The 46,589-nt window shown below is 51.6% G+C and carries 41 protein-coding genes and 5 pseudogenes; 33 read left to right on the top strand and 13 right to left on the bottom strand.

The genetic code is table 11. The features are described from left to right. The 9 genes and pseudogenes from ACRPFF_RS06670 to copM all read left to right on the top strand — a co-directional run. Nucleotides 1-127, top strand: a pseudogene (locus tag ACRPFF_RS06670) (NADH-quinone oxidoreductase subunit H); the annotation flags it as partial. A gap of 7 nt (nucleotides 128-134) precedes the next feature. After that, nucleotides 135-965 (top strand): annotated as a pseudogene (gene argH, locus ACRPFF_RS06665) (argininosuccinate lyase); the annotation flags it as partial. Between the two features lie 57 nt (nucleotides 966-1,022). Beyond that, a complete protein-coding gene (locus ACRPFF_RS06660) occupies nucleotides 1,023-1,493 on the top strand; it encodes a DMP19 family protein (protein ID WP_432674165.1) in 471 nt (156 codons plus the stop codon). Nucleotides 1,494-1,746: 253 nt separating this feature from the next. After that, complete coding sequence (locus tag ACRPFF_RS06655; RefSeq protein ID WP_432674164.1) at nucleotides 1,747-2,742, top strand: iron ABC transporter substrate-binding protein; 996 nt, start codon at nucleotides 1,747-1,749, stop codon at nucleotides 2,740-2,742. 64 nt (nucleotides 2,743-2,806) lie between these two features. Then, nucleotides 2,807-4,324, top strand: a complete 1,518-nt coding sequence (locus ACRPFF_RS06650) for an ABC transporter permease (protein ID WP_432674163.1) — start codon at nucleotides 2,807-2,809, stop codon at nucleotides 4,322-4,324. 21 nt (nucleotides 4,325-4,345) lie between these two features. Next, nucleotides 4,346-5,410: an ABC transporter ATP-binding protein gene (locus tag ACRPFF_RS06645; protein WP_301668359.1), complete on the top strand. Its 1,065-nt coding sequence runs from the start codon at nucleotides 4,346-4,348 to the stop codon at nucleotides 5,408-5,410. Between the two features lie 240 nt (nucleotides 5,411-5,650). Further along, the gene (gene pta, locus ACRPFF_RS06640) at nucleotides 5,651-7,153 is read left to right on the top strand and encodes a phosphate acetyltransferase (protein ID WP_432674162.1); all 1,503 of its coding nucleotides are present in this window, start codon (nucleotides 5,651-5,653) and stop codon (nucleotides 7,151-7,153) included. Between the two features lie 221 nt (nucleotides 7,154-7,374). After that, nucleotides 7,375-8,970, top strand: a complete 1,596-nt coding sequence (locus ACRPFF_RS06635) for a peptide chain release factor 3 (RefSeq protein WP_432674161.1) — start codon at nucleotides 7,375-7,377, stop codon at nucleotides 8,968-8,970. 241 nt (nucleotides 8,971-9,211) lie between these two features. Continuing rightward, nucleotides 9,212-9,595 (top strand): CopM family metallochaperone, encoded by a 384-nt coding sequence (gene copM, locus ACRPFF_RS06630; protein ID WP_432674160.1) that lies wholly within the window; start codon nucleotides 9,212-9,214, stop codon nucleotides 9,593-9,595. 24 nt (nucleotides 9,596-9,619) lie between these two features. On the opposite strand, the pseudogene ACRPFF_RS06625 reads toward copM, so the two are convergent. After that, nucleotides 9,620-9,811, bottom strand: a pseudogene (locus ACRPFF_RS06625) (IS3 family transposase); the annotation flags it as partial. A 159-nt stretch (nucleotides 9,812-9,970) separates the two neighbouring features. On the opposite strand from ACRPFF_RS06625, the pseudogene ACRPFF_RS06620 reads away from it, so the two are divergent. Both ACRPFF_RS06620 and ACRPFF_RS06615 read left to right on the top strand, forming a co-directional pair. After that, a pseudogene (locus ACRPFF_RS06620) lies at nucleotides 9,971-10,156 on the top strand (gamma carbonic anhydrase family protein); the annotation flags it as partial. Continuing rightward, nucleotides 10,157-10,258: pseudogene (locus tag ACRPFF_RS06615) on the top strand (gamma carbonic anhydrase family protein); the annotation flags it as partial. A 69-nt stretch (nucleotides 10,259-10,327) separates the two neighbouring features. Here the strand turns inward: ACRPFF_RS06615 and ACRPFF_RS06610 are convergent. From ACRPFF_RS06610 to lolA, 3 genes are all read right to left on the bottom strand, one after another. After that, nucleotides 10,328-10,864: a gamma carbonic anhydrase family protein gene (locus tag ACRPFF_RS06610; protein WP_432674159.1), complete on the bottom strand. Its 537-nt coding sequence runs from the start codon at nucleotides 10,862-10,864 to the stop codon at nucleotides 10,328-10,330. A gap of 72 nt (nucleotides 10,865-10,936) precedes the next feature. Further along, nucleotides 10,937-12,076, bottom strand: a complete 1,140-nt coding sequence (locus ACRPFF_RS06605) for a polyamine ABC transporter substrate-binding protein (protein WP_432674158.1) — start codon at nucleotides 12,074-12,076, stop codon at nucleotides 10,937-10,939. Between the two features lie 280 nt (nucleotides 12,077-12,356). After that, entirely contained in the window at nucleotides 12,357-12,980 is a 624-nt protein-coding gene (gene lolA / locus ACRPFF_RS06600) for an outer membrane lipoprotein chaperone LolA (protein WP_432674157.1), read from the bottom strand. A 304-nt stretch (nucleotides 12,981-13,284) separates the two neighbouring features. On the opposite strand from lolA, the gene ACRPFF_RS06595 reads away from it, so the two are divergent. The 3 genes from ACRPFF_RS06595 to ACRPFF_RS06585 are packed head-to-tail and all read left to right on the top strand — an operon-like array spanning nucleotide 13,285 to nucleotide 15,821. Then, nucleotides 13,285-14,112, top strand: coding sequence for a ferritin-like domain-containing protein (locus ACRPFF_RS06595; protein WP_432674156.1), 828 nt, complete (start codon nucleotides 13,285-13,287; stop codon nucleotides 14,110-14,112). Between the two features lie 39 nt (nucleotides 14,113-14,151). After that, the gene (locus ACRPFF_RS06590; RefSeq protein ID WP_314168897.1) at nucleotides 14,152-15,162 is read left to right on the top strand and encodes a cation diffusion facilitator family transporter; all 1,011 of its coding nucleotides are present in this window, start codon (nucleotides 14,152-14,154) and stop codon (nucleotides 15,160-15,162) included. Then, nucleotides 15,159-15,821, top strand: a complete 663-nt coding sequence (locus ACRPFF_RS06585) for an HAD family hydrolase (RefSeq protein ID WP_432674155.1) — start codon at nucleotides 15,159-15,161, stop codon at nucleotides 15,819-15,821. Before ACRPFF_RS06590 ends, ACRPFF_RS06585 begins: the two co-directional genes overlap by 4 nt. A 63-nt stretch (nucleotides 15,822-15,884) precedes the next feature. On the opposite strand, the gene ppsR is transcribed toward ACRPFF_RS06585, so the two are convergent. Beyond that, nucleotides 15,885-16,706 (bottom strand): posphoenolpyruvate synthetase regulatory kinase/phosphorylase PpsR, encoded by an 822-nt coding sequence (gene ppsR / locus ACRPFF_RS06580; protein WP_107859319.1) that lies wholly within the window; start codon nucleotides 16,704-16,706, stop codon nucleotides 15,885-15,887. 410 nt (nucleotides 16,707-17,116) lie between these two features. Between ppsR and ppsA the strand changes: the two genes are divergently transcribed. The 3 genes from ppsA to ACRPFF_RS06565 all read left to right on the top strand — a co-directional run bounded on the left by ppsA (nucleotide 17,117) and on the right by ACRPFF_RS06565 (nucleotide 22,870). Then, nucleotides 17,117-19,501, top strand: coding sequence for a phosphoenolpyruvate synthase (ppsA, locus tag ACRPFF_RS06575; protein WP_432674154.1), 2,385 nt, complete (start codon nucleotides 17,117-17,119; stop codon nucleotides 19,499-19,501). A gap of 223 nt (nucleotides 19,502-19,724) precedes the next feature. After that, nucleotides 19,725-20,984 carry a transcription termination factor Rho gene (gene rho, locus ACRPFF_RS06570; protein ID WP_003710445.1) on the top strand — a complete coding sequence of 420 codons (1,260 nt, stop codon included), beginning with the start codon at nucleotides 19,725-19,727 and terminating at the stop codon, nucleotides 20,982-20,984. Between the two features lie 581 nt (nucleotides 20,985-21,565). Continuing rightward, complete coding sequence (locus ACRPFF_RS06565) at nucleotides 21,566-22,870, top strand: ammonium transporter (protein WP_432674153.1); 1,305 nt, start codon at nucleotides 21,566-21,568, stop codon at nucleotides 22,868-22,870. 244 nt (nucleotides 22,871-23,114) lie between these two features. On the opposite strand, the gene ACRPFF_RS06560 is transcribed toward ACRPFF_RS06565, so the two are convergent. The 8 genes from ACRPFF_RS06560 to yajC all read right to left on the bottom strand — a co-directional run bounded on the left by ACRPFF_RS06560 (nucleotide 23,115) and on the right by yajC (nucleotide 31,428). Beyond that, nucleotides 23,115-24,410, bottom strand: coding sequence for an NAD(P)/FAD-dependent oxidoreductase (locus ACRPFF_RS06560; protein WP_432674166.1), 1,296 nt, complete (start codon nucleotides 24,408-24,410; stop codon nucleotides 23,115-23,117). A gap of 125 nt (nucleotides 24,411-24,535) precedes the next feature. Further along, complete coding sequence (locus ACRPFF_RS06555; protein ID WP_003675707.1) at nucleotides 24,536-25,423, bottom strand: ABC transporter permease subunit; 888 nt, start codon at nucleotides 25,421-25,423, stop codon at nucleotides 24,536-24,538. After that, nucleotides 25,423-26,388, bottom strand: a complete 966-nt coding sequence (locus ACRPFF_RS06550; protein WP_432674152.1) for an ABC transporter permease subunit — start codon at nucleotides 26,386-26,388, stop codon at nucleotides 25,423-25,425. Before ACRPFF_RS06550 ends, ACRPFF_RS06555 begins: the two co-directional genes overlap by 1 nt. Before the next feature lie 15 nt (nucleotides 26,389-26,403). Further along, on the bottom strand, nucleotides 26,404-27,528 hold the full coding sequence (locus tag ACRPFF_RS06545) for an ABC transporter ATP-binding protein (protein WP_308031272.1): 1,125 nt from the start codon (nucleotides 27,526-27,528) through the stop codon (nucleotides 26,404-26,406). Nucleotides 27,529-27,803: 275 nt separating this feature from the next. Continuing rightward, nucleotides 27,804-28,073 carry a 30S ribosomal protein S15 gene (rpsO, locus tag ACRPFF_RS06540; RefSeq protein WP_002217790.1) on the bottom strand — a complete coding sequence of 90 codons (270 nt, stop codon included), beginning with the start codon at nucleotides 28,071-28,073 and terminating at the stop codon, nucleotides 27,804-27,806. A 220-nt stretch (nucleotides 28,074-28,293) separates the two neighbouring features. Next, on the bottom strand, nucleotides 28,294-29,229 hold the full coding sequence (gene secF, locus ACRPFF_RS06535) for a protein translocase subunit SecF (protein WP_308031271.1): 936 nt from the start codon (nucleotides 29,227-29,229) through the stop codon (nucleotides 28,294-28,296). A 3-nt stretch (nucleotides 29,230-29,232) separates the two neighbouring features. Further along, entirely contained in the window at nucleotides 29,233-31,086 is a 1,854-nt protein-coding gene (secD, locus tag ACRPFF_RS06530; RefSeq protein WP_411712502.1) for a protein translocase subunit SecD, read from the bottom strand. Between the two features lie 75 nt (nucleotides 31,087-31,161). Further along, nucleotides 31,162-31,428, bottom strand: a complete 267-nt coding sequence (yajC, locus tag ACRPFF_RS06525; RefSeq protein WP_250313649.1) for a preprotein translocase subunit YajC — start codon at nucleotides 31,426-31,428, stop codon at nucleotides 31,162-31,164. Nucleotides 31,429-31,555: 127 nt separating this feature from the next. On the opposite strand from yajC, the gene ACRPFF_RS06520 reads away from it, so the two are divergent. From ACRPFF_RS06520 to trmD, 16 genes are all read left to right on the top strand, one after another. Further along, nucleotides 31,556-32,629, top strand: a complete 1,074-nt coding sequence (locus ACRPFF_RS06520; RefSeq protein WP_432674151.1) for a histone deacetylase family protein — start codon at nucleotides 31,556-31,558, stop codon at nucleotides 32,627-32,629. A gap of 239 nt (nucleotides 32,630-32,868) precedes the next feature. After that, nucleotides 32,869-33,933 (top strand): 2,3-butanediol dehydrogenase, encoded by a 1,065-nt coding sequence (locus tag ACRPFF_RS06515; RefSeq protein WP_432674150.1) that lies wholly within the window; start codon nucleotides 32,869-32,871, stop codon nucleotides 33,931-33,933. 118 nt (nucleotides 33,934-34,051) lie between these two features. Further along, nucleotides 34,052-35,194 (top strand): NADH-dependent flavin oxidoreductase, encoded by a 1,143-nt coding sequence (locus ACRPFF_RS06510; RefSeq protein WP_432674149.1) that lies wholly within the window; start codon nucleotides 34,052-34,054, stop codon nucleotides 35,192-35,194. A gap of 131 nt (nucleotides 35,195-35,325) precedes the next feature. Beyond that, entirely contained in the window at nucleotides 35,326-35,649 is a 324-nt protein-coding gene (locus ACRPFF_RS06505) for a histidine triad nucleotide-binding protein (RefSeq protein ID WP_432674148.1), read from the top strand. Nucleotides 35,650-35,695: 46 nt separating this feature from the next. Then, a complete protein-coding gene (tatA, locus tag ACRPFF_RS06500; RefSeq protein ID WP_003753955.1) occupies nucleotides 35,696-35,899 on the top strand; it encodes a Sec-independent protein translocase subunit TatA in 204 nt (67 codons plus the stop codon). Nucleotides 35,900-35,902: 3 nt separating this feature from the next. Beyond that, complete coding sequence (gene tatB, locus ACRPFF_RS06495) at nucleotides 35,903-36,589, top strand: Sec-independent protein translocase protein TatB (RefSeq protein ID WP_432674147.1); 687 nt, start codon at nucleotides 35,903-35,905, stop codon at nucleotides 36,587-36,589. A gap of 13 nt (nucleotides 36,590-36,602) precedes the next feature. Beyond that, complete coding sequence (gene tatC / locus ACRPFF_RS06490) at nucleotides 36,603-37,373, top strand: twin-arginine translocase subunit TatC (RefSeq protein ID WP_411712497.1); 771 nt, start codon at nucleotides 36,603-36,605, stop codon at nucleotides 37,371-37,373. 50 nt (nucleotides 37,374-37,423) lie between these two features. Then, nucleotides 37,424-38,032 carry a Maf family nucleotide pyrophosphatase gene (locus tag ACRPFF_RS06485; protein ID WP_411712496.1) on the top strand — a complete coding sequence of 203 codons (609 nt, stop codon included), beginning with the start codon at nucleotides 37,424-37,426 and terminating at the stop codon, nucleotides 38,030-38,032. Between the two features lie 8 nt (nucleotides 38,033-38,040). Continuing rightward, complete coding sequence (locus tag ACRPFF_RS06480; protein WP_411712495.1) at nucleotides 38,041-38,394, top strand: DUF2069 domain-containing protein; 354 nt, start codon at nucleotides 38,041-38,043, stop codon at nucleotides 38,392-38,394. Continuing rightward, nucleotides 38,384-40,192, top strand: a complete 1,809-nt coding sequence (locus ACRPFF_RS06475; RefSeq protein ID WP_432674146.1) for a Wzy polymerase domain-containing protein — start codon at nucleotides 38,384-38,386, stop codon at nucleotides 40,190-40,192. Before ACRPFF_RS06480 ends, ACRPFF_RS06475 begins: the two co-directional genes overlap by 11 nt. A gap of 190 nt (nucleotides 40,193-40,382) precedes the next feature. Next, the gene (gene misR / locus ACRPFF_RS06470) at nucleotides 40,383-41,060 is read left to right on the top strand and encodes a two-component system response regulator MisR (protein ID WP_250313640.1); all 678 of its coding nucleotides are present in this window, start codon (nucleotides 40,383-40,385) and stop codon (nucleotides 41,058-41,060) included. A 12-nt stretch (nucleotides 41,061-41,072) separates the two neighbouring features. Continuing rightward, on the top strand, nucleotides 41,073-42,479 hold the full coding sequence (misS, locus tag ACRPFF_RS06465) for a two-component system sensor histidine kinase MisS (protein ID WP_250313639.1): 1,407 nt from the start codon (nucleotides 41,073-41,075) through the stop codon (nucleotides 42,477-42,479). 117 nt (nucleotides 42,480-42,596) lie between these two features. Further along, complete coding sequence (locus ACRPFF_RS06460; RefSeq protein ID WP_432674145.1) at nucleotides 42,597-45,032, top strand: GNAT family N-acetyltransferase; 2,436 nt, start codon at nucleotides 42,597-42,599, stop codon at nucleotides 45,030-45,032. Nucleotides 45,033-45,076: 44 nt separating this feature from the next. After that, a complete protein-coding gene (gene rpsP / locus ACRPFF_RS06455) occupies nucleotides 45,077-45,322 on the top strand; it encodes a 30S ribosomal protein S16 (protein ID WP_096107917.1) in 246 nt (81 codons plus the stop codon). A gap of 15 nt (nucleotides 45,323-45,337) precedes the next feature. Next, a complete protein-coding gene (gene rimM, locus ACRPFF_RS06450; RefSeq protein ID WP_308031260.1) occupies nucleotides 45,338-45,847 on the top strand; it encodes a ribosome maturation factor RimM in 510 nt (169 codons plus the stop codon). Continuing rightward, entirely contained in the window at nucleotides 45,847-46,584 is a 738-nt protein-coding gene (trmD, locus tag ACRPFF_RS06445; protein WP_432674144.1) for a tRNA (guanosine(37)-N1)-methyltransferase TrmD, read from the top strand. The genes rimM and trmD overlap by 1 nt, the downstream gene beginning before the upstream one ends. Nucleotides 46,585-46,589 lie beyond the last annotated feature (5 nt).

The following is a 46,589-nucleotide window of genomic DNA, read 5'->3' as shown; positions in this document are numbered from 1 at the left end:
CATCGTTGCCGCACAAGCCAAAGGTATTGCCGGCGGTTCGGTATTCTCTTGGAACTGGCTGCCGCTCTTCCCAATCTTCATCGTTTATCTGATTTCCGCCGTTGCCGAAACCAACCGCGCGCCGTTTAGACAGACGCATGACCGACTGTCGCAAACGCGTCAACCGTATGCCCCTCGGTGCTGCCGCACTGGCGGGGACGACTTATCCGATTCGGCGCGAAATTACCGCCGAACTGCTGGGTTTCGAGCAAATCTGCCAAAACTCGCTTGATGCCGTATCCGACCGCGATTTCGCCGTCGAGTTTACCGCCGCCGCCTCGCTGGTTATGGTTCACCTGAGCCGCCTGTCTGAAGAATTGATTTTGTGGATGAGTCCGCGTTTCGGCTTTATCGACATCGCCGACCGTTTCTGCACCGGCTCGTCCATCATGCCGCAGAAGAAAAATCCCGATGTGCCCGAACTTGTGCGCGGCAAATCCGGACGCGTCATCGGACACCTTATCGGCTTGATTACCCTGATGAAATCGCAGCCCTTGGCGTACAACAAAGACAATCAGGAAGACAAAGAACCGCTGTTTGACACCGCCGACACGCTCATCGACACATTGCGGATTTACGCCGATATGATGCGCGGCGTAACCGTCAAACCCGACAATATGCGCGCCGCCGTGATGCAGGGCTTCGCCACTGCCACCGATTTGGCAGATTACTTGGTCAAAAAAGGTATGCCCTTCCGTGACAGTCATGAAGTCGTTGCCCAAGCCGTGCGCCATGCCGATGAAGCTGGCTTTGATTTGAGCGAATTGTCGCTTGAAGTCCTGCAAGGTTTCAGCGATTTGATTGCCGACGATGTTTACAGCGTGCTGACACCCGAGGGCAGCTTAAACGCCCGCAACCACTTGGGCGGCACCGCGCCGGAACAAGTGCGCCTCCAAGTCAAACGCTGGCGTGAAGTGTTGGCTTAGCCCCCCAATGCCGTCTGAAGAAATGTTCAGACGGCATTTTTAAAAGGCAAGAACACTATGACCGATACGGATACCCAAGCCGACCGCTTCGAACAGATGATGTGGCAGGCGGTGGACAAACTTTTTGAACAGCATAACGGCAAACTCGAAAGCATGGGCGGACGGGAACAGGAGCTGGTTTTGATTTGGCGGGCGGAAGCCGATATCGGCAACGGCGGCATACTGCAATTTGTCTGCAACTGGGGTTTTCCCGCCGCCGAAAAGACTTGTTCCGTTCTGAAAAAAATCGGCGCGGTACACAGCGCAATGCTGATCCATCGGGCGGCAGACGCATTGGACAAAGAAATCCGCCACCTCCAATCGGAAGGTAAAAACCTAAAAGAAATGTGGGATATAACACAACATCTCGACAACAAAACCGCCTCGCTGCTGAACAGTCTGGATGAACAATATTGGCAAGACCCCGACAAACTGTATCTGCTGGGATGGCAATACTATTCCGGCAACCCTGTTCAGACGGCATTTTAAAGGGAAGGGTTCTCAAGTATTCCGGCAAATCAAGATGCCGCCTTTGCCCGCATTCCGACACGCATTACCCACTGCTTTCCGCCTTACGGGCGCGATGCACGGAAAAAAATACAAGTCATAACAAACCATAACTGGATCGGACAACAACAAATTTAAAAAAATAATTATTTGCATTTATAAAAAAGAAGGAATACACTACACCCCGTTATGTCTTAACAAGGTATACACCCTCATTCATTAGGAGAAAATCGATATGAAAACATCTATCCGATACGCACTGCTTGCCGCAGCCCTGACCGCCGCCGCCCCCGCGCTGGCAGACATTACCGTGTACAACGGCCAACACAAAGAAGCCACGCAGGCACTTGCCGATGCCTTTACCCAAGCCACCGGCATCAAAGTAAAAATTAACAGCGGCAAAAGCGACCAGCTTGCCGGACAAATCAAAGAAGAAGGCAGCCGAAGCCCCGCCGACGTATTCTATTCCGAACAAATCCCCCCGCTGGTTACGCTTTCCGCAGCCACCCTCTTAGAAACTCTCCCCGCAAAAACGATTAACGACACACGCCGCAAAGGCGTGCCGGTTGCCGCCAAAAAAGACTGGGTGGCATTGAGCGGACGTTCGCGCGTCGTCGTTTACGACACCCGCAAACTGTCTGAAAAAGATTTGGAAAAATCCGTCCTGAATTACGCCACGCCGAAATGGAAAGACCGTATCGGTTATGTACCGACTTCAGGCGCGTTCTTGGAACAGGTTGTCGCCATCGTCAAACTGAAAGGCGAAGCAGCCGCCCTGAAATGGCTCAAAGGCTTAAAAGAAAACGGCAAACTGTATGCTAAAAACACTGTCGCGCTCCAAGCCGTCGAAAACGGCGAAGTGCCGGCCGCCCTCATCAACAACTACTACTGGTATGCGTTTGCCAAAGAAAAAGGCGTGAACAACATCCATTCCCGCCTGAACTTCGTCCGCCACAAAGACCCCGGTGCACTCGTTACCTATTCCGGCGCGGCTGTGCTGAAATCTTCCCCGAACAAAGCCGAAGCACAAAAATTCGTCGCCTTCCTTGCCGGCAAACAAGGACAGCAGGTCTTGACTTCCGTCCGCGCAGAATATCCGCTGCACGCCGGCGTGTCTTCCCCGTTCAATATGGAACCTTATGCCAAATTGGAAGCACCTGAAGTATCTGCAACCACCATTGCCGACAAAGAAAATGCCACCCGCCTCCTCGAACAGGCAGGTCTGAAATAAACTCTTTCCGTTCAAACGGTCGGACAACCCTGCTGTCCGACCGTTTTCTATCCGAATCCGATTTATGTCCCGCAACAAAATACCCTCATGGCTGACCGCCCTCATCCTGCTTATCGCCTTGCCGCTGACCCTTCCTTTCCTTTATGTCGCCATGCGTTCGTGGCAGGTTGGTGCAACACGCGCCTACGAACTGCTGTTCCGCCCACGCATGTTTGATTTGCTGGGAAACACCCTGATGCTGATGTTGGGCGTTACCCTGATTTCTATCGTTTTGGGCATTACCTGCGCTGTCCTGTTCCAACGTTACCGCTTGTTCGGCAAAACCTTTTTTCAGACGGCAATTACTCTGCCCTTATGCATACCTGCATTTGTCAGCTGCTTTACATGGATCAGCCTGACTTTCCGCGTGGAGGGATTTTGGGGAACCGTTATGATTATGAGCCTGTCGTCTTTTCCCCTCGCCTACCTACCGGTCGAGGCGGCCCTCAAACGCATCAGCCTGTCGTTTGAAGAAGTCAGCCTTTCCTTGGGTAAAAGCCGCCTGCAAACTTTCTTTTCCGCCATACTTCCCCAACTCAAACCTGCCATCGGCAGCAGCATCCTGCTGATTGCGTTGCACATGCTGATTGAATTCGGTGCAGTATCGATACTCAACTATCCGACCTTTACCACCGCCATTTTCCAAGAATACGAAATGTCGTTCGACAATAACACCGCCGCGCTGCTGTCCGCCGTTTTAATGGCAGTGTGCGGCATCGTCGTATTTGGAGAAAGCATTTTCCGTGGAAAAACCAAGCTCTATCACAGCGGTAAAGGCGTTGCCCGCCCCTACCCAGTCAAAACGATGAAGCTGCCTGCGCAAATCTGCACAGTATTTTTTCTTGGCTCGCTGCTGGTTTTAAGCATCGTCATCCCATTCGGCATCCTTATCCGCTGGATGATGGTCGGCTCGTCCGGCACATTTGAACTCGTATCCGTATTCGATGCATTTGCCCGATCGATGGGCGTATCCGCCGCCGGCGCATTATTGACCATATTGTGTGCACTGCCGCTCGTTTGGGCATCCGTACGCTACCGCAACCTGATAACCGTATGGATAGACAGGCTGCCCTTCCTGCTGCACGCCGTACCCGGCCTGGTGATCGCCTTGTCGCTGATTTATTTCAGCATCAACTATGCACCATCCGTTTACCAAACCTTTATCGTCGTCGTCCTTGCCTATTTCATGCTTTACCTGCCGATGGCGCAAACCACCCTGAGGACTTCCTTGGAACAATTCCCCAAAGGCATGGAACAGGTCGGCGCAACATTGGGGCGCGGACACTTCTTTATTTTCAGGACGTTGGGGCTGCCGTCCATCCTGCCCGGCATTACCGCCGCATTCGCACTCGTCTTCCTCAACCTGATGAAAGAGCTGACCGCCACCCTGCTGCTAACCGCAGATGATGTCCACACGCTCTCCACCGCCGTTTGGGAATACACGTCAGACGCACAATATGCCGCCGCCACCCCGTATGCCCTTATGCTGGTACTGTTTTCAGGCCTGCCCGTATTCATACTGAAAAAATACGCCTTCAAATAACACTGCTGCGAAAGACCGACTATGACCGCGCCCGCACTCCAAATCCGCCAACTGACCAAAAACTTTCAGAACCATGCCGTTCTGCAAAATATCTCGCTCACACTCGGCAAAGGGGAAATCCTCTTCGTCATCGGTGCATCAGGTTGCGGCAAAACCACGCTGCTGCGCTGCCTTGCCGGTTTTGAACAGCCCGATTCCGGAGAAATCTCGCTTTACGGAAGAACAATCTATTCAGAAAATACCAACCTTCCCGTCCGCGAACGCCGTTTGGGCTACGTCGTACAAGAAGGCGTACTGTTCCCCCACCTGACCGTTTACCGCAACATCGCCTACGGACTGGGCAACGGCAAAGGCAAGACGGCGCAGGAGCGGCAACGCATCGAAGCCATGATGACCCTGACCGGCATTTCCGAACTCTCAAACCGTCATCCGCACGAACTTTCGGGCGGACAGCAACAGCGCGTCGCCCTCGCCCGCGCCCTCGCCCCCGATCCCGAACTGATTTTGTTGGACGAACCCTTCAGCGCACTGGACGAACAGTTGCGCCGCCAGATTCGCGAAGACATGATTGCCGCCCTGCGCGCCAACGGCAAATCTGCCGTTTTCGTCAGCCACGACCGGGAAGAAGCCCTGCAATACGCCGACCGGATTGCCGTCATGAAACAGGGGCGCATCCTCCAGACTGCAGCCCCTCACGAACTGTACCGACAACCTGCCGACCTTGAAACAGCCCTATTTATCGGCGAAGGTATCTCCCTGCCCGCCACACTCAACGCCGACGGTACGGCAGACTCCGAATTAGGCAGGCTCCCCGTCGGAAACACCTTACCCGCAGGCACACGCGGCACACTGCTCATCCGTCCGGAACAATTCAGCTTCAACTGCCCGAACACCCATGCTGCCGAATTATCCGCCACCATCCTCAACGCCATACCCAAAGCACGCCACATCCAAATCCGCCTGAAAATCGAGCAAACCATCCTGACGCTGAACACCCCCTACGCACCCGATTTTTCAGACGGCACACAGACACGCATCTACTTGAATTCAGAAGCACTGTTTTTCCCGGAACAACCTGCCCCGTAAGTTTGGAAACACCATGCCGTCTGAAAGGCGTGCCAATGTCTGGCGATATTCATCTTGTTGAAAACATAATTTATTTGTTAATATAGAAACACGCGGCAGCGTAAGACCGACTGCCGCTCAAAAACAGAAAATACCTGTTTGCGCAAACCGGACGGGAAATAGCCTATCCCGACATTTCCCCTCAAATCACAACACTTCCAACATACATGCCGCACACCGCAGCATACGAAAGGATATATCATGGCAAAAGTACTCATCGTACCCGTATCTGCCGGACTTGACGCATCCGCCGCCGCCCGGTCATTTGCAAAAGCCTTGAACGCACAAGTTTTCCAAGCCTTTGACACACAAGCAGAAGCCCTGTTGGCGCAAGGCAAAAGCGACGACTGGTTTGACGCGACGGTCGGTAAAGTTGCCGCACTCGATGCCGACAACCTCATTATCGAAGGCATCGCACCCGATGCCGACAAAATCTACCTTGCAGGCAAAAACGTCGAACTGGCGCTCTCTTTGGACGCTGCCGCCGTATTTGCCGTCCGTTCCGACAACGCCGATGCAGACGAACTGGCGCACCGGCTGAACCTTGCCAAACAGTTCTTTGCCACTGCACCGGGCGTATTGGAAGGTTTTATTGTCGACGGTGCGGCAGCCTCCGTTGCCGAAGCGGCTGCCGAAAAAACCGGTTTAACGTTCTTCGGCTCAAGCAGCGCGCTGAAAGACGTATCCGTATTGGCAAACCGACAAACCAAACGCCTTTCGCCCGCCCAATTCCGCTACAACCTGATTGACTTCGCCCGCAAAGCCGATAAACGCATCGTCCTGCCTGAAGGTGCCGAGCCGCGCACCGTCCAAGCCGCCGCCATCTGTCACGAAAAAGGCATTGCCCGCTGCGTCCTGCTTGCCAAACGCGAAGAAGTCGAAGCCGTTGCCAAAGAACGCGGCATCAGCCTGCCCGACTCTTTGGAAATCATCGATCCCGCCTCATTGGTCGAACAATACGTCGAGCCGATGTGCGAACTGCGCAAATCCAAAGGCCTGACACCCGAAGACGCGCGCAAACAACTGCAAGACACCGTGGTACTCGGTACGATGATGATGGCGCAAAACGATGTGGACGGCCTGGTATCCGGCGCGGTTCACACCACCGCCAACACCATCCGCCCCGCTTTGCAACTGATTAAAACCGCACCGGGTGCAAGCCTCGTATCCAGCGTATTCTTTATGCTGCTACCCAACCAAGTCCTCGTCTTCGGCGACTGCGCGGTTAATCCGAACCCAACTGCGCAACAGCTTGCCGACATCGCCATCCAGTCTGCCGATTCCGCAAAAGCCTTCGGCATCGACCCGAAAGTGGCCATGATTTCCTACTCTACGGTCAGCTCCGGCAGCGGTCCCGATGTCGATACCGTTATCGAAGCAACCAAACTTGCCCAAGAAAAACGCCCCGACCTCGCTATCGACGGCCCGCTGCAATATGATGCGGCAACCGTGCCGGGCGTGGGCAAATCGAAAGCCCCGGGCAGCCCGGTGGCAGGACAGGCAACCGTTTTGGTCTTCCCAGACCTGAACACCGGCAACTGCACCTATAAAGCCGTCCAACGCAACGCCAACGTCTTAAGCGTCGGTCCGCTGCTGCAAGGCCTGCGCAAACCGGTCAACGACCTATCTCGCGGCGCACTGGTAGAAGACATCGTGTTTACCATCGCCCTGACTGCGGTTCAGGCAAAACAAATGGAAGGCTGATAAAGCCCCAAAAGTATGCCGTCTGAAACTTGATTTGGTTTCAGACGGCATTTTGACAATAAGCCCCTCCGTTTCAGACCATTACCTTATCCCGATACGGCACGACCCATACAACTGCGCTCCAAGCATTGAATTATCAAGCACTTTTTTGTACAATCCGTCCATCCCAAACATTATTCGGGCCGTCTGCTGGCGGCCTGAAACTTTTTGCAAAGAAAACCATGTCCCAAGAAATCCTCGACCAAGTGCGTCGTCGCCGCACGTTTGCCATCATCTCCCACCCTGACGCGGGTAAAACCACGCTGACCGAAAAACTGCTGCTGTTTTCAGGTGCGATTCAAAGCGCGGGTACGGTAAAAGGCAAAAAAACCGGCAAATTTGCCACCTCCGACTGGATGGACATCGAGAAGCAGCGCGGCATTTCCGTGGCATCAAGCGTGATGCAGTTCGACTACAAAGACCATACCGTCAACCTCTTGGATACGCCGGGACACCAAGACTTCTCCGAAGATACCTACCGCGTATTGACCGCCGTGGACAGCGCATTGATGGTCATCGACGCAGCAAAAGGCGTGGAAGCGCAAACCATCAAACTCTTGAACGTCTGCCGCCTGCGCAATACGCCGATTGTCACGTTCATGAACAAATACGACCGCGAAGTGCGCGATTCTTTGGAATTGCTGGACGAAGTGGAAAACATCCTGCAAATCCGCTGCGCGCCCGTTACTTGGCCGATCGGCATGGGCAAAAACTTCAAAGGCGTGTACCACATCCTGAACGACGAAATCTATCTCTTTGAAGCGAGTGGCGAACGCCTGCCGCACGAGTTCGACATCATCAAAGGCATCGACAATCCCGAATTGGAACAACGCTTTCCGCTGGAAATCCAGCAGCTGCGCGACGAAATCGAATTGGTGCAGGCCGCTTCCAATGAATTTAATCTTGACGAATTTCTCGCCGGCGAACTCACGCCCGTGTTCTTCGGTTCGGCGATTAACAACTTCGGTATTCAGGAAATCCTCAATTCATTGATTGAATGGGCGCCCGCGCCGAAACCGCGCGACGCGACCGTACGCATGGTCGAACCGGACGAGCCGAAATTCTCCGGATTTATCTTCAAAATCCAAGCCAATATGGACCCGAAACACCGCGACCGCATCGCCTTCTTGCGCGTCTGCTCCGGNAAATTCGAGCGCGGCATGAAGATGAAACACCTGCGTATCAACCGCGAAATCGCCGCCTCCAGCGTGGTAACCTTCATGTCGCACGACCGCGAGCTGGTGGAAGAAGCCTACGCCGGAGACATCATCGGTATCCCGAACCACGGCAACATCCAAATCGGCGACAGCTTCTCCGAAGGCGAACAACTGGCGTTTACCGGCATCCCATTCTTCGCGCCCGAACTGTTCCGCAGCGTCCGCATCAAAAACCCGCTGAAAATCAAGCAACTGCAAAAAGGTTTGCAACAGCTTGGCGAAGAAGGCGCGGTGCAGGTTTTCAAACCGATGAGCGGCGCGGATTTGATTTTGGGCGCGGTCGGCGTGTTGCAATTTGAAGTCGTAACCTCGCGCCTCGCCAACGAATACGGCGTGGAAGCCGTGTTCGACAGCGCATCCATCTGGTCGGCGCGCTGGGTATCGTGCGAAGACAAGAAAAAGCTGGCTGAATTTGAAAAAGCCAACGCGGGCAATCTCGCCATCGACGCGGGCGGCAACCTCGCCTACCTCGCACCTAACCGCGTCAACCTGAATCTGACGCAAGAACGCTGGCCGGACATCGTGTTCCACGAAACGCGCGAGCATTCGGTTAAACTGTAAAACACAAAGGCCGTCTGAAACATTCAGACGGCCTTTTTTTCATTCGATATCAACCCAATAAATCCCAAGCAAACTTTCCAATGGTCAGGCACAGCAGCAACATAAATCCGTAACGCAGCTCAAATATTGTCTTATTTTAGCTTTTAGCATCTCACCAAACATTTTCGGAATGAATGTTGACCTTAACCTTAGGTCAAAGTTTATAATTTGTGCTCCTTCAGTTATCACATAGGCGAAAAACATGAAAAAACTTATGACTTTTATCACACTTAGCGCTGTTGCAATTTCAAATTATGCCCAAGCTAATGAACAACCGCATCAAGAACACATGAATATGCCAATGTCGACAGATTCTGCAATGCAACAAGAATTAATGCAAGGTATGAATCAAATGAATCAAGACATGATGGCAGCTGCGCAATATAAAGATCCTGATGTTGCTTTTGCAGCAGGTATGTTGCCACACCATATTGGCGCAGTAAAAATGGCGGAAGTTGAATTAAAATACGGAAAGGATCCTGAGATGCGTAAGCTTGCTGAGGATATTATTAACGCACAACAAGCGGAAATTGAACAAATGCAAAAATGGCTTAAAGCACACAACAAAAAAAGCTCCGTAAAATGATCTAACCCCAAAAGTTAGACTGATTTAGTTCAAGGACTGAGTTCTGTAATTCACAGAGCTCAGTCCTTTTAGTTTCCCCTGAATGCGCTCATGGTTGTAATAATGAATGTACTCATGAATCGTTTTTTCCAGTTGTTAGAACGTCTCAAATCATTTACCGTAATAACATTCCATTTTTAATCGTCCAAAGAAGCTTTCCATCGCACTATTATCTAATAAGGTTTATGCTGTTAAGGTCCAATAAGTTGATATATAAGCTGATATTCCCGATAATCACATTATTCGGAGTCGATATTACAGGCAGAATTTTAAAAGTAATCAGAGGGAATGTTTAATAAATCCTTTAACAATATATACCTTACCGAAGAAGGAAAAATGAACGCAATCCGAACTTTCCAAAACCGCACGCCCGAAATCCACGAAACCTGTATGATAGACGAAGCCTACGTCGTCATCGGCGAAGTGTCGCTTGCCGAAGATATTTCCGTGTGACCGTGTGCCGTGTTGCGCGGCAACGTGAACAGCATTACCGTCGGCGCGCGCAGCAATATACAGGACGGCCTCGCCTACCTCGCGCCTAACCGCGTGAATCTGGGACTCACGCAAGAACGCTGGCCGGACATCGTGTTCCACGAAACACGCGAGCATTCGGTGAAGCTGTAAGGTAACAGAAAACAAACATGCCGTCTGAAACCCAAAATTTCAGACGGCATGTTTATTCAACCCAAAATCTTATTCCGCTTGTCGGTATTGTTGCGACAGCCTTACATAATGCGCAGCCGAATACTTCAAAAAGGCTTTTTCCTCATCGGTCAACACGCGCACCTGTTTGACCGGCGAACCGACATAAAGATAGCCGCCCACCAAACGTTTGCGCGGAGGCACGAGGCTGCGCGCGCCGATCATCACTTCGTCCTCAATCACGGCATCATCCAAAACGGTGCTGCCCATACCGACCAAGACGCGGTTGCCGATACGGCATCCGTGCAACATGGCTTTGTGTCCAACGGTTACATCTTCTCCGATAACAAGCGGCGAGCCCTCGGGTTTGGCGGCGGTTTTGTGGGAAACGTGCAAAACGCTGCCGTCCTGTATATTGCTGCGCGCACCGACGACAATGCTGTTCACATCGCCGCGCAATACGGCATACGGCCATACGGAAACATTATCGGCAAGCGACACTTCTCCGATGACGACGCACGCTTCGTCTATCATGCAGGTTTCGTGGATTTCGGGAGTGTGGTTTTGGAAAGTTCGGATTGCGTTCATTTTTTTCTCCTTTACTGCCGTTGTCCGACTTATTCTCTAGATGCCGTCTGAAACAGGCTCAAACGGCACGGCTCATTTTCCAGCCTTAAGCGACTGCCACAGTCTGACACTGAGACGGCTGACATCGCTGGATTTCGGCGATACGATGAAACTTTTCTGCATCAGTTCTTTAGTCGGAAAAATCGATGCGTCGGATGTATATTTCGCATCCATCAGTTCTCGGGCAGGCAGACTGGCCGGTGCATAGGTTACGAAACTGCCGTTTTGCGCGGCAACTTTCGGATCCAGGGTGTAATTGATATATTTATGGGCATTGGCGACATTTTGCGCATCACGAGGAATCATCAGCGAATCCACCCATACACCCACGCCGGTTGTCGGTACCAATACCTTGATGTCCACACCGTTTGCCGATTCCCGGGCACGTGTTTTGGCAATGTTCAAATCGCCGCCGTAACCGATGGCGACACACAGGTTNCCGGTCGCCATATCGTCGATATAGCCTGAAGAAGTGAAGCGTTTGATGTCCGGACGGACGGTTTTCATCATATCGACGGCGGCTTTGATGTCTTCGGGATTTTCACTGTTGGGGTCTTTGCCCAAATAGTGTAATGCCAGGGGAATCTGTTCGATTGCGCTGTCAAAATAACTGATACCGCAGGATTTCAGTTTGCGCGTATATGCAGGATTAAATACCAAATCCCATTCGTTTTCGGGCAATTTGTCCGTACCCAATGCCTTTTTCACCTGCTGCGTATTGATTGCCAAGGTATTAATGCCCCAAAAATAAGGGACGGCATATTCGTTGCCCGGATCGACTTCCGCCATCATTTCCAGCAGGGAGGCATCGATGTTGGCGTAATTGGGTATCAGGCTTTTATCGATTTTCCGGTATGCGCCGGCTTTAATCTGCCTGCCGACATTGGCGACGGAAGGTACGACCAAATCATAACCGGACTTTCCGGTCAGCAGCTTGGCTTCGAGCGCCTCGTTGCTGTCATAATAGTCGTACCGGATATTGAGATGGGCATCTTTTTCAAAATCGGAGAGGGTTTGGGGATCGACGTAATCCGACCAATTATAGATATTGAGTTTGTCGGAAACAGTATGTTGCACTTGGGATGCTTCGGGCTCTGCGGTGGTTTGGCTGCCACCGCCGCATGCAGTCAAGACGAGGCCGAAAACTGCCGCCGCCATCAAGATTTTTCTCATGGATACAGTCCTTTTGTGAAAAAGAAAACATTGCAGTGGTCCGATACCACATACAAAAGGGAAACTGTGGGGGCGGCCGGCTTGCTTCCTTGTGCCCTTGATTCAGCTGGACTGAATTAAACGGCAAAAGACGCGGCAGTGCAATACTTAATTTTAATGCCGGAAAAAAAATATATGTGCAGCCGTTTATTTTCAAACAATGCACCTGCTCCGCCATCTTAAACGAATATGCCGTCTGAACGTGCCATACGTTCAGACGGCATAATGCCAAACAAACAAGTCAGTTGCTCAATACGTCCACACCCTGCGGGGGCGTAAATTTGAATGCGCCGCGCGAAAGGTTGGGTTTGGTGTTCAGGCTGCCGAAGCTGATGGAGGTCTGGTTGCCGAAGCTGTCTTTCAACTGCATGGCGGCGAGGTTGTCGCCTTTGAAGCCGATACGGATATATTGGTAGCCGGCGTTGTTTTTCTTAGGCGTTGCCAAGACGTAGTCGATACCGTTGGACGAGCCGTCTTCTTTGAGGGAGTAGCTGCTGTCAAGGGCGGTTTTGTTGGAGAGGATGGCGGCAGGGCTGTCGCCGATGGTTTGGTCTTGGGAGGACTTGGTCACTTGTGCCAAATCAACGTCATAGAGCCAAATGGTTTGACCGTCGCCTACAATGGTTTGTTTGTAGGGCTTGGTGTATTCCCATTTGAAGAGGCCCGGACGCAGGATTTTGAAAGTACCGTGTGCGGTTTGGGTTTTCTTTTTGCTTTGGACGGTTTGGGTGAAGCTGCCGCTGATACCGTCGGCATCGTTGTTGAATTTCTTGCGTGCATCCACTGCGCCTGCCTGTGCGAAACCGATGGTTGCGCTCAGGGAGCAAGCAGCGAGGAATTTAAGCAGGTTGTGTTGTTTCATCATTATTTTTCCTTGTTGGAAGGGATGTTGCGCCCAGTATCGATGTTACAAAATAACAATGCAAGCCGCTTATGGGCGGTTTACATTTTCCAAACAGTGTTTTCCAAGGGCTAATTTTTTGAAGATTCGGGATTTTTTCCTACAGAAAAGACAATCGGGTTTCACAATTCTTTAATGTATGCCGACTGTGCAAACTGTGGTATTTCATGGTTTTTGACGCGCAACGCCAAATTGTAAAGATTATATTCCTTATATTGTTTTTTTTAAACGCTATAATGTTTGTTTTCCGAAAAACGGCGGACTTGGAATGAAACCTGATATTTATGCCTTGCTCGAACTTGCCCTGCTTTCAGACGACCCCGATGAAAAAGGACGGCTGACGGATGAAGCGTTTGCCGCCGTTCAGAACATGGACGGTGCTGAAACAAACGCTCCGCTGCTGGACTTCTGCCACGCGGGACGGCCGTCTAAGCCTGTTTTGGTCGCGCCGTCGCAGCTGACGCCGCGCAAGATGAACACGACCGAAGGTTATGCGGCGATGCTGCACGCGATTGCACATATTGAGTTCAACGCCATCAATCTGGCTTTGGACGCGGCATACCGTTTCCGCACGCTGCCGTTTCAGTTTTTACGCGACTGGGTGAAAGTGGCGAAGGAAGAGGTTTACCATTTCCGCCTGATGCGCGAAAGGCTGCGCGCTTTCGGCTTCGATTACGGCGACTTCGAGGCGCACAACCATTTGTGGGACATGGCGTATAAAACCGCCTACGACCCGCTGTTGCGCATGGCGTTGGTACCGCGCGTATTGGAAGCGCGCGGGCTGGATGTTACGCCGGGGATACGCGCGAAGGTGGAGCAGCGCGGCGATTCGGAAACCTGCGGCGTGTTGGACATCATTTACCGCGACGAAGTGGGCCATGTCGCCATCGGCAACCATTGGTATCAACACCTCTGCCGCGAACGCGGTTTGGAACCGATTACCCTGTTCCGCAGTCTGATTGCCCGTTACGATATGTTTATCTTCCGCGGCTATGTGAACATCGAAGCGCGGGAAAAAGCGGGCTTCAGCCGCTTCGAATTGGATATGTTGGAAGATTTCGAGCAGGGTTTGAAACAGAACAAAAAGGTCGTCTGAAAACCCTGAATCCGCAGACGACCTCTGCTGAGGAACATTATGTCTCACCATCACGAACACCATCATCACGCACACGCCCACACGCATACCGCCAATAAAAAAGTATTGCGCGTGTCGTTCATCATCATCGCCGCCTTTATGCTGCTGGAGGCGGCCGGCGGCCGGCTGACCCACTCGCTCGCGCTGCTTTCCGACGCTGGGCATATGTTCGGCGACGCGTTTTCCTTGGGCGCGGCATTGTGGGCATTCAAACTCGGCGAAAAAGAAACCACGCTGCAAAAGACCTTCGGCTACAAACGTTTTGAAATCCTCACCGCCATGTTCAACGGCTTGTCGCTGGTGGTCATCGCCGTAATGATTTTCTACGAAGCCGTCAAACGCCTGCTTTATCCGCCCGAAATCGCCACGCCGGGGATGCTCGTCATCAGCATTATCGGACTGCTGGTCAACATCGGCGTGGCAGTTTATATGCTGAAAAACAGCGACACCGAAGCCAACGTCAATATGCGCGGCGCGTATCTGCACGTTTTAAGCGACCTTCTCGGCTCGGTCGGCGCGATTGCCGCCGCCGTACTTATGATGGCGTTCGGCTGGAAATGGGCAGATCCGCTCGTCAGTATGTTCGTTGCCGCGCTGGTCGGACGAAGCGGCCGGAGCCTGCTCAAACAAACGCTGCACATCCTGATGGAGGGCACACCCGAAAACATCCGCACCGACGACCTGCTCGACGTTATCCGCAACACCGAAGGCGTAAAATCCGTCCACGACTTACACGTCTGGACGATTACAAGCAATATCAACGCCCTATCCTGCCACATCGTCGTGGACGGCAGCATAACCGTTGCCGAATCCGAACAAATCGCCTACCGCATCGAACACGGTTTGTCCCACAAAAATATCGGACACTGCACCATCCAAATCGAAAGCGAACACCACCCGCATCCCGACAGCGTCTTGTGCGCCAACAAAACCGGCGGCGCGCACCATTGCCGCTGTCAAACCCAAAGCCTTGCAGGCAAACCCATCGGAAAACCAAAGGAAGCCTTATGATACAAGCCGTATTGTTCGACCTCGACAGCACGCTCGCCGACACCGCCCCGGACCTCGGCGGCGCGCTCAACGCCGTGTTGCGCCGCCACAACCTGCCCGAAAAAAGCATCGCGGAAATCCGCCCGTATGCCGGACACGGTGCGGCAGGACTGCTCAAACTCGGCGCAGGCATTACCCCCGACCACACCGACTACACCCGATGGCGCGCCGAATACCTAGACGAATACGACAGCCGCTACGCCCAAGACACCACCCTCTTCGACGGCGTGAACAAACTCATCGCCGAACTCGGNANACGCGGCATCAAATGGGGCATCATCACCAATAAACCCATGCGCTTCACCGACAAACTCGTNCCCAAACTCGGCTTCATCNNCCCACCCGCCGTCGTCGTCAGCGGCGACACCTGCGACGAGCCCAAGCCCAGCATCAAACCCATGCTGTATGCGTGCGGACAAATCCACGCCGACCCACAACACACACTCTACGTCGGAGATGCCGAACGCGACATCCAAGCAGGCCGCAACTCCGGTATGACGACCGTCCTCGCCGAATGGGGCTACATTTCAGATGAAGACGATACCGACTCATGGCAACCCGACTACCGCATCGCCACACCGATCGAACTAATCGGCTGCCTTAACAAAAAACAGGTATGAAAATGCCGTCTGAAAACCTTTCAGACGGCATTTCCCACATTTCGGTACAACCTCGACACCACATCAGAACCTACGCTTCAACTTGCACGCCTGAAGGATGTGCACAGCAAGCTCTTCCACCGATTTATCCGTCGTATTCGCAAACGGAATCCCATGCCGTCTGAACATACTCTGCGCGTCCGCCACCTCGCTGCGGCATGTATCGATTTTGGCATAAGTTGAATTCGGGCGGCGTTCTTGGCGGATGGCCTGCAGGCGTTCGGGCTGAATGGTGAGGCCGAACAACTTGTCTTTGTAAGGTTTGACCATACGCGGCAAATCACTGGATTCCAAATCATCGGGAATCAATGGATAGTTGGCTGCCCGGATGCCGTATTGCAACGCCAAATACAGGCAGGTCGGCGTTTTGCCCGAACGCGATACACCCATCAAGATTACATCCGCTTCCTGAAGGTTCTTATCGCTGACCCCGTCGTCGTGGTTCAATGAGAAATTCACCGCCTCCATACGCGCATCATAACGCTTCGTATTACCGATACTGTGATGCCCCTGCCCGGATGCAGTGGCTTCGGTATTGAGTTCCTTCTCCAACAGTCCCAAAAAAGTCTCAAAGAAATTAATCTGAAAAGCATCCGCCCCTTTGATAATCCGACGGATTTCGTCATCAACCACACTGACAAACGCAATCGGACGCTGTCCGTTTTCCTGCATATTCCGATTCACCTTCTCCACTACCGCCCTGGCTTTTTCAGGCGTATCGACAAACGGGTGCGTATGGCGCTTGAACTCTAAATTACCAAACTGGTTCAACAAGGCCTCACCGATATTCTCAGCCGTCAGCCCGGTGCGGTCGGAGATATAAAACACGTGGCGCAAACTGCTCATCTTCCATCCTCAAAATAAAGATTGAAGCACACATCATAACAGCAGCAACAAACATAAGGAAGGCGCACATACCGCCCCTACCTCGGATTACACGAAAACGGGAAAATAAAAATTTGAAACAAACCACAACCCAAAACAAATTTAGCAGGAGAAAATGCCAATAAATCGAACAAAAATCTGCCAAGAAAATATTAACCTATTCAAAACCACCTGTTTTACAAAGAAAACACCCAAGGAAAAACATGTTTGCCGGTAAAGAATTTCAAACCATTACATACCCCGAAAACTGCAACTTTTCAGACGGCATCACGATTTAAACAGATAAAACACATGACAGCATAGGAACGAATCGCTTAAAATAAGGGTGCGGATTTGTTTCTTTTTTAACATATTTTAGATTGGACACACAAATGGCCGACAACTACGTAATCTGGTTTGAAAACCTGCGTATGACAGATGTTGAAAGTGTAGGCGGAAAAAATGCCTCGCTGGGCGAAATGATCAGTCAACTGACTGAAAAAGGCGTTCGCGTTCCCGGAGGCTTTGCCACAACAGCCGATGCCTACCGTGCATTCCTCGCACACAACGGTCTGAGCGAACGCATTTCTGCCGCATTGGCAAAATTGGATGTCGAAGACGTTGCCGAACTGGCACGTGTCGGCAAGGAAATCCGCCAATGGATTTTGGACACCCCGTTCCCCGAACAGCTCGATGCCGAAATCGAAACGGCTTGGAACAAAATGGTTGCCGATGCCGGCGGTGCGGACATTTCCGTTGCCGTACGTTCTTCCGCAACTGCCGAAGACCTGCCGGACGCATCATTCGCCGGACAACAGGAAACCTTCCTGAATATCAATGGCTTGGAAAATGTTAAAGAAGCCATGCGCCACGTATTCGCCTCCCTGTACAACGACCGCGCCATCTCCTACCGCGTACATAAAGGCTTCGAACACGACATCGTCGCCCTTTCCGCCGGCGTACAACGCATGGTGCGTTCCGACAGCGGCGCATCCGGCGTGATGTTCACCCTCGATACCGAATCCGGTTACGATCAAGTCGTCTTTGTCACTTCATCCTACGGCTTGGGTGAAAACATCGTCCAAGGCGCAGTCAACCCCGACGAATTCTATGTATTCAAACCCACACTGAAAGCAGGCAAACCTGCCATCCTGCGCAAGACCATGGGTTCGAAACACATCAAAATGATTTTTACCGACAAAGCAGAAGCCGGTAAATCCGTAACCAACGTCGATGTCCCCGAGGAAGACCGCAACCGCTTCTCCATTACCGACGAAGAAATCACCGAGTTGGCGCATTACGCACTGACCATCGAAAAACACTACGGCCGCCCGATGGATATCGAATGGGGTCGCGACGGCTTGGACGGCAAACTCTACATCCTGCAAGCCCGTCCCGAAACCGTCAAATCCCAGGAAGAAGGCAGCCGCAACCTGCGCCGCTTCGCCATCAACGGCGACAAAACTGTATTATGCGAAGGCCGTGCCATCGGTCAAAAAGTCGGACAGGGTAAAGTACGCCTGATTAAAGATGCTTCCGAGATGGATTCCGTCGAAGCCGGCGACGTACTGGTTACCGACATGACCGATCCGGATTGGGAACCCGTGATGAAACGTGCTTCCGCCATCGTGACCAACCGCGGCGGACGCACCTGCCACGCAGCGATTATCGCGCGCGAACTGGGCATTCCTGCCGTTGTCGGCTGCGGTAATGCAACCGAATTGCTGAAAAACGGTCAAGAAGTTACCGTATCCTGCGCCGAAGGCGATACCGGCTTTATCTACTCCGGCCTGCTGGACGTACAAATTACCGATGTTGCTTTGGACAACATGCCTAAAGCACCTGTAAAAGTAATGATGAACGTCGGTAACCCCGAGCTCGCATTCAGCTTTGCCAATCTGCCCAGCGAAGGCATCGGTCTGGCACGCATGGAATTCATCATCAACCGCCAAATCGGTATCCACCCCAAAGCCTTGTTGGAATTTGACAAACAAGACGACGAATTGAAAGCGGAAATTACCCGCCGCATCGCCGGCTATGCGTCCCCTGTCGACTTCTATGTCGATAAAATCGCAGAAGGCGTGGCAACATTGGCTGCATCGGTTTACCCGCGTAAAACCATCGTCCGTATGTCCGACTTCAAATCCAACGAGTACGCCAACTTGGTCGGTGGCAGCATCTACGAACCGCACGAAGAAAACCCGATGCTGGGCTTCCGCGGCGCGGCGCGTTATGTCGCCGAAAGTTTCAAAGACTGCTTCGCCCTCGAATGCAAAGCCTTGAAACACGTCCGTGACGAAATGGGTCTGACCAACGTCGAAATCATGATTCCGTTCGTCCGCACTTTGGGCGAAGCCGAAGCCGTTGTTAAAGCCCTGAAAGAAAATGGTTTGGAACGCGGCAAAAACGGCTTGCGCCTGATCATGATGTGCGAGTTGCCAAGCAACGCGGTATTGGCAGAACAATTCCTGCAATACTTCGACGGCTTCTCTATCGGCTCTAACGATATGACCCAGCTGACCCTCGGCCTCGACCGCGACAGCGGCTTGGTGTCCGAATCCTTCGATGAACGCAACCCTGCCGTTAAAGTAATGTTGCACTTGGCGATCTCTGCCTGCCGCAAACAAAACAAATACGTCGGGATTTGCGGTCAAGGCCCGTCAGACCATCCGGACTTTGCCAAATGGCTGGTTGAAGAAGGCATAGAAAGCGTCTCCCTGAATCCGGATACCGTCATCGAAACCTGGCTGTATTTGGCTGATGAATTGAATAAATAATCAATGCCCATACCCCCAAGCCTGAAAAGCTCGGGGGTATTTTTCCAAACGACTTTACTCAAGCGATATATCCTGCCGATAAAGGCTAACCCCGCCTGAGATAATATTTGACACCTGCACGCCGACTGCCTACAATTCCCCCATTCTCCGAGCAACCGGCAACGGTCAGCTTCTTCTTTCAGACGGCATCCGCCCGTCTTTTCCTCTTCTATATATCATTATTATGCACGTCTCTGAATTACAAACCCTGCACATTTCCAAACTTTTAGAGTTGGCAGAAGAACACGCTATCGAAAATGCCAACCGTTTCCGCAAGCAAGACTTGGTTTTTGCCATCGTCCGTCAAATGATGAAAAAAGGTGAGAGTTTTACCTGCTCCGGCACACTCGAAATCCTGCCCGACGGTTTCGGTTTCCTCCGCAGCGCGGACACGTCCTATCTTGCGGGTCCTGATGACATATATGTCTCACCCACCCAAATCCGNCGCTTCAACCTGCATACGGGCGACACCATCGAAGGCAGTGTGCGCGTCCCCAAAGACAACGAACGCTATTTTGCCCTAGTCAGACTGGATTCCATCAACGGCGACCACCCGGAAGTATGCCGCCATAAAATCCTGTTTGAAAACCTGACTCCTCTGTTTCCAACCAAACAGTTAAAACTGGAACGCGATTTAAAGTCCGAAGAAAACCTGACCGGACGAGCCATCGACCTGATTTCGCCCATCGGCAAAGGTCAACGCGCCCTCTTGGTTGCCCCGCCCAAAAGCGGTAAAACCGTGATGCTGCAAAATATTGCCCATGCCATTACCGCAAACTATCCTGAAGTCGAGCTCATCGTCCTCTTGATTGACGAGCGTCCCGAAGAAGTTACCGAAATGAGCCGCTCCGTCCGTGGCGAAGTAGTCTCCTCCACCTTTGACGAGCCGGCGCAACGCCACGTCCAAGTTGCCGAAATGGTGCTTGAAAAAGCCAAGCGTATGGTGGAACACAAAAAAGACGTGGTCATCCTGCTTGATTCGATTACTCGCCTTGCCCGTGCCTACAACACCGTCGTGCCTACCTCGGGCAAAATCCTGACCGGCGGTGTCGATGCTAACGCACTGCATCGCCCCAAACGTTTCTTCGGCGCGGCGCGCAACGTGGAAGAAGGCGGTTCGCTGACCATCATCGCCACCGCATTGGTTGAAACCGGCAGCCGTATGGACGATGTGATTTACGAAGAATTCAAAGGCACCGGCAATATGGAATTGCACCTTGACCGCCGTATGGCGGAAAAACGTCTCTTCCCCGCCATCAACATCAACAAATCCGGCACGCGCCGCGAAGAACTGCTTGTTCCAAACGACCAGCTGCAACGTATGTGGCTCTTACGCAAATTCCTGCACCCGATGGATGAAATCGAAGCTGCCGAATTTTTAATCGGAAAAATCAAAGCCTCTAAAAACAATGATGATTTCTTTGAACTGATGCGCGGAAAATAAACGCGCCGCCCGCATTAATGCGAAATGCCGTCTGAAGCCTGAAAATCGGGTTTCAGACGGCATTTTCATTCACACGGTCCCGGTGCGGTAACGGCGCAACCGCCGGCAGTGTCCGTATCTGCCCGCCGAATGTGCAGCCTTTGCAAAGCCGGCTTTAAGGCATCCGTACCGGCACTGAAAACCGATGCGGGAACTTGATTCGAGATTGCAGCAAACCGCGTCCATTCTTATATAAATTTTATTTTTATTTCATAACTAAAATTTTTTAAAATATTAATCAATAAATTAATTTTATTAAACGGAAATATTGTCAACAATATTTTGCCTTATCCTCCAAACCTCTGTATATTTTCCTACGGTAGATTGTTGACAATCCATCCGCCCCCATATGCGCCGCCTGAGGATGCACCCTCCTGCCGGACAACGGATACGACGGATCGGATGCACTATTTTCACGTTCAAACAAGGGATTTGTTTCACACAGGGCGGCACATCGGCACAATTCCCCGCGCCTCCCGGACAAGCCCCGACCCCGCCTTCCCGAAAGACAGGATCCAACCATTAAGGAAACTTCAATCAAAATGAAAAAACACATATGGGCGGCATCTTTGCTGCCGGCATCCCTATCGGCAGAACCATTAAACTGGTGGAAACCTTATTCCGCCATCAATTCGGGCGATACCGCCTGGGTGATGACTGCGGCTGCCTTGGTATTGTTGATGACGCTTCCCGGGCTGGCTTTATTCTACGGCGGTATGGTGCGGAAAAAAAACCTGCTCTCGACGATGATGCACAGCTTTTCCATCGCGGCATTGGTGGGCATTCTTTGGGTCGCAGTCGGCTATTCTTTGGCGTTCACGCCGGGAAATGCCTTTATCGGCGGTTTGGGGCGCGTATTTTTAAGCGGGATGCAGATAGACGCTGCCGCAAAAATGTTGACCGTCTCGCCTAATGCGCCGACTGTTCCCGAACCGGTATTTATGTTTTTCCAGATGACGTTTGCCATTATTTCGACCGCCATTATTACTGGCGCGTTTGCCGAACGGATGAAATATTCGGCAATGATGCTGTTTTCGGGCATATGGTTTTTATTGGTTTATGTGCCGGGCGCGCATTGGGTGTGGGGCGGCGGCTTTATGAGCAAAGGCGGCGTATTGGATTATGCCGGCGGTACGGTGGTGCACATCAATGCCAGTATCGCGGGACTCGTCGCCGCCTTGGTTTTGGGCAGGCGCATAGGCTACGGGCGCGAGGCGATGCCTCCGCACAATATGGCGATGACGCTGATCGGCGCGGCAATGTTGTGGTTCGGCTGGTTCGGCTTTAACGCCGGTTCGGCACTTGCGGCAGACGCGGCGGCGGGTATGGCGATGGCGGTAACGCAGGTGTCGGCCGTATTCGGCGCGGCAGGCTGGCTTGCCTGCGAAAAAATAGCGGGACACAAACCTTCCGCTTTGGGGCTGGCTTCCGGCGCGGTTTCCGGGCTGGTCGGCATCACCCCTGCCGCCGGCTTTACCGGCCCGTCGGGCGCGGCCGCCATCGGTATATTGACTGCCGCCGCGTGCTTTGTGTCCGTCACCGTCGTCAAACACAAATTGCGTTACGATGATTCTTTGGACGCTTTCGGCATACACGGATTCGGCGGGCTGGTGGGCGGAATATTGACCGGCATCTTTTTCGACAACCGCATTTTCGGCGGGGATGCGGCAGTTTGGCAGCAGTTGTGGATACAGGTAAAAGACGGGTTCGTTATGGCGGCATACAGCGGGCTGATGAGTTGGGCGATTTTGAAGGTTGTGGGGAAAATCTGCGGCGGCCTGCGCGTCGGCAAGGATGTCGAACGCGAAGGTTTGGATCTGAATATCCACGGCGAACGCGTGGAATAAGGGCGGCTATGCCGTCTGAAGCCTGAAAATCGGGTTTCAGACGGCATTTTTCACGTTTGCCGCCGATGGATAAACATATAGTGGATTAACAAAAATCAGGACAAGGCGACGAAGCCGCAGACAGTACAAATAGTACGGAACCGATTCACTTGGTGCTTCAGCACCTTAGAGAATCGTTCTCTTTGAGCTAAGGCGAGTCAACGCCGTACTGGTTTTTGTTAATCCACTATACTGCCTGCGACGCTTAACGGCTGTCTTTCCACTGATAATATTTCGAGCCGAGGAAAGAACCGAGCTTTCTCAGAAACGGCTGGAGGATGATATTCGGCTGGCGCAACTGNTCAAACGGCTTCAGACGGCATTCGTCCCCTAAAATTGCTTCGGCAACCGCCAAACCGGCAATACCCGTTATTGCCATACCATGGCCGGAATAACCTTGCGCATAAAAAACATTCGCGGCCAAACGTCCGAAATGCGGGACAAGGTTGGCGGTAATATCGCACTCCCCGCCCCACGAAGATTCGATTTTGACATCGCCAAGCTGCGGAAAAACTTTAAGCATATCTTGGCGGACAAGCTCGGTCATACGCGCGGGATCGTCGATAAACTCGTTATCCTTACCGCCGAAAAGCAGCCTGCCCTCCGCGCTGAGGCGGTAATAGTCCAAAATATGGCGGTTGTCGCATACTGCCATATTGTTGCGGATAAGCTCTTTTGCGCGCGCGCCCAAGGGTTCGGTGGCAATAATAAAGGTGCTGACGGCAATCGCCTTGCGTTCCAAAGGCCGGAATATCGGGTTCAAACCTGCATAGGTATTAACGGCATAGACCACATTTTTGCATTCGACACTGCCTTCCGGAGTGTAAACCAACCAACCGTTTTGATAAGGTTCAATGCGTATCATAGGAGAATGCTCAAAAATCTGCGCCCCGGCTTCGGCAGCGGCACCGGCAACACCCAACGTGTAATTGAGCGGATGCAGGTGTCCGGACAGGGGGTCGAATTGCGCCCCTTGGTACATATCGCTGTCAAGCTGCTGTTTCAACTCGGCTTTATCCCAAAGTTGATAATGACTCGCACCGTAATATTTTTGGGCGTGCTCATGCCATTGTTGCAATTCTTCCCAATGTTGCGGACGGACGGCAACCGTGGCATAACCGCGTTGCCAATCACAGTCAATCGCATATTTGCGTACGCGCTCGTCCACAAGCTCAACCGCCTGTAAAGACTGCTGCCAAAACCATTGCGCCTGCTCTAAACCGACCTGTTTTTCAATTTCCTCCATACCGCAGGCGTAGTCGCTGATGACCTGCCCGCCGCTCCTGCCGGATGCGCCGAAACCGATACGCGCGGCTTCCAACACAACCGTTTCATGTCCCTGCTCCGCCAAGGGCAGTGCAGTGCACAAACCACTCAAACCGCCACCGATGATACAGGTATCGGTTTTCAGACGGCATTGAAGTTTCGGATAAACAGTATGAGGATTAACCGAACTAAAATAATAAGAAGGCAGATATTCTTGAAAATCAGGACGAATCATGATGTTTACTTTATCAGGTATATTTTCAGACGGCATGATACAGGCTGTCGAACCATATCGTCCAAACAGAAAATCGATTTAAGAAAACAGGCTGACCCAGTCATGCGGTCAGCCTGCCTTGTTAGTTAATTTGCTTTCTCGGCAGCCAATTTTTCTTGGCGGTAGGCTTCCGCTGCCTCACGGTCGCGCTTGGTTGCCTGCCTCATCATCCAATAATTGACGATGATGACCAATGTTCCGATGATACCGATCAGGATGGTTGCCAAGACATTCATCTGAGGATCAAGACCCAGCTTGATTTTGGAGAAAATCACCTGCGGCAATGTAGAAGAACCGGGGCCGGACAGGAAGGAGGTAATCACCAAATCATCCAAAGACAGGGTAATGCCGAGCAGAAAGCCTGAAGCAATGGCAGGGGCAATCAAAGGCAAAGTGATGACAAAAAAGATTTTCAGCGGACGCGCACCCAAATCCATTGCAGCTTCTTCGAGCGATTGGTCAAGCTCAACCAGACGCGAACGGATAACAACGGTAATGTATGCCATGCAAAGCGTGGTATGCCCTAAGAAAATAGTGAAAAAGCCTCGATCAAAATAAAGCGATTGCAGCAATTCGCTACCTTGCAGGAACATTTGCACCTGAATAATCAAGAGCAGCATGGACAAACCGGTAATCACGTCAGGCATAACCATAGGTGCGGAAATCATACCCGCGAACAAGGTACTGCCGCGGAAACGTTTGATACGCGCCATCGCATAGCCCGCCAGCGTACCCAAAACGACGGCGGCAAGCGAAGACACAACGGCAATACGCAGCGATAACCAAGCAGCTTCCAAGATGGTGTCGTTTTCCAGCAATGCGCCGTACCACTTGGTCGAAAAGCCTCCCCAAACGGTAACGAGCTTGGATTCGTTAAACGAATAGACAACCAAAACGACCAGCGGGATATACAGAAACGCCAGCGACAACATCAGCATCAGTTTCAGGAACCAAGACAATTTGGATTTCTGCATTATTTGGCTCCTTCTTCCAATTCGCGGTTTTCATAATGCTGGAACAGCGCAATCGGCACGACCAGCAGCGCGACCATCACGACGGCGACGGCGGAAGCCAACGGCCAGTTGTTTTGATCAAAGAATGCCTGCCACAAGACTTTACCAATCATCAAGTTTTCCGAACCTCCGACCAGCTCGGGAATCACGAATTCACCGACTGCTGGAACGAAAACCAGCATTGAACCTGCAATAATGCCGGTTTTAGACAAAGGCAGTGTAATCGTCAAGAACGACTTGACCGGTCCCGCACCCAAATCGGAAGCTGCTTCGAGCAGGCGGCTGTCCAGTTTCACCAGCTGCGTGTAAAGCGGCAGAATCATAAACGGCAGATAGGCATAAACCATCACCAAGTTCAATGAGAACGCATTGTAGAACAAATCTAATGGCTCACTGATAATACCCATATTAATCAATAAGTTGTTTATGATGCCGTTATGCCCGAGCAAACCCATCCACGCATAAACACGCAGCAGGAACGATGTCCAGAAAGGTAACATGATGGCAAGCAGCAAACCATTACGGACAGAAGGATTGGCACGGGAAATCGCATATGCTGTCGGATAACCAACCAACAGACAAATTACCGTCGTAGTCAGTGCAGTTTTTATTGAAGACCAATAGGTCATAAGATAGATATTGCTGTTTTCGCTATCGCCGAAGGGATTCAGGGTGTTCCAGAAATTTTGGAAAATATCGGCATAGTTTTGATAACTGATGGAGATATTCAAACGACCTAAATCTTCATCGATACTGGTCAACGGCGTAAACGGCGGAATGGCAATTTCTTGTTCGGCAAAGCTGATTTTCAGCACGATGGCGAACGGAATCAGAAACAGCACCAAAAGCCAAATATACGGCACGGCTATGACCGCGCGCTGCCCCGGGCGGCGGAACAGTTTGTTTTTCAGTTTTTTAAGGTTCATCTCACTCCCCTTAAATCAACGGAACAACGGAGTCGGTTGGTTTTCCGGCCAGCTGATATACACGGTTTCGTCCCAAGTTGGCGGCGTGATGTTACGCACATACCAGTAAGGGGCAGGGACTTGGCTTTTGACGACGCGCCCGTTGGCGAGTTTGATGTGGTAAATGGCGAAGCTGCCCAAATAGGCAATTTCTTTTACCGTGCCTTTCGCCCAGTTGTAGTCGCCCAAATGATCAGGTTTTTCTTTATATAAATCAATATCCTCTGGTCGAATACTAACCCAAAGATCCTGCTCGCTCGGGCCGCCCAAACCATGATCGATACGGACGTGGTTTTCCAAACCTTCGCATTCGATGACGGCATAATCCGCATGATCTTCAATCACGACACCGTCAAAAATATTGGTTTCGCCGATAAACTCGGCAGTGAAGCGGCTGTTGGGATAGTCATACACATCGCTGGGTGTACCGACCTGCTGCAACTGACCGTCAGACATAATGGCGATGCGGGTCGCCATCGTCATCGCCTCTTCTTGGTCGTGCGTAACCATAATACAGGTTACGCCGACTTGTTCCAGCGTATTGACCAACTCAAGCTGGGTTTGCTGGCGCAATTTTTTGTCCAACGCGCCGAGGGGCTCATCCAGCAGTAGAATTTTCGGACGTTTTGCCAGACTGCGTGCCAAAGCGATGCGCTGCTGCTGACCACCGGACAATTGATGAGGCTTGCGCTTGGCATACTTGGTCATCTGAACCAGGCGCAGCATTTCTTCCACACGTGCGGCGATTTCGTCCTTAGGCATTTTGTCCTGCTTCAATCCGAAGGCAATGTTCTGCTCCACGGTCATATGCGGAAAAAGCGCGTAACTTTGGAACATCATATTGATGGGGCGGTCATAGGGTGCAAGTTTGGTAATATCCTGACCGTCAAGGATGATTTTGCCCTGATTGGGGCTTTCCATACCCGCCAGCATACGCAGCAGCGTAGATTTTCCGCTGCCGGAACTGCCCAAAAGGGCGAAGATTTCGTGTTGATAAATGTCCAAGTCGATGTTATCGACAGCGTAATTGTCACCAAACTTTTTCACCAAGCCTTGGATTTTGAGATAAGGTTTGGCTGAAGACGCAGTGGTTGCGGTCATAATGGCAATACTCCAATAAAAAGACGAGTACCGGCAAAACGGATTTTCGAATGGGTGATAAAAAGCTGTTTGATTGCTGGCGGGAGTCGCAACGTCTGATGCCGTCTGAAACTCTTGTGAAGCGCACGGGCAGCATGAAATGGAACAGGATTCCAAAGAACTTTGTATTATATTAGTTTATGCGGTTTTCGGGCAATAAATATGGATTTGAACTTGTCGGAAAGCAACAGAAAAGAAAACACCGCCCATTTTCTGGGCGGTGTCGGAAAGCGCAATTATTTACGCAGACCCAAGCGGGTAATCAACGCACGATAAGTATCGGGTTGGGTACGGCGCAAATATGCCAACAAACGGCGACGTTGGCTAACCATTTTCAGCAGACCACGACGGCTGTGATGGTCTTTAGGGTTAGCTTTAAAATGCGGGGTCAAATCATTGATACGAAAAGTCAGCAAGGCAACTTGTACTTCGGAAGAACCGGTATCGCCTTCTTTACGTTGGAAATCTTTAACGATTTGCGCTTTTTGTTCTACGGTCAATGCCATAATGAAAACTCCAAAATATAAGAATCCCCATAGGGATTCAGACAAGTTTGCCAAGCCTGAAGACAACGGCAAACTCCCTATGTCCAAGATAGGACAACGCAGCATTATGACACAGTTCCCGCATTTCTGCACAATATTTTAAGACCGTGAAACCAACCGTTAAAAATGCCGTCTGAAGCATTGTCGCTTGAGACGGCAATGTTCAGACGGCATATGCGCTTCAGACCACGATTTCTTCTTTCTTCTTCGGTTCTTTACCGATATTTTCACGGCTCAAGCCAAACATCAGTAAGAGCGGGCTGGCAACCAATACGGAAGAGTAAATACCGAACACGATACCGATGGTCAGCGCCATAGAGAAACCGTGCAAGGCTGCACCGCCGAACACCAGCATGGAAACAACCATTGCCTCGGTCGAACCGTGGGTAATGATGGTGCGGCTCATGGTGGCGGTAATCGCGTTGTCGATGACTTCCGGCACGGTATGTCCGCGCATCGCCGACTTGCGGAAGTTTTCACGGATACGGTCGAAGACGACGACGGATTCGTTCACAGAATAGCCCAATACAGCAAGGATACCCGCCAACACGGTCAGCGAAAATTCCCATTGGAAGAAGGCAAAGCAGCCGAGAATAATCACGATATCGTGCATATTGGCGATAATGGCAGATACGGCAAAACGCCATTCGAAACGCATCGACAGGTAAATAATGATGCCGATAACGACAAAACCTAAAGCCATCAATCCATTACTTACCAATTCCTCACCGACTTGCGGGCCGATAAATTCGACTTGGCGCAAAGTAACGTCGGGACTGTCTTTTTTCAGCAAATCCATCACACGGTTGGACAACTGTGCGGAAGTAACGCCTTCTTTGTTCGGCAGGCGAATCATGATGTGTTTGTTCGTACCCAATGCCTGAACCTGTACATCACCCATTTTCAGCGTATCGAGGCGTTCGCGCATCTTATTGACATCCGCACCCTGCTGATATTGGACTTCCATTACCGTACCACCGGTAAATTCGACAGAGAAATTCAGGCCTTTGGTCACCAAAAAGAATACGGCGGCAACAAAGGTAACCAACGAAATAAAAGTCGTCAGTTTGCCGTAGCTCATAAACGGAATATCGCGTTTGATTTTAAATAATTCCATGTTTTACTCCTTGCCTTCTGCCATTTCGGCTTTCGGCTTCCATACCGAACCGATGGAAATATTTTGCAATTTGCGACGGCGGCCGTACCACAGATTGACCAACGCACGGAATACGACGACGGACGAATACATCGAAGTCAGAATACCCAAGCAGTGTACGACGGCAAAACCGCGTACCGGACCGGAACCAAATACCAAAAGCGCGATACCGGCAATCAGCGAAGTCAGGTTCGAATCGACAATGGTCGCCCATGCGTGTTGGAAACCGAGGTTGATGGCTTGCTGCGGTATGACACCCGCACGCAGTTCCTCTCGGATACGCTCGTTAATCAAGACGTTGGAGTCGATTGCCATACCCAAAGTCAACGCCAGCGCGGCAATACCCGGTAACGTCAACGTTGCCTGCATGGCAGACAAAATACCGATTAGGAACAGTATGTTGGTGCTCAATGCAATGGTAGAAAAGAAACCCATCAGACGATAGTAAACCACCATGAATGCAGCAACGATGGCAAAACCCCATAAAGTCGAATGGAAGCCTTTTTCGATGTTCTCCTTACCCAAAGACGGACCGATGGTACGTTCTTCGACAATCTGCATCGGTGCGGCAAGAGAACCGGCACGCAACAGCAAAGACGTATCGTTGGCTTCGGCTGTCGTCATGCTTCCGGAAATTTCCACACGTCCGCCGGTAATGGCAGTACGAATAACCGGCGCGGTTACAACCTCGGATTTTCCTTGGTCGATCAAAACCATCGCCATGCGTTTGCCGACATTTGCGGCAGTCAATTCGCCAAAGATACTGCCGCCTGCGCTATCCAAACTCAGACTGACGGCAGGCGCGCCCATTTGGTCAAAACTAGGCTGGGCGTCATTAATATTATCTCCGGTCAATTCGACCTGCTTGCTGATCAAAAGGGTCTCAGGATGATCTCCGCCGCTTGAAAGCAGCTCATAACCTGCGGGTACATTACCTTCCGAAGCCTCGCGCAACTTAACAGGATCATCCTCCACCATGCGCACTTCCAAAGTCGCAGTACGGCCGATAATGTCTTTTGCCTTGGCAGTATCTTGCACGCCGGGGAGCTGTACGACAATGCGATCCAAACCTGACTGTTGGATAATCGGCTCTGCCACGCCCAACTCGTTTACACGGTTATGCAGTGTAGTGATGTTTTGCTTCACCGCATCTGAGCGTACTTTATTAACCGTCTCTTCCGAAAGCGTCAATACAATATTGCTTCCTTCTGAATTTAACGTTGCTTCAGGAAACAGCTTGCGCAACTGAGGCAGTGCCTTTTGCACATCACCGGCATCCTGCAAAGGAACAGTCAGACTGTTTTCAGTCTGGCGTACCGTACCGCTGCGGATTTTTTCGCGGCGCAATTCGCGGCGGATATCGCCGGAATAACGTTCAAACGTTTTCTGCATGGCGGCTTTCATGTCCACCTGCATGGTGAAATGCACTCCGCCGCGCAAGTCCAGACCCAAGAACATCGGATTGGCTTTGATTTTCGCCATCCACTCAGGACTGTCTGCCAAAAGGTTGAGTGCGGTAATATAACCTTCGCCCAAAGTATTTTCGATGATGTCGCGTGCTTTCAATTGCGTTTCAGTGTCTTTGAAACGCACTTTCAACGAATTGTCGACGACAAACATCCCATCTGTCTGAATACCTGCCTGTTTCAGTGCGGCATCTACTTTAGACTGGGTTTGGTCATTGATAACAATAGCTTGTCGGTTGGTCGATACCTGTACCGCAGGCGTTTCACCAAAAAGGTTGGGCAGCGAATAAACAGCCGCAACCACAATCGTGAACGCAATCAGCAGGTATTTCCATAAAGGATAACGGTTCATGATAAACCTTTGCTTTATTTATAAAGGCAAACAGCCGCACTCGGAAAATGAGGCGGCTTTCCTAAAAAAACGGGATTATTCGGCTTTTGCGGTAATCGCGTTGCGCTCAACTTCCACTTCAATTTTCGCACCTTGGCCGATATCGACAGTATAGAATTGCTCGCCTACTTTGGTTACACGTCCTTTAAAACCAGCAGCCAAAACAACTTTGTCGCCGACCTTCAAAGCAGCCAGCATCGCTTGGTGTGCTTTGAATTTCTTTTGCTGCGGGCGCATGATCAGGAAGTAGAACACCACCATAATCAACACCAAAGGAGCAAATTGTGCAACAGCTTGATTCATAATTTATCCGTTCTTTCTAATATGGTTGAAAATCGAGAGGGGTATATAATAACATAAGACCGTAAACAATATATCGGGTTTGCCGTCCGTACCGACCGTATACTGCAGCCTGCCCGCCCACAAACCCATGTTCTTGACCCGCCTAATCTTGAAATTCTATGCACTATTGCGCCTTTTTTTGGGCAAAAACGCCCGCACCGCATGGATTTCGCATCCCGCCTGTGCCGGGCACGAACCCGGCGCAAACCACCCCGACTCCCCCGAACGGATCAGCAGCATCGAACAAGCCTTACGCTGTTCCGGCGTTTGGCAGCACCTCCAAACCGTAGAGGCGGAAGAAATCAGCGATACGCGCCTTGCACTTGTCCGCTCGAGCAAATATCTGAACCGATTGGAATCCTGCCGGCCCGAAAATGACAAGATTTTCCGTCTGGACGACGACACCGTTATCAGTAAAAACTCCCTGTCGGCCGCCCGTTTTTCCGTAGGTTCGGTCGTTCAGGCAATCGATATGGTCATGAACCGCCAAGCATGGCATGCCTTCTGCGCAGCCCGCCCACCCGGACATCATGCAGGAAGCGGCAATGCAGGAGGATTCTGCCTGTTAAACAACGCTGCCGTCGGCACAATGTACGCCCTTGCCGAATACCGGCTGAACCGCATTGCCGTCATCGATTTTGATGTCCATTATGGCGACGGCACGGCAGAAATACTCAAAAACGATTCGCGCATCCTGTTTTTCAACCTGTTCGAAACCGACCTTTTCCCCTTCCCCGAAAACAACAATATGCCCGACGGAGACAACATGGTGCACCTGCCCTTCCCACCGGGGACGGGCAGCCGGGCATTCCGCAAAGCAGTCCGCAGACAGTGGTTACCGCGACTTGCCGCATTCAAACCCGAACTGGTACTGTTATCGGCAGGATTCGATGCGCATCATTCGGACGAATCCGGCAGGCTCAACCTGCACGAGGCGGATTTTGCCTGGCTGACATACAAAATCATTCAGACGGCATCGAACTGTCCGGGTAAAATCGTATCCGTATTGGAAGGTGGTTATACCCTTAAATCCCTATCAAAATCTGCTGTCGAACATATACGCGTACTGGCAGGATTGGGAAAATCCGATACCGTAACCGCCTATCAGAAAAACTTGTACCGCAACAGAAACAAACGGTTTACCAAACCCAAATCACTATAAGCATACCAACCCGACCATCTATCCGCGATAACCGTTATGATATAACTAAAACCATTCGGTTTTCAGACGGCAGCATTGCTTGACCTCACTCAAAAATAAAGCCATTCGCGCACTTAAAAAGATTTTTTGCAGTAAAATAACATCTAAATAAGTTTAACCCAAAACGGTTGCGATATTCCCCTTTCAACCGCCGCCTGCCAGATTCAGACGGCATACCTCTTAAAACAAGGAGCGTTACAATGAAAGCAGCACGTTTTTACAACAAAGGCGACATCCGCATCGAAGACATTCCCGAACCGACCGTCGCCCCCGGCACCGTCGGTATCAATGTCGCCTGGTGCGGCATCTGCGGCACCGACCTACACGAATTCATGGAAGGTCCGATTTTCATTCCGCCTTGCGGACATCCGCACCCAATCTCCGGCGAGTCAGCACCTGTAACGATGGGACACGAATTCTCCGGCGTGGTTTACGCCGTCGGCGAAGGCGTGGACGACATCAAAGTCGGCCAACACGTTGTGGTCGAACCTTACATCGTACACGATGACGTACCGACCAGCCCGGGCAGCAACTACCACCTCTCTAAAGACATGAACTTCATCGGCTTGGGCGGCTGCGGAGGCGGCTTGTCTGAGAAAATCGCCGTCAAACGCCGTTGGGTGCATCCGATTTCCGACAAAATCCCATTGGATCAAGCTGCTTTGATTGAACCTCTGTCTGTCGGCCACCATGCTTATGTACGCAGTGGCGCGAAAGAAGGCGATGTCGCATTGGTCGGCGGCGCAGGTCCAATCGGTTTGCTGTTGGCTGCCGTACTGAAAGCCAAAGGCATCAAAGTTATCATCACCGAATTGAGCAAAGCACGCAAAGACAAAGCCCGCGAATCCGGTGTTGCCGACTACATCCTCGACCCGTCCGAAGTCGATGTCGTCGAAGAAGTGAAAAAACTGACCAACGGCGAAGGTGTGGACGTTGCATTCGAATGCACCAGCGTCAACAAAGTTATGGATACTTTGGTAGAGGCCTGCAAACCTGCTGCCAACTTGGTCATCGTATCCATTTGGAGCCACCCTGCTACCATCAACGTCCACAGCGTTGTGATGAAAGAGTTGGACGTGCGCGGCACCATTGCCTACTGCAACGACCACTCCGAAACCATCAAACTGGTGGAAGAAGGCAAAATCAACCTTGAACCTTTCATCACCCAACGCATCAAACTGGACGAATTGATTTCCGAAGGCTTCGAGCGCTTGATCCACAACAACGAATCCGCAGTAAAAATCGTTGTCAATCCTAATCTTTAATCCTAAGGCTTAAAGAATAAACAGGCCGTCTGAAACTTTTCAGACGGCCTATTTACTTGATAAATTCCCGAATGGCCCAATTCTCTGCCAACCATTCACTTATCAAGAGTAAAACTCCATGAATCCAAAATACGCCCCACTCTTCCAAACATACACCCTTAATAACGGCGTAACCATTAAAAACCGCCTTGTCGTCGCCCCTATGACCCATTTCGGCTCACAAGCCGACGGTTTAATCAGCGACCAAGAGCGTACCTTCCTCAAAAACCGCGCAGGCGATATGGGCCTGTTTATCACTGCCGCCACTTTGGTCCAAAAAGACGGCAAAGCCTTTCACGGGCAACCTGAAGCTACAGGCGAACACTGCCTCGACAGCCTGAAAGAAACCGCACAAATCCTGCAACAGCAAGGTGCAAAAGCGATTTTGCAAATCCATCACGGCGCTTCCAAAGCCATGGACGACCTTTTGGACGGTCTCGACAAAATCAGTGCTTCCGCCAGCGAAGCCGAACACGCACGCGAAGCGACCGCAGAAGAAGTCGAAGCACTCATCGCCTCTTATGCGCAAGCCGCCGATTTGGCACTTCGTGCCGGTTTTGACGGCGTGGAAATCCACGGTGCGAACGGCTATTTAATCCAACAGTTTTACTCCGCCCAAAGCAACCGCCACAACGACCAATGGGGCGGCAGCTTGGAAAACAGAATGCGCTTCCCTCTGGCCGTTATCGATGCCGTGGTTGCTGTCCGTGAAAAACACCGGCGCAACGACTTCATTATCGGCTACCGCTTCTCCCCCGAAGAGCCGGGCGACGACGGCTTAACCATGACCGAAACCGGCGCACTGATTGACGCATTGGTACAAAAACCGCTGCAATATCTGCACGTTTCCCTGTGGGAATTTGATAAAAAAATCCGTCGCGGCGGCGATACCGCGCAAACCCGTATGCAGTTTATCCACAAACGCATCAACGGCAAACTGCCGCTTATCGGCGTGGGCAACCTGTTTACCGCCGATCAAATTTTGGCCGCCTATGAAACCGGCTGGGCAGAATTTATCGCATTGGGCAAAACCGTGATGATTAATCCGCACATCGCCACACAAATCCGTGAAGGCCGCGAGGATGAAATCGAAACGCAACTCGACCCGACGCGCGCCGACCGTTACGGCTTCCCTGACACCTTATGGGAATTTGCCTCCAGCGGTACGCAAGCATGGCTGCCGCCGGTAAAAGATAAAGAATGGAACCCGGTCGATCTTTGATACGGCGGTGGACAAATCCTTTCCTGTCTGGCAATAAAGCCGTTCGCACAGAATCTTAAATTTATATTACAATCCCATCTCTTCCACGTTTAATTCGTCTGACTGCTTTTTCAGACGGCAACGGAGCCGTTATGGACAACTGTATTTTCTGGAAAATTGCCGCCAAAGACATTCCGGCGCAAACCGTCTACGAAGACGGGGATATGATTTGTTTCAAAGACATCCGTCCCGCCGCGCCGGTTCACCTGCTGCTCATTCCGAAAGTCCATTTCGACTCGCTGGCGCACGCCGCGCCCGAACATCAGCAGCTGTTGGGCAAAATGATGTTGAAAGTTCCCGAAATTGCTAAAGCTTCGGGACTGACCGACGGCTTTAAAACCCTAATCAATACCGGTAAAGGCGGCGGGCAAGAAGTCTTCCACCTGCATATACACATCATGGGTACACCCGTATAAACCGTTATTTCACAATCAACCCCTAATACTTACTTAAGGATACATCATGGGCAGTTTTTCTCTGACGCACTGGATTATCGTATTAATCATCGTCGTTTTGATATTTGGCACCAAAAAACTGCGCAACGTCGGCAAAGACCTCGGCGGCGCGGTTCATGACTTCAAACAGGGGCTGAACGAAGGCACCGATGGCAAAGATGCCGGAAAAGACGACGTAATCGAACATAAAAAAGACGAAGACAAAGCATAACGTATGTTTGATTTCGGTTTGGGCGAGCTGATTTTGGTCGGCGTTATCGCCCTGATTGTCCTTGGTCCAGAACGCCTGCCCGAAGCTGCCCGCACTGCCGGACGGCTCATCGGCAGGCTGCAACGCTTTGTCGGAAGCGTCAAACAGGAATTTGACACTCAAATCGAACTGGAAGAACTGAGGAAGGCAAAGCAGGAATTCGAAGCTGCCGCCGCTCAGGTTCGAGACAGCCTCAAAGAAACCGGTACGGATATGGAGGGTAATCTGCACGACATTTCCGACGGGCTGAAACCATGGGACAAACTACCCGAACAGCGGACACCTGCCGATTTCGGCGTTGATGAAGGCGGCAATCCCCTTCCCGATACGGCAAACACCGTATCAGACGGCATTTCCGACGTTATGCCGTCTGAACGTGCCGATACCTCCGCCGAAACCCTTGGGAACGACGGGCAAACCAGCAGCGCAGCCGAACCTTCGGAAACCGATAAAGACCGCGCATGGCGCGAATACCTGACCGCACCTTCTTTGCCTGCCGCACAAACCGTGGAAGTCAGCTATATCGATACCGCTGCTGTTGAAACCTCTGTTCCGCATACCACTTCGCTGCGTAAACAGGCCATAAGCCGCAAACGCGATTTGCGTCCTAAACCCCGCGCCAAACCTAAATTGCGCGTCCGTAAATCATAAAGAGGGCAATCCGGTGTCCGAAACACAAAACGAACAACCCGTCCAACCGCTTGTCGAACACCTCATCGAGCTGCGCCGCCGCCTGATGTGGACGGTTGTCGGCATCTTAGTCTGCTTTTTCGGCCTAATGCCGTTTGCCCAACAACTCTATACTTTTATCGCCGACCCGCTGATGGCAAACCTGCCAAAAGACACCAGCATGATTGCCACCGACGTCATCGCACCATTTTTCGTGCCGGTCAAAGTTACCCTGATGGCGGCATTTTTAATTTCGCTGCCGCATACGCTCTACCAAATCTGGGCATTTGTCGCCCCCGCACTCTATCAAAACGAAAAACGCCTGATTACCCCGCTTGTCCTCTCAAGCGTCAGCTTGTTTTTTATCGGCATGGCGTTTGCCTATTTTCTGGTTTTTCCCGTCATTTTCAAATTCCTTGCCGGCGTTACCCCTGTCGGTGTCAATATGGCGACAGACATCGACAAATACCTGTCCTTTATCTTAGGCATGTTCGTTGCGTTCGGCACAACCTTTGAAGTTCCCATCGTCGTTATCCTGTTAACCAAAATCGGCGTGGTAACAACCGAACAGCTCAAACATGCCCGCCCCTATGTCATTGTCGGTGCTTTTGTCATTGCCGCAGTCATCACACCGCCCGATGTCATCTCACAAACCCTACTTGCCATTCCACTGATTCTCCTATACGAAGCAGGTATTTGGTTCGGACGCTTTTTCACGCCACGCTCAGAACAGGATGGCGACATGCAGCCTCCGGCAGAAGCCTGACCTTATGCCGTCTGACACCCAAGTCCTTCGCCGCAGATTAAGGAACCCCTTTGAACACCCTTTACTTAGGTTCGAACAGCCCGCGCAGGATGCAGATCCTGACACAGTTGGGCTACCATGTCATCAAACTGCCTGCCGATATCGATGAAGCCGTTAAAGCCGATGAAACACCTGCCTGTTACGTTCAAAGAATGGCGGCAGAAAAAAATCAGACGGCTTTGACCCTGTTTCTCGAAACCAACGGCGCAATGCCTTACTTTCCCTTGATTACAGCGGATACCTGCGTTGTTTCAGACGGCATTATATTAGGCAAACCCCGCTCCCAAGCCGAAGCAGTCAAATTCCTAAAACTGCTGTCGGACACCAGGCATACCGTCCTGACATCCGTCCATATCCACTATCGCGGCAATGCGAAAAACTGCCTCCAAACCAACCACGTCGCCTTCAAGCCCCTGAGTTCGGAAGAAATTTCCGCCTATGTACAAAGCGGCGAACCGATGGATAAAGCCGGTGCCTACGCCGTGCAAGGCATAGGCGGTATCTTTATCCAATCTATCGAAGGCAGCTTCAGCGGCATTATGGGGCTGCCCGTTTATGAAACCGTTTCCATGTTGCAGGATTTGGGATACCGCTCCCCCTTATCCGCCCTTAAACCGTAAAGTCCGCCGTGAACAAACAAACCGCTTACTTACTTGCCTCCTTCAGCCTGATTGCACTGATTGCCCTATCCCTTTCTTGGGAATTATGGATCGCACCGTTACGCCCGGGCGGTTCGTGGCTTGCGTTAAAAACCCTGCCCCTCTGCCTGCCGCTCTCAGGCATCCTGAAGAAAAGAATCTACACCTACCAATACAGCTCCATGTTGATTCTGATTTATTTTGCCGAAGCCGTCATGCGCCTGTTCAACGCCTATCCCGCAGAAAAAATTTGTGCCGCACTGGCTGCAGTATTAAGTATCAGCTTCTTCACAGCCTGCCTGTCATTCGTCAAACAACACAAAAAAACTAACCATGTCCGTTGAAGCATCCGCTCCGAATCCAGCCGGCAAACTGCCAATTTATATATTGCTCTGTTTTCTCTGGATCAATATTGCCCCCTTCCTGTCCACACTCAGGATAGGACCGGCATCCGGCTTCTACCTGGAAGCCGCCTCTGCCGCCGGTCTGATCGTTCTGCTGTTTTTGACTGCACGGCAAAAACTGTTTAGCACAAAAATCCCGCCCCTCAGCTTTCTCCTGCTTGCCATGGCGGCATTCTGGTGGCTTCAGGCACGGCTGATGAATCTGATCTACACCGGCATGAACGACATCGTTTCCTGGATTTTCGTCCTACTCGCCATCAGCGCATGGGCATGCAGATGCCTGGCTGCACGCTTCGGACAGGAACGCATCGTAACCCTGTTTGCCTGGTCGCTGTTCATCGGAGCATTGCTCCAATCCTGCGTTGCCATCATGCAGTTTGTCGGATGGTCGGACATTTCCCTGTTCCGAGGCATCATCGCCTACGGTGGCGGAAACGTAAACGGACAGCTCGGACAACGCAACCATCTCGGACACTACCTCATGTGGGGCATACTCTCCGCCGCCTACCTCCACAGCCAACGAAAAATCCCGGCTCCCTACGGTGCAATCTGCCTGCTGATGCTTACCGCCGTTTTAGGTTTGGTCAACTCCCGTACCATCTTAGGCTATATCTCCGCCATTGTCCTCATCCTTCCCTGCTGGTATTTCTGCACAGGCAAAACCTCCAGACGGATTGTCCTCAGCATAGCCGCCGCCGCCGCACTTGCCGCACTGTTCCAATTTTCCATGAACACCATCTTGGAAACCTTTACCCACATCCGCTACGAAACCGCCGTCGAACGCGTCGGCAACAGCAGTTTTTCCGGCTCGTTGCGCCAAATCGAATGGAACAAAGCCATCGCAGCATTCCGATCCGCACCGCTGTTCGGACACGGTTGGAATAGTTTTGCGCAACAAACCTTCCTACTCAATGCCGAACAACACAATCTCAGCAACAATATCCTCAACGTCCTATTCACCCATTCGCACAACATCATTCTCCAACTCCTTGCAGAAACCGGAATCAGCGGTACACTTTTAGTGGCCGTAACACTGATGACCGGTACTGCCGGACTGCTGAAACGGCCCGGCACACCGGCCTCGCTTTTCCTGCTTTGCACCCTTACCGTCAGCATGTGTCACAGCATGCTCGAATATCCATTATGGTACGTATATTTCCTCATCCCGTTCAGCCTGATGCTCTTTCTCTCCGAACCAGGCACTTCAGACGGCATATCCTATACGGCAGCCGCCAACCGTAGCATACAGGCTGCCTCCCTTATCCTACTTGCAGGGCTTCTGCACTTCGGCTGGACATATACCCAACTGGTTCGCTTCAGCACCATACGCCAGAGCGACAATACGCAAACCGTCCAAAAGAAAATCGACGGACTGCGCCACATCTCCGAAAGCAGCCCTATGCTGTCCTACTATGCCGACCTGAGTCTCAGCAAACGCGCCTCACCGACCGATGCCGACATCCGGCCTTGGGCAGAAAAAGCAACCCTCAAATCACTAACTTACCGCCCCTACTCCAACACCTACCAAGTTGCCCTCTACCTCATGCGCCAAGGGAAAACAGAAGAGGCACGGCAATGGATGCAGGCAACGCAGTCCTATTACCCCTACCTCATGCCCTTTTACGCTGGCAAAACCCGACAACACCCCGCACTGGCACCGCTGCTGCCCGATTTGCTCAAAGACTGCAAAATTTTCGTCAACACGCCGCAACGCCAGAAAGCACAATCCTGCGACTGATTCGGCCCAAACGAATACAGATGCCTACTGAAATGTAAAGCCCCTTGCAAAGCATTGCAAAAAACAGCAAATCCACCGAAAAATACGCTATCAAAAAACATTGCACCCGTGTTAAGATAAACCATTAAACAATCGTTTCATGCCCCGTCTAAAACAGAACCGGGGCATACCATCACGAAAAGGAAACACCATGAGCCGCGTATTACTCGTAGATGACGACGCCCTACTGACCGAACTGCTGACCGAATACCTGAGCGCCGAAGGCCTGAACGTCCACAGCGTTCCCGATGGAGAAGCAGGCGTACAGGAAATCCTAAGCGGGCAATACGATGTAGTCGTATTAGATTCCATGATGCCCAAAATGAACGGACTGGACGTTTTAAAAAATGTCCGCACACAAAGCACCGTTCCCATCATCATGCTGACTGCCAAAGGCGATGATATCGACCGCATTATCGGATTGGAAATGGGCGCGGACGACTACGTGCCCAAACCCTGTACACCGCGCGAACTCCTGGCACGCATCAACGCCATCCTCCGACGTGCGCAACACAGCGGGGAACAAAACAACGTACCAAACAACATCTCGGTCAGCGATGTCGTACTGTATCCTGCCAAACGCCAAGCCTCTGTTAAAGATAAACCGCTCGAACTGACCAGTACCGAATTCAACCTGCTCGAAGTCCTGATGCGCCATGCCGGACAAGTGGTCAGCAAAGAGACCTTATCCGTCGAAGCACTTGACCGCAAACTTGCAAAATTCGACCGCAGTATCGACGTACATATCTCCAGCATCCGACACAAACTGGGGGATGCTTCCCTGATTCAAACTGTACGCGGCTTAGGCTACCTGTTTGTAAAAAACTGAAGCAACAGATAAATGAAACTGTTCCAACGCATCTTCGCCACATTTTGCGCAGTCATTGTCTGCGCAATCTTTGTGGCGAGTTTTTCTTTCTGGCTGGTGCAAAACACCCTTGCCGAAAACCAATTCAACCAACGCCGCACCATCGAAACCACATTGATGAGCAGCATCATTTCCGCATTTCAGGCACGCGGAGACAACGGTGCGCGCGAAATTCTGACGGAATGGAAAGACAGCCCCGTTTCATCGGCCGTATACGTTATACAGGGCGACGAAAAAAAAGACATTCTAAACAGGTACATCGACGGCTACACCATAGAACGTGCCCGGCTTTTCGCAGCCAACAACCCGCATTCCAACCTCGTTCATATCGAATATGACCGTTTCGGTGAGGAATACCTGTTCTTCATCAAAGACTGGGACAACCGTCAAGCCCAACGCCTGCCCAGCCCCTTATTCATTCCCGGACTGCCGCTCGCTCCGATTTGGCACGAATTCATCATACTGTCCTTCATCATCATCGTTGGCCTGCTGATGGCATACATCCTGGCCAGCAATATCACCAAACCCATCAGGATTCTTGGCAACGGTATGGATAGGGTAGCAAACGGAGAACTTGAAACCCGGATTTCGCAACAAGTAGACGACCGTGATGACGAATTGTCCCATCTCGCACTGCAATTCGACAAAATGGTGGAAAAACTCGAAAAACTTGTCGCCAAAGAACGCCACCTACTCCATCACGTCTCCCATGAAATGCGTTCTCCCCTTGCACGCATGCAGGCAATTGTCGGATTAATTCAGGCACAACCCCAAAAACAGGAACAATACCTAAAACGACTCGAAGGCGAGCTGACCCGCATGGATACGCTGGTCGGCGAACTCTTAACCTTGTCCCGGCTCGAAACCTCCAATATGGCTTTGGAAAAAGAAAACCTGAAACTCCTACCCTTCCTAAGCAACCTTGTAGAAGACAATCAAAGCATCGCCCAGAAAAACGGACAAACGGTTACCCTGTCTGCCGACGGGAAAATTCCCGAAAACGCCACCCTATATGCCAATGAAAGTTACCTGTACCGCGCCTTCGACAACGTTATCCGCAACGCTGTCAATTACAGCCCGGAAGGCAGTACCATCCTGATCAACATCGGACAAGACCATAAACACTGGATTATCGACGTTACCGACAACGGACCGGGTGTGGACGAAATGCAGCTTCCCCACATATTTACCGCCTTCTACCGGGCCGACTCCAGTGCTAACAAACCCGGAACGGGACTGGGGCTTGCATTAACCCAACATATCATTGGACAGCACTGCGGAAAAATCATCGCCGAAAACATCAAACCAAACGGGCTGCGGATGCGCTTCATCCTACCCAAGAAAAAAACCGGTTCCAAAACAGAAAAAAGTGCGAACTGACCATAATGCCGTCTGAACCCGCTTCAGACGGCATTGCACAAACAGTTACCCCAAAACAAACACACAGTGAGTGCATCTCCAACAATCACGCACATACCGTCCGCAAAGGAATATATCATGCCGACACAAACCGATCCCGGCTACTTCTTCATGCCCAACCACATTATCCTGATAGGCGCGAGCGAACAACCGTACAGCCTTGGCGAACGCATACTCAGCAACCTGCTGGGCACACCTTTCCAAGGGAAAATTACCCCTGTAAACCCGCGCCACCACACCATAGCAGGACTGCCCGCCTACCCCAGCCTCAACAAAATCCCCGGCGGCGCAGACCTTATCATTGCCATTACCCCGCCCGACAGCTACGACACCCTATTCAAGGCCTGCCAAAAAAAACAACTCCAACACATTATCCTCATACAAGACTGGAACAGTCTCTCTTCCTCCGAGCTGAACACAGCCGAAAACGCCATACGCAAACACCACGGAGACCATCTCAACATTACCGCCTGCACCACAGCAGGTATTCAGATTCCTTCGCTCGGACTCAACATCAGCACCCATGACGAATACGCCGCAGGCTATACCGCCATACTGACCGGAGATGCCGCCGTCAGCCGCCAAATCGATACCGTCCTCAAAAAACTCCATCAAGGCATATCCCGCCACATCAGCCTGAGCTACAGCATCAGCCCCATCACATCCGCCGACTGGCTCAACCGCTTCGGCCACAGTCTGCACACCAAAACCGCCGTCCTACACCACAACCCGGAAGAAGACCAGCGCAAACTGTTCAGCGCCATCCGCCAATTTACCCGCCACACACCACTCATTCTCCACATTACCTATCGCACAACCGAAACCGACCGTGCCGTACTGTACAGCCTCGCCCGCCGTTGCAACTTCCTCATCAGCTTCAACACCGACGATCTCGAAGCCGCACTACGCGCCCAACTATCTAATCTTCCACAGCTGTCACAACTCGACATCCTATCCGATACCCCTGCCGAATGGCTGCACGCATACACACCGGCAAACCTCTCGCTCCACTTCCCGACAACATCCCGTCAAGTCAGCAACGGATACATAACCTGCACGCCCACGCCCACGCCCTCGCTCTGCCACAACATCGTATCCCGCCAACTTTCACAGCCCGATACGCAAGCCGTATTGACAATACTCACCCCTTCCGGACACAAAGACTATAAAAAAACAGCACGCGCGCTTATCCGCCTATCAGAACAAACTGCCAAACCCCTACTCATCAGCAGCCCCGTATCAGACGGCATAAACCACTTCGACACACCCACACAGGCAATCCGCACACTCGCCTTTCACAATACCGCCGCCGAACTAAAGCAGCTGCAGCTTTGCACCGCACCGCTGAAACCATGCCGTCTGAAAACCCCGCAACCCCAAAATATCAAAAAAGCCCTCGAAACAGCCAACCTATCACTGCTTGCAGAATCCCTGTACCTTCCACCCTATCGCTCTTCCACCCACAACGCCNTACAATTCCAATTCGACAGCCATCCCATTTACGGCAATATTCTGACCGTACGGTACGCAGGGCAAACCACGGCCGCCCTTCCCCCGTTTACCACACAGGACAGCCTCCATATCGCCCAGTTTGCCGAACTGGAAGACCCGCGAACCCTTAACCAGTTCCTTCACACACTGACCACCCTTTCCAACCACAACCTGCACATCGGCAAAATCACCCTCAACCTAAACGGCGGACAATACAATACCGACTTTGATCTGAAAGCACCCGAAACACACAATGCACCCGGACGCAAAACAACAAGCAAGACCGTACAAACCCTCGAACACGCCGCCGCAAAAATGCAAAGTGCCGCCCAATACCTGAAACACAAAAACCCGGCAGCCTCCGAGTTCCTCCGACACACAAGCGAAGCTGCCGCCGAACTGCTCGGCAGTAAAACCGCAACCGATAAAAAAACACCCAACGTGCTCCCACCCTACCCTGAGGCACACCCAAAAATACTGTTTCTAAAAAACAACATGACCGTTACAGTAAGCCCGCTGCTGCCCGAAGATGCCGAGGCCAAACAAAAATTCATCCGAAAACTCAGTCCCGAAGCACGGTACACACGCTTCATGACCCACATCAACGAACTTCCTGAAGCTACATTGGCACGCTTATGCAACCCGGACTACTACTGCGAAGCCGCATGGACAGCAAGAGATAATAACGACAACATCGTCGCCGTCGTCCGCCACAGCCGCTTGAACCGCAACGAATGCGAGTTCGGCATCACATTGGCAGAAAATATGCGCGGCAGCGGGCTGGCACAGCAAATGATGAACCTCGCCATCCATACCGCAACACAACAAGGCTACCGGACTATGAGTGCCGACATCCTCAAAGCCAACACTCCCATGGTTAAACTTGCTGAAAAATCAGGATTTACCCTCAAAGAATCAGACACCGAAAAAAACCTATACCGTGCATACCTTCACCTCGTGCCCGACAAAACAACAACAACAAAAACAAATAAAAACTTGCGCACCAACCACAAAATACCCTAAAATTAGCAGTTTCCATATATCCGATTTTCTCAAAAGGACTCAAAATGGTAGTTATCCGTTTGGCACGCGGCGGCTCAAAACACCGCCCTTTCTACAACGTCATCGTTACTGACTCACGCAACCGCCGCGACGGCCGCTTCATTGAACGCGTAGGCTTCTACAACCCCGTAGCCAACGAAAAACAAGAACGCGTACGCCTCAACGCAGACCGCCTGAACCACTGGATTGCACAAGGTGCGCAGGTTAGCGACTCTGTTGCAAAACTGATTAAAGAACAAAAAGCCGCATAACCCTCATTTTCCGCCATGACAGACACTCAAAACCGGGTAGCCATGGGCTACATCAAAGGTGTATTCGGCATAAAAGGCTGGCTAAAAATTGCTGCCAATACCGAGTATTCCGACAGCCTTTTGGATTACCCCGAGTGGCAATTGGTCAAGGACGGCAAAACCGTCAGCGTTACCCTTGAAGCTGGAAAAGTTGTCAACGGTGAGCTCCAAGTCAAATTCGAAGGCATAGACGACCGCGATTCGGCATTCTCATTGCGCGGTTACACCATCGAAATCCCCCGTGAAGCATTCGCACCGACGGAAGAAGGAGAATACTACTGGGCCGACTTGGTGGGCATGACCGTCGTCAACAAAGACCATACCGTTTTAGGCAAGGTAAGCAACCTGATGGAAACAGGTGCAAACGACGTATTAATGATTGACGGAGAACACGGGCAGATTCTGATTCCGTTCGTTTCCCAATATATCGAAACCGTCGATACCGGCAGCAAGACCATTACTGCCGACTGGGGTTTGGACTACTGATGCTTATCCAGGCAGTTACCATTTTCCCCGAAATGTTCGACAGCATTACCCGCTACGGCGTAACGGGACGCGCGAACAGACAGGGAATCTGGCAGTTTGAAGCAGTCAATCCCCGAAAGTTTGCCGACAACAGATTGGGCTACATCGACAACCGCCCGTTCGGCGGCGGCCCGGGAATGATTATGATGGCTCCGCCGCTTCATGCGGCAATAGAACACGCCAAAGCACAATCTTCCCAAACCGCAAAAGTCATCTACCTCAGCCCCCAAGGAAAACCGCTGACACACCAAAAAGCGGCAGAACTGGCAGAACTTCCGCATCTGATTCTGCTGTGCGGACGCTATGAGGGAATAGACGAAAGACTACTGCAAAGCAGCGTCGATGAAGAAATCAGCATCGGAGACTTCGTCGTTTCCGGCGGAGAGCTTCCCGCCATGATGCTGATGGATGCAGTATTGAGGCTCGTACCCGGCGTATTGGGCGATATTCAGTCTGCCGAACAAGACTCGTTCTCAAGCGGCATTTTGGATTGCCCCCACTACACCAAACCCTTAGAATTTCAAGGCATGGCTGTTCCGGAAGTACTGCGTTCGGGCAATCATGGCTTGATAGCGGAATTCGCCCGACCAAGAAGGCATTTTGAAACTGCACATCCGCAGGCGCGAAAACGGTGTCTGCTCGGAAATGATTTTCGGCAGCGAACCCAAAGTCAAAGAAAAAGGCATCGTCCGCGTTAAAGGCC

Source organism: Neisseria sp. SLRRB23, from assembly GCF_050896295.1.
GTDB lineage: Bacteria > Pseudomonadota > Gammaproteobacteria > Burkholderiales > Neisseriaceae > Neisseria.
This window is presented reverse-complemented; position numbering and strand designations above follow the sequence as displayed.

Excerpts from the sequence above, each read along its gene's own strand:
- ACRPFF_RS06660 (WP_432674165.1), top strand. The coding sequence starts at position 1,023 with ATGACCGATACGGATACCCAAGCCGACCGCTTCGAACAGATGATGTGG.
- ACRPFF_RS06655 (WP_432674164.1), top strand. The coding sequence starts at position 1,747 with ATGAAAACATCTATCCGATACGCACTGCTTGCCGCAGCCCTGACCGCC.
- ACRPFF_RS06650 (WP_432674163.1), top strand. The coding sequence starts at position 2,807 with ATGTCCCGCAACAAAATACCCTCATGGCTGACCGCCCTCATCCTGCTT.
- ACRPFF_RS06645 (WP_301668359.1), top strand. The coding sequence starts at position 4,346 with ATGACCGCGCCCGCACTCCAAATCCGCCAACTGACCAAAAACTTTCAG.
- pta (WP_432674162.1), top strand. The coding sequence starts at position 5,651 with ATGGCAAAAGTACTCATCGTACCCGTATCTGCCGGACTTGACGCATCC.
- copM (WP_432674160.1), top strand. The coding sequence starts at position 9,212 with ATGAAAAAACTTATGACTTTTATCACACTTAGCGCTGTTGCAATTTCA.
- ACRPFF_RS06610 (WP_432674159.1), bottom strand. The coding sequence starts at position 10,864 with ATGAACGCAATCCGAACTTTCCAAAACCACACTCCCGAAATCCACGAA.
- lolA (WP_432674157.1), bottom strand. The coding sequence starts at position 12,980 with ATGATGAAACAACACAACCTGCTTAAATTCCTCGCTGCTTGCTCCCTG.
- ACRPFF_RS06595 (WP_432674156.1), top strand. The coding sequence starts at position 13,285 with ATGAAACCTGATATTTATGCCTTGCTCGAACTTGCCCTGCTTTCAGAC.
- ACRPFF_RS06590 (WP_314168897.1), top strand. The coding sequence starts at position 14,152 with ATGTCTCACCATCACGAACACCATCATCACGCACACGCCCACACGCAT.
- ppsR (WP_107859319.1), bottom strand. The coding sequence starts at position 16,706 with ATGAGCAGTTTGCGCCACGTGTTTTATATCTCCGACCGCACCGGGCTG.
- ppsA (WP_432674154.1), top strand. The coding sequence starts at position 17,117 with ATGGCCGACAACTACGTAATCTGGTTTGAAAACCTGCGTATGACAGAT.
- ACRPFF_RS06565 (WP_432674153.1), top strand. The coding sequence starts at position 21,566 with ATGAAAAAACACATATGGGCGGCATCTTTGCTGCCGGCATCCCTATCG.
- ACRPFF_RS06555 (WP_003675707.1), bottom strand. The coding sequence starts at position 25,423 with ATGCAGAAATCCAAATTGTCTTGGTTCCTGAAACTGATGCTGATGTTG.
- ACRPFF_RS06550 (WP_432674152.1), bottom strand. The coding sequence starts at position 26,388 with ATGAACCTTAAAAAACTGAAAAACAAACTGTTCCGCCGCCCGGGGCAG.
- ACRPFF_RS06545 (WP_308031272.1), bottom strand. The coding sequence starts at position 27,528 with ATGACCGCAACCACTGCGTCTTCAGCCAAACCTTATCTCAAAATCCAA.
- rpsO (WP_002217790.1), bottom strand. The coding sequence starts at position 28,073 with ATGGCATTGACCGTAGAACAAAAAGCGCAAATCGTTAAAGATTTCCAA.
- secF (WP_308031271.1), bottom strand. The coding sequence starts at position 29,229 with ATGGAATTATTTAAAATCAAACGCGATATTCCGTTTATGAGCTACGGC.
- secD (WP_411712502.1), bottom strand. The coding sequence starts at position 31,086 with ATGAACCGTTATCCTTTATGGAAATACCTGCTGATTGCGTTCACGATT.
- yajC (WP_250313649.1), bottom strand. The coding sequence starts at position 31,428 with ATGAATCAAGCTGTTGCACAATTTGCTCCTTTGGTGTTGATTATGGTG.
- ACRPFF_RS06520 (WP_432674151.1), top strand. The coding sequence starts at position 31,556 with ATGTTCTTGACCCGCCTAATCTTGAAATTCTATGCACTATTGCGCCTT.
- ACRPFF_RS06515 (WP_432674150.1), top strand. The coding sequence starts at position 32,869 with ATGAAAGCAGCACGTTTTTACAACAAAGGCGACATCCGCATCGAAGAC.
- ACRPFF_RS06510 (WP_432674149.1), top strand. The coding sequence starts at position 34,052 with ATGAATCCAAAATACGCCCCACTCTTCCAAACATACACCCTTAATAAC.
- ACRPFF_RS06505 (WP_432674148.1), top strand. The coding sequence starts at position 35,326 with ATGGACAACTGTATTTTCTGGAAAATTGCCGCCAAAGACATTCCGGCG.
- tatA (WP_003753955.1), top strand. The coding sequence starts at position 35,696 with ATGGGCAGTTTTTCTCTGACGCACTGGATTATCGTATTAATCATCGTC.
- tatB (WP_432674147.1), top strand. The coding sequence starts at position 35,903 with ATGTTTGATTTCGGTTTGGGCGAGCTGATTTTGGTCGGCGTTATCGCC.
- ACRPFF_RS06475 (WP_432674146.1), top strand. The coding sequence starts at position 38,384 with ATGTCCGTTGAAGCATCCGCTCCGAATCCAGCCGGCAAACTGCCAATT.
- misR (WP_250313640.1), top strand. The coding sequence starts at position 40,383 with ATGAGCCGCGTATTACTCGTAGATGACGACGCCCTACTGACCGAACTG.
- misS (WP_250313639.1), top strand. The coding sequence starts at position 41,073 with ATGAAACTGTTCCAACGCATCTTCGCCACATTTTGCGCAGTCATTGTC.
- rpsP (WP_096107917.1), top strand. The coding sequence starts at position 45,077 with ATGGTAGTTATCCGTTTGGCACGCGGCGGCTCAAAACACCGCCCTTTC.
- rimM (WP_308031260.1), top strand. The coding sequence starts at position 45,338 with ATGACAGACACTCAAAACCGGGTAGCCATGGGCTACATCAAAGGTGTA.
- trmD (WP_432674144.1), top strand. The coding sequence starts at position 45,847 with ATGCTTATCCAGGCAGTTACCATTTTCCCCGAAATGTTCGACAGCATT.